We start from the raw sequence: 57,358 nt of genomic DNA, 5'->3' as shown, positions 1-57,358 counted from the left end.
ACTCATCAAATTCATTAGTGGTTAACGGAATACTTTCATCCAACATCGTTGTCACCACATCAACAAAAGGCACATGGGCGACTAATCCAAGGTATTTTTGTGGTGCCATATTCGCAACAGCCCCCATCAGTAGGCCTCCAGCACTGCCCCCCATCCCAATCACTTTATCGCTGGCAGCATATTTTTCTGATACTAAATAATCAGTAACTGCAATATAGTCTGTAAAGGTATTCATTTTATTTAATAACTTACCCTGCTCATACCATTCTCTGCCCATTTCTTGGCCGCCACGAATATGGGCAATGGCGTACACAAAGCCACGATCGACCAACGACAACACGCTAGAGCGAAACGAAGGATCCATCGATGCGCCGTAAGAACCATAAGCATATTGATACAAAGGGGCACTGCCATCGCGTTTAAACCCTTTGCGATATAATAGTGACACTGGAATTTTTACGCCGTCTGCAGCAGGCGCCCACACTCGTTCGGTCACATAATTCGCTTTATCAAAACCACCCAACACCTCTTGCTGTTTTAGCAAAGTTTTTTCACCTGTTTGCATATTTAATTCAAATACACTGGCAGGCGTTGTCAATGAGGTATAGGTGTAACGCAATAACGCCGTATTTTGCTCAGCGTTTACCTCGAACCCTGTGACATAGGCAGCTTCTTCAGAATCGATATAAAAGGCTTTGCTGGGATCTTGCCATGGCATAACGCGGATCCGTTGTAAACCATCGCTGCGTTCACTGATGGCCAAGTACTCATTAAATAAGGCGAATTCTTGAATAAAAATGCCTGCATCATGCGCTAACAGTGGCTGCCATTTAGTCCTATCGCCAAGCTGTGCATGCGGTACGGTCATGATTCGATAATTAGGGGCTTGCCAATCGGTACGTATTACCCAACGACCATTGATATGCTCTGCGTCATATTTAAAATCACGTTGCCGTGGCGCAAATACGTTAAAGGTCTCCATCGGTTTTGCCGCATCTAATACCCTTAACTCATCCGATACCGTACTACTTAAGTTAATTAAGACAAAGCGGCCATCTTGACTATTGCTAACCCACATATAAAAACTGTTATCGTTTTCTTTATAGACGGGTTGAGCCTGAGCTGCCGGCGCCCCTAAGGTATGCCGTAACACCGTGTTACTTAACAAGGTAGTAGGATCATTCTGTACTAAAAACACTTGTTTGCTGTCTGCCGACCACGCAATCGCGGCGGATAAACCTGTTAACTGATCGGGCAATTCTTTGCCGGTGGTGAGATCACGAATTTTTAACGTGTATTGGCGTCGACCATTGGTATCTTCCATGTAAGCCAATAACTGTTGATTGGGGCTCACTTGTAAATTCGCCACTTGGAAAAAATCTTTACCTGCTGCCAATGTATTAACGTCTAATAACACTTGCTCGGCACCGCCTGCTAGAGGCTGCCGTAAATAAATGGGGTATTCTTTACCTGTCTCATAGCGACTGAAATAACGGTAATCGCCTTTTACATAAGGTACTGAACTATCATCTTGTTTAATTCGGCCAACGATCTCGCTGGTTAATTGCTGTGTCAGTTCACTGTAGCGGCTACTGTATTGTTGATAGTAGGCATTTTCTGCCTGTAAATGGCTCAGTACCTTAGGATCTTGTCGCGTGTCGTCTCGCAACCAATAATAAGGATCCACTCGCTCGCCATGCGGTGAGCTAACCTTAAATTCAATTTTTTCTGCACGGGGGGCAGCTTGTAACGACGTTGCCGCATGAACGGCACACACTGGGGTGATTAACGCCGTTGCTAGCATAACGGCCCGGGTGTTATTAAGCATCTAACTCTCCTTGATTTGCAGATGTCGTCTGATTTAAACATACGGCATAAATAGCGCACATAAGATTATGCGTTAAAAAACAAAAACAATAGCATATCCGTCTATCAGAAAGCAGATAATCCCCCTTAGCCCACCGCAAATCTCCCCTGCTTTCGGCGCTTTTTTATTATGCCTGCTGCTTTAATATTGCCAGTTTCACCATAATGACTATATTGTTAAGGTTAATGATTAATAACGCGAGATAAAGAGGGTAATATGGCATTGATGACCGTAGCAGAAGTCGCACAAGAATTGGGGATCCCAGAGACACGGGTAGAGCGTTTAGCCAGAGAGAATTTATTAATGGCCAGTGCCAAAGATAAAGATGGCAAACCTGAATTTGACGCTGAAGATGTCAAACGTTACAAAGTATTGGCAGAACGCTTAGGTGGGCTCTAATCTAACAGCGCATTAAGCGTGGCACACCACTGCGCAGCCGCCGCTTGTGATTCAGCTTGCGCTTGATACCAAAGCCAACAAAACCCGCTATACAAGATTTTGGCCAAGGCGAGGCGTTGGCACAAACTCTGCTGATAACGCTGGGCGCTTTGGTTATCGATAAATCGTCGCTGCTGATAATACCGTGCTAAAAACGCCATTTCTTGCTCTTTACTTAACGCAAAATGCAACGACAATGCCGCTATATCAAAACTGCTGTCGGCGAGCTGAGCGTATTCAAAATCAAGTAACCAAATGCGATCGCCTGCCCACAATAAATTCCCTTGATGTAAATCCATATGACACAACACGATGTCAGGTGTTAGCTGTTCAAATTCAGTAGCAATGTGTTGCAAGGCACTAAATAACGCCACTGCTGGCGTTATGGTATCCCATTGCACATTATGCATTAGCTTACGCAAATACTGATTAACCGCTAATAATGGCGTTTGTACTTTTAATGAATGTAACCGGGCTACGTTACTCGCAAGCATGAGTAAGCGTGTCGGCGTTAACTGTAACGTTTCGCCCCCGCTTACATATTCGCTAATCAATAATTGTTGGTGATTATTTAAGCACAGTGGTGCCGGCGCTAAGCCAGCAGCCGCCGCCGCATGCTGACAGCGTAATTCTTGCTGACGGCACACCCCCAATGTCTCGGTAGGATAACGGCGAAGCACATATTCACCACGCAAGGTTCGTACATAATAATTCAAATTGTTTTCACCCGACACTAAAGGGCTAACCTCTAAAGGCGGGTGACTGGCAAAGAATTCTAGATGCTGGCAAAAACGCGTGATCACCTTGCCGGCATCGGGCTGTGTTGCAGTTGATAATGGCTGCGCCATGCAAAGTATCCCACTAAAGCAATAATGGTATACAGCATAAACAAGGCGGTCAAAAAATACAGGTGTTTTTGTGCATAAACAAAAATACACACCGCATCAATCACCACCCAATATAACCAATTAGACACCAGTTTTTTAGCCACTAACCACGTTGCCACAATGCTAAAGGCGGTAGTTTGCGCATCCAGCCACGCAAAATCAGCATGAGTGTAGTTTGCCATCAGGTAACCTAACAATACCCCAGCCACCGCCGTACAGGCTATTAACCGTAGATGGCGCTGCCATGACCATTCAAATACGGCTTGGCTACCTGCTGCGTCTTGCGTTATTTGCCGCCAACGCCACCAACCATAAATGGCCATTCCCGCATAATAAAGATGCAATAAGGCGTCAGATAATAACGCGGAGTCCCACATAACATGGGTAAATAACAAGGTACTGAGTAAGGCGGCAGGCCAGCACCAAATGCTTTGTTTTAATGCCAACACCACGTAAGCCAGTGCCAACAAGGTTGCCACCAGCTCAACGCTATGCATAAGCTGCCAATCATTAATAAGCTTACTCAGTAACTCATTCATGGCCGCAAATCACCCGGGATAAACTTACAGACAAAAATCAGTTTGCCATAGGTTTGCATTGACCAACGCATACACTGTTGTAATGCGTGCATTACCACATCATATTCCCCAAAAATCTGCGTGCTCATCGTATTGGTTATTATGTGTAAACCAGGTTGTTGGCCCAATTGATCGATAAAAGCTTCAATAGGACCTTTATAATCATTCGCCAGCGGATACTTACTAATTTCAACCGATAATTGCATGGTAACGCTCCTTAAAAGTTGTAACTGGCAGTAATACCGATACGGCGGGGTTCGCCAAATTGTTCATAAACGTGCGGCGCATATTCATCGCGAGGATCATTACCAAAGTAAAAACCACGCACACCCACATCCTGATCTAACGCATTACGCACCCACAGCGCCAATTCCCACTGCGGCAATTGATAACTTACGCGCAGATTAACTAACTCACTGCCGCTTGACTCGGCATTATGACCATCAGAGTAGTAAAAACGGCTTTTCCCTTGTACACCCGCTTGCAATGATAATTGCTCGGTTAGCAGCCAATCTGCCCCCACGCTATAGTTCACACGTGGCGCATGAGCTTGATCACGCCCGGTTAAATCAATACCACTGTCAGTAACATACTGGCCCAAACGTGACTGTAAATACCCTGCGTTAACATACACGTTAAGCTGTTCATTTACTTGCAAACGGGTTTCCATTTCTACGCCGTAATTGCGGCCGCTCGCCGCATTATCAATAAAACCGGCAAATTCAGGGCCCAAATCGGGATTAATCCAACCCTTAACTTGCATATCTTGGCGCCACATATAAAAAGCAGCCACCCGCGTGGTAAGACGACCATCTGCCGTACTACCCTTTACGCCAAATTCAGCATTAATCACGCTTTCAGGCGCAAAACGTGCTTTGGTGGTTAGAATGGCAAATTCCTCTTCTGCGGCTTTCGATAACGCTTCACCATTAATACCGCCCACTTTATAGCCGCGCGAGACTAAACCATACAACAAGGCCTGGGGATTAAGCTGATAATTAAGGCTGACTTTAGCCCCCCATAAGGTTTTATCGGAATCAAGCATGATACCGGCCACATCTGCGTAATCATCCTGATACTGTTCAACGCGCCCCCCGACTACAAGACGTAATTGTTCAGTAAGCGCTGTTTGGGTTTCCCCATAGACTGATAAATTACGACGCGCCAATTCACTTGCAAACATACGTTGCTCGTCTTCGGCACGGCGCAACCGCTGCAAACCTAAATCACGCTGACTGGCATACATGCCTAACACCCAATCAGTATGGCCAAACAATTGGCCAGCAGGTTTTGATACAAAGCGATAATCTAGGGTCCATTGCTCACGCTGGCGCAGGTAACGATCTTGATAAGAATACTCCCATCCTGGCGCGATCCCGCGAAAACTCCAATCCTCATCAAAACCATAATCAGAATCAGCATTAAGATAGCTTAGCTGCGCGGTGATATCGGCAATGCTTAACCCTTGATAAGCAAGATTAAGCGCTAAGGCATCGCTGCGCAAAATATCTTTACCAGGTTCATCCGACAAGGTAATACGATTACGATCTAACGAAAAAGCATCGTAACCATTTTGCTGATCAATCACATGTGCTGTTAGACCCAGTTGGAGTTGTTCTGTCGCCAGATACTGCAACTTAAAACGTCCAGTAAATTCGTCTATATTGTTGGTGTCATCGCGATTTAAATGTGCGTTATCGATAAACCCATCTGATTTTTGCTTATCCAATGTCAGGCTATACGCAACATTGTCAGCCACAGGCGCACTATGATAGCCAGACAATTGCCAACTGTCGTAATTCGCTACACTTGCACTTAGCTTTCCTTCGGGGGTAAACGTGGGATTTTTACTGGTCAAATTTACCATGCCAGCGAGTGCGTTTGTGCCAAAACGGGTCGCTTCAGGACCACGAAAAATTTCTAATTGCTCAGGGTGAGCAATGCTACTGATGCCCAGCCCCGCATAATCGATGCCATCAATTAAAATACCCACCGAAGGATTGATGACATCAATAAATTCGCTGCGCTCGCCAATACCGCGAATTTGAATAAAGCGCCCGCGCGATGCGCCAGCAGCAAAATTTACGTTGGCAAACTGTTGTAGCGCATCATCTAAATGTTGAGCGGATTGTCGCTGCATATCTTGCTCAGTAAGCACAGCAACGCTGCCCGCCACTTGCTGCAAATTATGTTGCCGAAAATCGCCCTTTACTGAAATATGCTCAATATCTTGCTCAGAAGCATGCAAGGAGAATGCAGATATAACCGCGAGAAACACTGTAGAGTAACGTAAAGACATAGGTGATCGGCTCCAAAATAGACTTTGAGGATCACACTGTTCAAAAGCAACTTTATTGTTTTAGCCGTCAGTTATGCTACTGCGGTAAAATAAACATAATGTTGTTCTGATGGGGAGTTAGCACCATCCCTCCGCCGGTATGATCCGGATCAGGTTCTAAGGGTTTGCTCATTAGCATCTCAGCAGCTTATCGTATGGCGTGTTACAGGCAAACGATAAAGTGCACCCCTTGGTTGCCGCAGCAGTTTAGGTGTTTTCGAGCTAAAACACAAGCTACTCACTAACGCCATTGACCGTTTTCGTCTATGTGCTTGAGCAGGTGTTTATTGAGTTCAGCAGCTGGAACGGGTTTAGAAAATAAATAGCCTTGCCCAATATCACACTGATGTTGTATTAAAGTTTTGCATTGCGCTTGTGTTTCTACCCCCTCAGCGACTACCTCTAATCCAAGCTTACGCACCATCGCAATCGTTGAGGTAATGATGTCAAAATCCGCTTGATTATCTAACATGCCAAACACAAAGCTTTTATCAATTTTAATGGTATCAACCGGCATTTGTCGCAAATAACTTAGCGAGGAATAACCGGTACCAAAATCATCAATGGCTAAGCGGAAGCCTCGCTGTTTTAATCGCTGCATACTAACAATGGTTTCTTCAATATTATTAGCCAACATGCTTTCAGTAAGCTCTAACTCAAACACCTCAGCAGGCAGCTCATAGTGCGTTAACATCTTTTCTAAATGGGCCAGTAATTTCACATCGTTGAGCTGTGCCGCAGATAAATTGATAGCAATAGTAAGATCACGCCATCCCGCAGAACGTAACGCCGCCATAACCTCAAAACTTTGCTCAATCACCCAATATCCCACTGGGATCATCAAATGCGCATATTCTAAAACCGCGATGAACTCATCTGGAGGAACCATGCCTCGTGCCGGGCTATGCCAGCGCAATAACACTTCTAAGCCTTGTAAACGGCGATCAGTTAAGCGAATTTTAGGCTGTAAATGTATAGCAAATTGATTGTGTAACAGCGCTTGTTTTAAATCGCTTTCCAGCGCTAAACGATCTTGGAAAGCTTCAAACATCTGTTGGCTATAAAAATGTAAACTATTGCCACCTTTACCTTTTGCTTGATACATGGCTAAGTCAGCTTGCCGTACAAGATCATCTGGCTTTAAATCTGCGTTGCGGGTACTGCTTATACCAACGCTAATATTCAGCTGATATTCTTCCTGCTCAATTAGCATTGGTTGGTGGAAGGCATCAATTAACGTTTGCGCCAATAAGGCTAGCTGCTCAGGAGTTGATACCTCCGTCACAACAATAAATTCGTCGCCACCAAAACGACAGATTAAATCGGTCTTTGTTAATACCGAACGTAATCGTTGTGCCGCTTTGATAAGCAGTTTATCGCCTTCTTCATGGCCACGGATATCATTTACGCGTTTGAATTGGTCTACATCTAAAAAGAGTAATCCCAAGTAATTACCCTCAGCGTGCAATGCGGCGATTCGTTTTTTTAATTGAAACTGCAACATATTGCGATTCGCTAGGCCGGTCAGTAAATCAAACATCGCCATATTTTCTAACTCGCGCGTTTGTGCGCTCATATCATCTTGCAGTTTTTCCAACTTACGGCTTAAGGTCTGGCTAGCATCATGTAAACGATCGACTTCGTCACTTAATAAAGTAGAAGCCTTTGGCAACGCTTGGCGAAACGCGCGGAATTGACTCTCTGCCAATAAAGGCAACGCACGGGAAATTTGCAATAAACGCCCCGTTAATCGCCGTGTTAACCAATAAGTCAGCCAAAAAAACAGTAAAAAACATAGCAGTGCGAAGCCAACAAGTTGCCATTGAAACGTGCGATTTGCCAATTGATAAGCCTGGATGTCTTCTAACAACAATAACGAAAACTGCTGCTCTGCTTGCTGAACGAGCGGTAACTGATGCACAAAATAGGGCGTGCCTTGTAAAATCACGCCTGATGAAGCAATCGCGTTTACATTAGCGACATTTTGTTGCTCTAACATCGCGGTTAAATTTGCTGCCGAGGTGGTTTCCGATGTTGTCACGGACAAGACTGATAATTGTTGCTCTGCCATCCTAACAATAGCCACTTCACTTTGCATGGCTTTGCCAAGCGCAATCACCACATCGGCAAGGGTTTGGCTAGACACCAGTACCGCAATATTACCCTCTTGATCCGATAATGGCAGGCTGACCACGCTACTGCAATGCGCCTGACAATACACGCGATAATGAGGCCGCTGCGCTGTGCGTGTTTTTTCTATCATTTCCATGAGCTCAGCAGGAAAGGCCTCAGATTCAAACGTAAATTGTGATTGTGCGCTGTCAAAAAACCACAAGGCTTCAATGTTGAGGTATAGCGTTAAGGCGTCATAACGCTGTTGTAACGCAGCCGATAAGGCACTAAATCCCGTTTGCTGTGGTAAAGCGGTTAGCTCGGCAAAACTCTCAAACCACGCTTGTTGTTGGCTTTGTAGCATTAATTGGTATTGCGTAAAATGCTGCTCTACCTGTCGTTGCTTTAATTCTTGTTGCTCAGCAAAGCTCTCGTTTAATCGTTGCAACGACATGCTGGTGACTAACACAATAAGCACCAGCATCAGCGCTAAGGTAAGCGCGAGAATTTTTGTTGGGAAGCTAAAAAAACGCATTAAAACCAATACGTCAGTTGCAGCGCCCACAGTTGCCAATAGCGCTGTTTATTAATATTAAGATCAGGCACTAAACTTGGCGAAAGCCTGCCAGTACCATCTACCCAGTGGTGTTCAGCCTGTAACTGCCAATTATCTGCTATGGTATAGGTAGTCCCTACCATCGCACTTTGTTGATAACCAAAAAAAGCCGGAATGCCCGTAGCCGGAAGTTGCGAACCGCGCTTGTCGTCTTTGTTTTGCGTTAAATAATCCAATGCGACAACAGCGCTTAATTTGCTATCAAACCGATAACGACCGAGTAAATATCCCCCCATTCCCCTTTGCGCACGCAAGAATTCAGGTTGAAAAAAGCCTGCAATTGTCATGCGTTCTTGCATGATCTCTGCCGCTAATTCCCATTTTTCTGCTTGATAGCGCCAGTTCAACATCATCCGCTGTACCGTCACATCACCGTTACTAAAGAAATCGATCGCACCCGGTTTATAGCTAAAATCGGAGTCCAGCAACGACATACCATAGGTCGCGCGGCTGCTAGAGGGTTGCCAAAACAAACTGGCCTGATGCACAAACTTTTGTTTAGCGCTTCCTTGGATCGCTGAACTAAGTAATGTTTTACTTTGTTCATCAGTAATATTGGTAGAACCGATACTCCAGTTATATTCTATATCGCCAAGTTCATGTTGTAAGTACCCTTTGATAGCAACGCCATCACTGGCAACAGCAATATCACGAAAGGCATCGTAGTAAATAGATTGCGGTAAAATAATGCTGGGCCGCGTAAAGGGCACATCCCGCGTACTGGAATATAACCAATGTTGATTCTTGTAACGCCCTAGATAGGCATTTAATTGATGATCAAACTCATCTGTTAAACTGATATCAACAAACAAATAATCTAAACGGGCGCCGTTGGCATAACGGTTTCCCCCATTTAAATAAACCACTTGCCCTGCTAACTTAATTTTAGGATAAAGCGTCCATTTCGCATTTACCCCAACCTCAGTCAATTCCGTAGACACGTCACCATCATTATTAACAGCGTTACTGTTTTTTGCTTGTGTTAAACCTTGCGCAATAAAACCATGCACACTTAGCGGATCGGCTTGTACCATGGGCAAACAAAACAACAATGGCGTTACCAGTAATGAGAACGTTAGATTATTTTTCATTGATGGCCACCACGTTTAAATCAGAAGACATAAGATCTGTTGTCAGGTAACCAATGGCTCCTGGCGTTTGTTGTAGCCGTTGCTGCATTTCGAGCAGCGAGGTCACCTGAATGGGAAAACTGCCTATACCGGAGTATCGCTGCCGCGCCCATATTGCATCTAATTGATAGGGAAACATTTTAAGATAGTTTCGGCTGAATAAAAGATGCTGCTCATGCTCAGAATGTAATACAAACACCTGAATAAGCTGACCATCCGCCCAGCGAGTTTGCCGCATGGTAAAAATAGCCCTTAATTGGCTAGTGCTGAGTCGCTGCTCGCTGACAGAAGCATGTGCAACAACCTCTACAGCATGTAAAGGCCAAGCAAGTAGCCATAAGCAGCAAATTGCACAAAGAAATTTCATCTGATATTTGTAAACCCACTTCCGGCAAACCGTTGCTCAAAATATGCTCAACGGCTTAAAGTCTAGCGAAACTATGCTTAAGATATTGAATACACTCTTTTTAAGCAATAGTACATTTGGGTTGTTACCTGACTAAAAATTATAATCCCAGATACCATCTCGCAATAGAAAAGTACAACAGTACACCAGCCACATCGGCAATGGAGGTAATTAATGGACCACTTGCCGTCGCAGGATCAAGATTAAACCGGCTCAGTAGAAAAGGCAGCGATAAACCAATCAAGCTGCCAACCAATACTACCAGCATCATCGTCGCAGCAACCACCACGGCAATATCGGGTCCACCACGCCATAAACCTAACCCTATCACAGCTGCTGACATGGTTAAGCCCAGCAAACCTGCCACGATACATTCCTTACCCAGTAAGGAGCCCCAATCCCGTAATTTAATATCACCAGTGGCTAACGCACGTACCATCAAGGTACCCGACTGCGCCCCTGCGTTGCCGCTACTGGCGATAAGTAAAGGCAAGAAGAACAACAAGGCCAAGTAGCTGGCAATCGTCTCTTCAAAATACGCAATGCCCGCCCCTGAAAAAATATTGCCAAACACTAATACCACTAACCAAAATACGCGCTTACGATACAGTAACCCAATACCGGCATGCTTAACGCTGCTCTCTAGCTTGCCAATCGTCGCTGTTTTATGAAAATCTTCTGTTGCCTCTTCAGCCGCCACATCCATTGCATCGTCGTATGTCACAATACCCACCATTTGCTGCTGGGCATTTACAATGGGAAGGGCCAACAAATCGTATTTTGCGATCAAGGTTGCAATCGCCTCTTGTGGCATATCAACAGTGGCATAAATGGGATCATGATTCATTAAATCATCAACACGCATACTAACCGGTGCCAAAATTAAATCCCGTAAACTCACCACACCAATGAGTTTGCGCGATTGATCGACAACATAAGAAGAATAAATGGTTTCTTTATCGGGTGCTTCTAAACGCAGCACTTCTATGGCTTCACGTACCGTTAAATTAGGCGGTAACAGTGCATAATCCGACGTCATAATGGCGCCGGCAGTACCTTCTTCATGCGCCGATAAACGCAGTAAATCTTCGCGCTCAGCTTGCGCTAATGCGGGTAATAGCGTATCGCGCTGTTCAGCAGATAAACGATTAAATAAATCAGCCCGCTCATCTGACGACATTTGCCGAATGATTGGCGCCAACTTGCGACGACTGATCCGAATAGCTAATTTTACTTGCTCAGAAGTGGGCAAATAGCCAAACACTTCCGCTTGCTCAGCACGTGGCAATGCGGTTAATAAATCCCACAATTCTGTTGGCGTAAACTCGGTTAATGCTGCGGCATAGTCAGCGGGATGCACATCTTCTAACTGGTCACGTAATAAATGGGTCGTGTTATGGGTAAGCGCAGCCCGAAGCGTAGCAATAAGAACCGGAAGTTCCATATAAACCTCTTATTAGCAATACGCCTAATAAGAGGCTGACATACAGCTCAGCTTATTAAGCAGGAATTAATTGAACTTTAGAAAGGGTAGACTTGGCCTACTACTCGGTATGTCCATAAAGGTGACATGCTCCTCATCAGGAATTAACACATTGCCTTAACAGCAAATTTAGTCGTATTTTATAAGCTATGTCGGCTGAACTCAACCTGAGCAGCCAAAGTATTGCCGATTAATTCTGTCTTTCTGTTAGCATAGCCAGATGCAATGATGGAGGTAAATATGACAGAACATGCCGCACTGGCACCGTGGTGGCACCCACAATCGTTGGCATTAGATGAATGTTGGCACTATACCATTGGGCCTATCGCCTTATATTTTAAACGTGGTCAGCAAGAATGGCAGTTCAGTGTTGCCCCCAGTGAATCCGCAGTGCTTGCCACACCGCAGGCTAACCAATCCGTTGTGGCTGCGCTTGAAACACAACGTGTATTAACAACAAGCCACGTCGTGAGTAAACCTATTGCGTGCCTACCGGAGCTGCTGACTTCGCAGCGTTATGTATTTCGGCACAGCCCCACAGCATTTCGTTTAACCCCAAAACTTCTTGAGCGACCCGTCGTGGTAAAAACACGTCAACCCGTTAGCATCCCCGCTGGCGAACAGTGTGTGTTTTATATCAGTTCGCCGGTGTGTATTCAGGTCAGCTTAGAGCAGCCCGTGACGCCGTTATTTGAGATGCCAATACAACGCCTCTCCGATACCTGGTTTGGCAGCTCTACCCAGCATGGTCAGCTGTGTTATGCGGATAAAACGCAGGCCAGACAAAGTTTAACAGACATTCCCGCTCGCCCTCATCGCGCGGTAACCGCGGTGACCATTGAAAACCGCTCCGATAAGATGCTCACTATTGATAAAATTAGTATCCCACTGCCATTTTTAGCCCTGTACGGACGCGATGACGGCACCTTATGGACTGATCCGATAACGTTATTGCACGAAGCACATGGCAGCCTAACACGCTTTAAAATTGATAAAACCTTGCCGCCAGGGGTCAGCACTGTTGATATGTTAACGCCACCACGCGAGATGCCCGACAAACACAGTCTAGTGCGGGCATTTACCGGTATTTTTAGTCAGTAAGGATCGCGCTATGTTTGATACGCTAATCACCTTTGTCAAATCCGATACAGTAGTAAACAGTTTACAAGCGCTATTATTGATTAGCGTAGGGTTTATATTGGCGAGATTTGCCGCCAAAGCCGCCGAAAAAATCATTAGCAACAACTTTTCCAGGCATCATGCTTCGCTGTTTCGCCGGGTGATTTACTGGATCATTTTGGCATTATTCGCTGCCTCAGCCTTACACCAATTAGGGTTTTCATTAGGCGTATTGTTGGGGGCTGCAGGTGTCATGTCTGTTGCGATTGGCTTTGCCTCTCAAACCTCGGCCTCAAATTTAATTAGCGGCTTATTTTTAATTGGCGAACAACCCTTTCAAATTGGCGACACCATCCGGGTGGGTACCACTGTGGGCGAAGTCCTTTCTATTGATTTACTGTCAGTAAAGTTACGCACCTTCGATAATTTGTTTGTCCGGATACCCAATGAAAGCCTGATCAAATCCGAAGTGACCAACCTAACTCGCTTCCCCATTCGTCGCTTTGATTTACAGTTAGGGGTCGCCTACAAAGAAAATATCGCGCATGTACGCCAAGTACTTTTTGACGTTGCCGAAAAAAATCCATTAAGCCTAGAAGAGCCCGCCCCCACCTTTTTATTCACAGGCTTTGGCGACTCCGCCCTGACGATTCAATTCTCGGTGTGGAGCAGTACCACAAACTTTCTTAAGCTGCGTAACAGCTTACAAGAAGAGATTAAATTGGCATTTGATGCAGCGGGTATCGAAATCCCCTTTCCACATCGCACCCTGTATGCCGGTAGCGAAACCCCACCGTTTCCGGTACGTATTGTTACCGACAGTGCGCCGCAAAACGCGCCGACAACATCGCAAGATAGCCAAACACGCTAAGGGACTTACCAATGTTGCTTGGAATTTTAAAGAAAATCGGCCATAGTAAACTGACTCAGGTGAAAAAGCCGGGTCACAAGGAGTAAATAAATGTGGCGTAGTGTCAGCCTGTTGTCATTATGTTTTACCAGTTGCACGCTATACGCCACCTGTAATAGCGCCTTTGACAGTGCGTTGCTCACTCAACAATCACCAACGATTACTGCCATCACTTTTGAACGTAATAATGTGTTCGACTTGACTGAAAAAGGGGTTTTCTGGTTACACCGCTTTGCCAATAACACCCACATGATCAGCAAAGAAGCGACCATTCGCGACGATCTGCTTTTTACCGAAAATACCCCCCTTAACCTTGCCGAGCTGGCTGAAACAGAACGGCTATTACGCAGCCGGCGCTATCTGCGTGATGCTAAAATTGAGGTAATACACTATTGTGCCGACACCAATAGTGTGGTGGTTCAAGTAAGTACCTGGGACAACTGGTCATTGCTGCCGAAAATTGATTGGTCTAGCGAAGGCGGAAAAAGTGAATACTCGCTAGGCATTGCCGAGGACAATTTGCTCGGTTCTGGCAATCAAATTCAACTAGACTATGCCAAGGACAGCGAGCGTACAGGTTATTTACTGAGTTTTGGCAGCCCAAACATTTTTGGTAGCTATTGGAATACCTCACTAAGTTATGCGAATAACTCAGATGGTGAAAACTATCATATCGGTTTGCAACGCCCGTTCTATCGCTTAGATTCGTCTTGGGCACTGAATGTTGATCTTGCTAAAAATAAAGAACAAGTTACCGAGTATTTGTTAGCTGAAAGCATTAACGAATACGATAGAACTCGCAATGAATTTGAAAGTTCTGTGGGGTTGAAATTACCCGATCTTGGTCAAAGCATCCAACGCCTCATAGTCGGCTTAACGCTGGAAGACGTAGCCTTTGATGAACAACTTGGCACACGCCTGCAACTTCCCGACGATCGCAACCTGTCTTCGTTATGGCTTGAATATCAATTGTTACAAGATGATTTTAAAAAGCTCTACAATATTAATCAGTTTAATCGTGTAGAAGACATCAACGCAGGTTGGCAACTGCAGCTGCGACTGGGATTATTGCAATCTTGGCTGGGTGCAGATGATACGGGCCTACAATTGCACTTTGGTGCCGCTAAAGCCTTGCAATTGCAAACAGATACCTGGTTATTTAGCGAACTTAGCTACCATCAGTTAGACTGGCGCAATACCCAACAAACACTATTGCACTTATCGCTACAACTTAATCATGCATTAAACGCCCGGAACAGCATTGTCGCCAGTATCTCGGCCGAGCGTGGTCGCAATTTATTTGCCGATGAAAGCCTCTACTTAGGGGGGGACAGCGGGCTACGCGCCTTTCCTTTATATTATCAACGCGGCGATAATCGGATGATTGCTACCGCAGAATATCGCCATTATACCGATTGGAATCTGTGGCAAATTTTTGATGTCGGTTTTGCTGCATTTACCGACGTAGGCCGCAGTTGGGGGGCATCAGCGGAGAAACAAGCTCTACCTCTACAACCCCAAACCACGCTTGATGATAAGATTCTGCTGGGGGTAGGTATTGGGATCCGATTATTGTCTAGCCATTCTAGTCGCGGCACCATGATCCATATCGATCTTACCCGTCCAGTCACCGATAATCCCGATATTAGCAGTTGGCAATGGCGTGCAACTGCCAAACGGCGTTTTTAACCTGGCCGCCAGTTAGCATTGGCAATGACGACAAAACACCGTACTGCGTTGTCCTAAGCGGATCTCTTGCAATGGTTGTGCACAACTGACGCACGGTAAACCACCGCGGCCATAAACTAATAACTCTTGTTTAAAATACCCCGGCTTACCATCAACCTGACTAAAATCTCTAAGGGTGGTTCCGCCTTGCACAATAGCGGCAGCCAAGGTTTCTTTTACCACGGTAGTGAGCAATGACAACTGCGCAAAACTGACTTGATTTGCCGGTTTCTGTGGGGCGATACCGGCTTTAAACAGTGCCTCATTGGCATAAATATTCCCCACACCAACCACCACTTTATTGTCCATTAACACCAGTTTCATTGCGGCACTGCGTTTCGCGCAAGCTTGCACTAACGTATCAACGGTAAATGCCTCAGTAAGTGGTTCAGGGCCTAACAACGCCAATAATGGATGTTCTTGCTCATTTGCTTGCCATAACACCGCTCCAAAACGCCGTGTATCATTTAACCGTAAGCTCATCCCATTACTCAGTACAATATCAATATGATCATGCTTCTCGGCCGGCAACGTAGTAGGCACCACTTTTAAATGCCCTGACATGCCAAGATGAATAATAATGCTGCCCGTGGGTAACGTAAGCAGTAAATATTTGGCACGGCGGCTTATGGCTAAAATTGGCTGCTGGGTCAGGGTAATCACCTCATCAGGGATCCACCAACGCAATTGCCGCTGCCGAGCGATAACCTTTACCACGGTTTGGTGCTGCAAATGCGGGCTAATACCTAATCGCGATACCTCAACTTCAGGTAATTCGGGCATGCGTTACTCCAGTAAAAATAATAACCGCGCTTGCGCGGCAGAGAGCTGATAAAGCTGTGGTTGACCCACCTGTTGCAATAAGAAACCTGGCTGTGACGACGCTACCGCAGAAACATAATTCGGTTCAGGATAAAGCAGCCAAATCTGTGGGGTAAATTCCCCAACAAGCTGCACGCTGGCTTGCGCAACCGGCACCCAATTTTTACCGGCTATCTCCGCCACAGGCTGCAAAATAGTATATTGCCAACTATTGGCCAATTGCTGTGGTTCCACCCCGGCCCGACTCACCGGCTGAATACGCCATTGCCCAGCAATTTGCACTAATCTTAAGTTATCAATAGAAACACTCAATAGTTGCGCGTCTTCAGGCACCAATTGCATGCGTGACTGCGTGCCAGATGTGGTGGTGCCAGACCAATCGTATAGGCTATACATCAACACCAATACCAAAAAAATCAGAATATTATTCCAATTACGACGTGAGAGTTTCAACATAACAGGCAAACAAACAGAAGGATTTGAAACATAGTAACGCAGGCAGGGTTTAAAAAGCAAAAACCCGGCGTTGGCCGGGTTTCTGTAGATCGATTACTTGATTTTCGCTTCTTTGAAAATCACGTGCTTACGCACTTTAGGATCGAACTTTTTGATTTCCATCTTTTCTGGCATAGTACGCTTGTTCTTCGTTGTAGTGTAGAAGAAGCCTGTGCCAGCAGAAGAAACTAAACGGATTTTATCGCGCATTTGTTAATTCCTTATACCTTGTGACCGTTGGCACGAACGTCTACTAAAACGGCGTCGATACCTTTCTTGTCAATAATACGCATACCACGTGGGGTAGTACGTAAAGTAACAAAACGGTTTTCACTTTCAACCCAGAAACGGTGAGTTTGCAGGTTAGGCAGGAAACGGCGCTTTGTCGCGTTGTTGGCGTGCGAACGACGGTTACCTACCATCGGACCTTTGCCAGTTACTTGGCATACTCTAGACATGTCAATATTTCTCCAAAATTACGTCAGCTCGAGCTATCTTTCACCCTTCTGGCCTTGAAGGTTGCCCCGAAAATGGATGAGGGCGCACTTTATACACGAAAGCGCGGTTAAACTCAAGACAAATTATACCCAGCACCCTTATACACAGCGCTCGGAAAGGCCAGCATTTCATTACAGCCAGCCACGTTCAGCAAACGATACCACTTCGGCATCACCCACCACAAAATGATCTAATATCCGGATGTCTACCAAAGCCATAGCTTGGGTTAAACGCTCGGTAATCGCTCTGTCAGCACGGCTTGGCTCGGCCACCCCAGAAGGATGATTATGAGCCAGAATAACAGCGGCTGCATTATGCTTTAAAGCGCGTTGAACTACAATACGTGGGTATACGGGCGAGGCATCAATAGTGCCCTGAAAAAGCGGCTCAGCACAGATCATACGATGTTGATTATCAAGGTAAAGCACCATAAACACCTCGCGTTGTTCATGCGAGAGTAAATGACTTAAATATTTTCGTACCAATTCAGGCTCAGAAAACACCGTATCGCGCTTTAATTGTTGCTGCAAAAAACGCCGACTTAACTCCAGCACGGCTTGTAATTGTACATATTTTGCCTCACCTAATCCCCGCGCCTGACAGAACTCAGCTTGGCTGGCAGCTAACAACGGTTTTAAGCCACCAAAATGTTGTAATAACTGACGGGCTAACGTCACCGCATCCATCCCTGCTATACCCACTCGCAAAAAAATAGCCAGTAGTTCCGCATCAGACAACGCCTCCGGCCCTTGAACCAAAAGCTTTTCGCGTGGTCTCTCTGCCAGCGGCCAATCAGTAATAGCCATGCTTATCTCCTTTTTCCTAGCGCTGAACGGATGCTGAATTTGTGTTTCCATGCTATCTTATGCCCATCTTAACTTGGCTGAGATAGCGATAATATGCAGCAAACCCTTGCTTCTAAACGTATTTTGCTTGGCATCAGTGGCGGTATTGCTGCGTATAAAAGTGCTGATCTAGTACGTCGACTAAAAGAACGTGGTGCCGATGTAAGGGTTATTCTTACCGACGCTGCGCAGCAATTTATCACGCCACTAACCCTGCAAGCGGTGTCGGGTAATCCGGTTAGTCACAGTTTGCTTGACCCTGCCGCCGAAGCGGCGATGGGCCATATTGAACTGGCCAAATGGGCCGATTTCATTTTAATTGCCCCCGCCAGTGCCGATGTAATCGCTCGGTTAGCCCATGGCTTAGCCAATGATCTCTTAACCACCTGCGTGCTTGCCAGTGCTGCGCCGATGGCTGTAGCCCCTGCAATGAATCAGCAGATGTATAAAAATATAGCTACCCAGAAAAATATCGCAACATTAAAAGAACATAATTTTCACATTTTCGGCCCAGGTTCTGGCGCACAAGCCTGTGGTGATGTGGGCGCGGGTCGCATGTTAGAACCCTTAGAGCTCACTGCGCTTACTGAGCAGTTATTTGCGCCTGTCAAAAAACTGCAAGGTTTACGCTTTACTATCACTGCTGGCCCCACCCGTGAGGCTATCGATCCGGTGCGTTACATCAGTAATCACAGCTCTGGTAAGATGGGCTTCGCGCTAGCCGAAGCGGCGGTGAAAGCCGGTGCTCAAGTAACCCTTATTAGCGGCCCGGTACAACTTGCCACACCTGCTGGGGTAGCGCGTATTGAGGTATTAAGTGCAGAACAAATGTTAGAGGCTGCGCTTGCCGCCGCGGTGAATTCAGATGTGTTTATCGGATGCGCCGCTGTAGCAGATTATCGGGTAGCAGAGATCGCCACCGACAAGCTGAAAAAAGGGAATGACAACGAACTGCAGCTTAAACTGATAAAAAACCCAGACATCATTGCCAGCGTAGCCGCCTTAACGCAGCAGCGTCCTTTTACCGTGGGTTTTGCCGCTGAAACGCGTAATGTGCTGGACTATGCTCGGCAAAAACTCCTTAACAAACGCTTAGATATGATTTGCGCCAACGATGTCTCTGGCAGTCAGATTGGCTTTAATAGCGAGCAAAACGCAGTTAGCGTGATTTGGCGTGGTGGCGAGCTAGATTTACCGGTACAACCTAAACAGCAGCTGGCAGAGCAACTTATTGCACTGATCAGCCAGCACTATAAAACCTAAAATAAACGTATAAAGAAGTTGTTATGAAAAAAGCCATTGAATTAAAAATTCTAGATCCACGCATCGGTAGTACTTTTCCTCTACCCACCTATGCTACACCCGGTTCGGCTGGTTTAGACTTACGGGCGTGCTTAGAGAACACCCTTAGTTTAGCGCCTGGCCAAACCGTGCTGATCCCCACTGGCATCGCCATTTACATCGGCGACGCCAATCTCTGCGCCACCATTTTGCCTCGTTCAGGCTTAGGCCATAAACACGGTATTGTACTGGGTAACTTAGTTGGCTTAATTGATTCCGACTACCAAGGCCCATTAATGGTGTCGATGTGGAATCGTGGCTCAGACGCTTTTACCATTGAGCCCGGTGATCGTATTGCACAATTAGTGTTTATGCCGGTAGTCCAAGCCGACTTTACCGTAGTAAATAGCTTTGACAGCACAGAACGTGGTGAAGGCGGCTTCGGCCATTCTGGTAAGCAGTAAGGAACCCTCTGCGCGCATGACTACAGCTAAAAAACCCAATCGTAAAGAAGATATTTTGCAAGCGTTAGCTGCCATGCTACAAAGCAACAGTAATGGCCAACGTATTACCACCGCCGCGCTCGCTGAAAAAGTGGGCGTGTCGGAAGCCGCGCTTTATCGGCATTTTCCTAGTAAAGCCAGAATGTACGAAGGCCTTATCGAGTTTATCGAAGATACGCTGTTGTCGCGGGTAAATGCCATTACCGAAGAGCATAAAGACACACACACTCGCATTAGTTTAATGTTGCAGTTGGTATTGGTCTTTGCTGAACGCAACCCCGGGTTTTGCCGCATTTTAACCGGCGATGCACTACAAGGTGAACAAGAGCGATTATTAGAACGTGTCGCGGCCTTATTCGAAAAGCTAGAAACACAAATCAAACAATGCTTGCGTGAGCGTAAATTACGCGAAGGAAAAGGCTTTAGCGTCGACGAGACCGAGTTGGCTAATTTATTATTAGCCACCGTGGAAGGAAAAATAAATCAATTTGTGCGCTCAGGTTTTAAACGCCTGCCTACACAGTATTGGGCAAACCAATGGGCGCTTCTGGAGCAAAGTATTTTTGCCTAAGCACTTAGCCTAAGCACTTAGCCTAAGCACTTAGCTTAAACGCTTAGCTTAAGCGCTCCCATAAGGCGGCGCCCCACACCAGCGCTACAATCACTAACGACACAAACACCGCTGCTGATCCCATATCCTTCGCCCGGCCAGAGAGTTCATGCCGCTCTAACCCAACCCGATCCGTTAGCGATTCAATAGCTGAGTTCAAGAGCTCCACTACCAACACTAGGCACCACACTGCCATTAACAGTGCAAACTGACTCGCTGAGCTGGCTAACCAAATAGCGAAAGGCAAAGCGAGCAAGGTCAACGTTGCCTCTTGCCGAAAAGCCGATTCAAATTTCCAACTGGCAGCAAAGCCTTGCATGGAGCAGCGCGCCGCTTTAATAATTCTACCCAGGCCAGTGCCATTCGGTTTTTGCATACGGCATCCTTTCATTTTGTAGCTCAGCAAAAGACGATCTGACAAAACGCCACCTAATTGCCTTTTGCACAAAGAAAACGGCATTGTTACTCACAACAATACCGTTTACGTACTCGCTATATCGTCGCCTTACTCAACGCAGCGCAAAGCAACGTAAAATAAAGTATAACAACGGATTATTGCACTGATATGTTACGCCACGCCATATTGCGCGCGATAGGCTTTTACCGCATCTAAGTGCTCAGCAAGTTCCGGCTTATCCGCCAAATAGTTAATTAAATCCGGCAGGCTGATAATCGAAATCACCTCGGTATTAAAATCCCGTTCGACTTCTTGAATCGCCGATAACTCGCCCTGACCGCGCTCTTGCCGATCCAGCGCAATCAATACGCCGGTGAGCTCAGCGCCCTGAGCCTGAATTAATTGCATCGATTCGCGAATAGCCGTACCAGCAGTGATGACATCATCCACCAGCATGATGCGGCCTTTTAGTGGTGCGCCCACTAAATTACCGCCTTCGCCATGGGTTTTGGCTTCTTTACGGTTAAAGCAGTAAGGCACATCCCGATTGTGATGATCCGCCAGCGCCACAGCGGTCGTGGTGGCGATTGGAATACCTTTATAAGCAGGGCCAAATAGTACATCAAATTCCAAGCCACTATCCTGCAGCGCAGCGGCATAAAAGCGGCCTAACTTGGCTAAATCGCTACCAGTGTTAAACAGGCCAGCATTAAAAAAATACGGGCTAGTACGGCCCGACTTTAAGGTAAAGCTGCCAAACTTTAAGACCTGGCGTGACAGCGCAAACTCAATAAATTCACGTTGAAAGGCTTTCATAGTTACTCCTGACCTAACGCCTGCTTCTGGGCTTTTACAATATCACTGATGGCAGCACTGCCCAGCGCCAGCATTTGCTGCATTTCATCAAAGCTAAAGGGCGCTTCTTCAGCCGTACCCTGAATTTCAATAATTTTGCCGGTTTCGGTCATCACCACGTTCATATCGGTTTCCGCAGCAGAGTCTTCGGCGTAATCTAAATCGGCTACCGCATTGCCTTGGTACATGCCCACCGACACCGCCGCCACCATAAATTTTAATGGATTGGTTTTTAACAAGCCTTTGGCTTGCATATAACTAAAGGCGTCAACCAAGGCCACACAAGCACCGGTAATCGAGGCCGTACGGGTGCCGCCATCGGCTTGAATCACATCACAGTCTAAGGTAATGGTATTTTCGCCCAGTAAGCTTAAATCTACCGCCGTGCGCAGCGCGCGGCCAATTAAGCGTTGAATTTCCATAGTGCGGCCACCTTGCTTGCCACGGGCCGCTTCGCGATCGTTACGGCTATGCGTCGCGCGCGGCAACATGCCATATTCCGCCGTGATCCAGCCCTGGCCTTTGCCTTTTAAAAAACGCGGAACGCCTTCTACTACACTGGCTGTACAAATCACTTTGGTGTTGCCAAACTCAACCAATACCGAGCCTTCGGCATGGGCAGTAAACTGGCGGGTAAAAGAAAGCGGGCGAATTTGACTGGCGGTACGGCCACTTGGACGCATAAGGCTACTCCTGAAGATAAAGTTAGCGGCTATTATAGAAGCTAACCGCGCTAAGGGCTATCCATTCGCCAAAATCAGCCAAATTGCCAAAAAGTCAGGTATACTCCAAAAAACCGTATTTTTAGTTTGCCGTTTGGAAGCCCAGTATGATTCATAGCATGACCGCCTTTGCCCGCCACGAAACCAAAGCCAACTGGGGTACCGCCCAGTGGGAAATCCGCTCGGTTAACCAGCGTTATTTAGAATCTTATTTTCGTTTGCCAGAGCAATTTCGTGGTTTAGAAAGCCTGCTGCGCGACAAACTGCGCAACAGCCTGCAACGCGGTAAAATTGAAATCAATTTACGTTACCAAGCCAATCAAGCTGCTGGTGAACTGCAGTTAAATGATGTATTTGCTGAGCAATTGCTACATAAAGCCCAACAACTACTGCAAAAAGCGCCACAAGCGACCCTAAATATTGCCGATATTCTGCGCTGGCCTGGCGTAATGGAAACTCCAACTGAAGATTTAGACGCCTTACAAGGCGAGTTACTAGCGGGTTTTGATGCTGCCCTGCAAGACTTTCTGGCAGGCCGCGGTCGTGAAGGCGATGCCATTGAAGAGATGATCCAACAGCGTTTAAGCGCCATTGGCGAACGCGTGGCCTTTGTCCGAGAACACTTACCGCAAGCCATGCAATGGCAACGTGACCGCATCACCAACCGTTTAAATGAAATTAAAGCCGATTTAGACCAAAACCGCCTCGAGCAAGAAATGGCGTTTTTAGCGTCTAAATCTGACGTCGCCGAAGAGCTAGACCGCCTCGACGCCCATATTAAAGAAACCCGCCACACCCTGAAAAAAGGCGGCGCCTGCGGCAGACGCTTAGACTTTATGATGCAAGAATTTAACCGCGAAGCGAATACGCTATCTTCCAAAGCCATTAGCACAGAGATTACCAATGCGGCGGTGGAGCTTAAGGTGTTGATAGAACAGATGCGGGAGCAGATCCAGAATATTGAATAAAATCATAGGTGATATGACACACCTTCCCGATCGTTGAAACTCAAGAACTGATCCATTTTGTCAACCCAATCATGCAAGAAGACTTGTTTACGGCGCAGTGCTTGGTCTTCTGCATAATCTCGCCACATAGACGAGGTATTATTGCAACATTCGTGTTGCCCACTGGCGGAACTGAGTACCACGTGTTTATCGAACGCGTTACTCTACAGCAAGCATAACAGGGAGACTTTAATGGCGAACACTACGCTTTACGTATCTGCCGCCTTCCAGTTGAACTTGCAAGTAATCCTTACAAGTTCAACTTTTCTCAAGCTCCTCTCCAGAACAGATAGCTTTCACATGTCGGGTAATCGCTTGTGAACTCACCTGATACAGCCCTGCCATCGCAGCCTGAGAAAGCCACAACGTATCGGACTCAAAACGACACTGAACACGCGCTTGACCGTCTGTGCAGGTATCAACCACGACCACACCTAACATTGCAGTAACACACTGGTTGGCCATGGTTCTGCTTATCGTTTTCCGCTCATAAGAATCAACTTTTAGATAGCTCAACCTATTGAAAGCGAATCCAATAGTTCATTTGCAATTCAAGCATATTAAAATTAATTACCATTTAAAATTCCACTTGCCTCGATTTCCCGGGCTAAAGCCGCACAGCCTTCGTTTATGAAGTCATCCGTAGGAAGGCTAAATATCAACCTATCTAACTCAGAAACTAATTCACGATAGAATTCTTCATATCCCGTCAAACGATGCCAGAACTCTTGACCAACAACTACAGGGTAATGTTCATTAATTGTAATGTAATGCTGACTTAATTCTGACCGGGTGCCATAAAGTACACCCAAGATTAAATCACTATTATTAAGTCGCATCGAGTTTGTTCTGGCAAGATTGGTAACGGTCGTAAACTTCTTAAGAAGAGGCCTCACATCCTCTGAGTTAATAGTATTTGGTCCAGCCTTTAACTGGCACCACTTGCTCCGGCCGTCAATCTTATCTTCGAATTCTATATCCATGCCTTTTATTAGCGAGCCTCTGGCCAACCCCAACTCAACAAACATCTTTTGGATACGATCGCCAAACGATGTATTGATCGAAGTACCTAAAACTCTTGGGTAATACAGCGCCTTTGCAACACCCATGGGAGTAAAACCATCAGCGAGAATTTTTGACAAATAACGAACAACAATTGGATTAATATTGTATGACTTAAGTTGAGCATTTTGCTTTAATGATATTTTTTTATGATTCAAAAATATTTTTTGTTCAAAATACGCCGTAATCTGATTTAACAAAACTTCTTTACTCAAAGCATTAGACTCCATTCGAAATAATTTAAATAAAATTAACTTTTCGAGATCAATACACCATTATCTTCAGAAAGTTTAGGTGATTTTCATGCATTGATACCATAAAGCATGCCATCATATAAAAGGTTTTTTAACAGAAGTCGAACATAAGAGCTGTATCTGACAACAATCCGTATGTACAAATGGGTAGTTTGAGTGTTTTTTTAGGCACAAATTTACCCTAAGAATTTAACTCACTTCCACTTACTAATAATCTATCAACTTTCACTATCTTAAATCAGACTAAAAGGTCATTACACTTATACACTCAAACCTGAAACAGGCAATAATACGCCGGAGGACAGTTAAACTATATTGCACGTTAAAAACCCTAGCTATATCAGAAGGATTCAAAATTTCAGAATCTATTACTTGAAAAAGCTGGACCGCACTGCAAAAATACTGTATATTGGATCAGTAATTAAACCTCATCATTGAGGAGAACGTAAATGTTTCAAACCCAGAATAGCATCCATTGCAAACACTATAGCATTGAAATTCTTGCAGATATTCTATCTTTGCCGAAAAGAGCAATAGAGGCTAGACTTTCAAAAGGCGAACTTAAAGCGGATCCATATACTGGATTGATTTCAAGTGAGCAAGTTGAACACCTTCCTGAATTGCAATCTTTTAAAAACTCAATTTGGGAACAAGAACAGAGTATAAAACCAGTTCGTAAATATAATCTTGTAGAGTTGTTCGCTGGGGGAGGAGGTTTAGCTCTCGGTATGGAGCAAGCAGGTCTAGAGAGCGTGTTTCTAAATGAATTGGATAAATATGCTTGTCAAACACTAAGACACAATAGACCTCACTGGAATGTAGTCGAAGGCGATATTTCAAATATTGATTTTAAGATTATTAAAGAAAATGTAGACATTTTAACAGGTGGCTTTCCATGTCAGGCATTTTCATATGCAGGTAAAAGTTTAGGATTTGAAGACACACGTGGCACTTTGTTTTTTGAGATGGCAAGAGCAATTAATGAGCTCCAGCCAAAAGTCTTTATGGCTGAAAATGTTAGGGCACTGCTAACACATGAAAATGGTAAGACTTTAGAAACAATTAAGAATGTAATAGATGAGCTCGGATATGAGCTTGTAGATCCTAAAGTATTAAAAGCAATTTTCTATAAAGTGCCGCAAAAAAGGGAGCGTTTAATACTTGTAGGCATACGAAAAGATTTTGCAAAAAAAGTACAGTTTATTTGGCCTTCACCATACCAGCGGATTATGACATTAGCAGATGCTTTTTATAAGGGCGAATTATATAACTCTGATGTTCCAGTATCGGAAGGCCAATTATACCCCAAAAGAAAACAAGATATATTAAAGTACGTCCCACAAGGCGGTTATTGGCGGGATTTACCAGATACTTTACAACGAGAGTATATGCAAGGGAGCTATTTTCTTAGTGGCGGTAAAACTGGAATGGCAAGACGACTATCCCTAGGTGAGCCGAGCTTAACATTGACTACCTCACCTGCTCAAAAACAAACTGAACGATGTCATCCAATCGAAACACGACCTTTGCAAGTGCGAGAATATGCGCGTATTCAAACATTTCCAGATAGTTGGGAATTTAAAGGGTCAATGAATGCAGCGTATAAACAAATTGGTAATGCAGTGCCAGTAAATATGGCAGCGGCTCTCGGTCGGGCTTTAGTTCGTTTACTAAATGACATCGAAAAAATCTAGCATGCTATGTGAGAGAAACCTCCTCTGCTTCTCTCATTTGGTTGATTTGATTATTGCGCCGCATACGCTGGCATGTGCGCTCAGCACTGGTGCCTTATGCCGAAATCGCTGGCCGGATCATCCCGAAATACGCAATATGCAATATGCAATATGCAATATGCAATATGCAATATGCAATATGCAATATGCAATATGCAATATGCAAAGATTATCGGCAGCTTGTTATTTCTAGCGCTTAGAAGTAATATTTTTTTAGAATGTTCTAGTTTAATTAACATGGCATATCTTTGTATTTTTACAGATACCAAGAATTTAGATCAAGAAAACCGATTAAATGCTGGCTCTTCAAAGTAAGCATAATCGCCCAACTGCAACGCTTGCTGGCGGCGCGCTTGGGCTGAGGGCTTGCGTTCGGCAATGCTGATCCCAAATACCTCTATGTGTGCCTTTTCCATTAATTGCTGCACTTGTTGGCGGCTGCATAGCTGTAATAGCTCACCGGCATGAATAAAGCCCTGTGCGCGCAAGCGTTGTTCGTGGTTATCTTTACCCGCTTTGCTGGCTTGAAATAGATCGCGAAATTGCGCTTCTAAGGTTATTAAGAATAGGTCTTGCTGTAGCACACTCATTTAAGCCTCCTTTGGTAATTGGCATCCTTGCCTGTTTGTCCCTGCGCATCCAAGCGAATAGCATCCTTGCTACTTGCTTCCTTACAAGAAGCATCCTTGCCAGTAGCGTCCTGCTAGTTTGTCCATACCCTGTCATGGTTAATGACATATCATCCGTGAGTCATCATCTTAGGCTGTTTCTTTTTTCACGCCATACTGTGCAGGTACTCAGTGTATGTTTTTCAGGCAGATGTTTTTAAGCGTTTGCGCCAAGCCCTTTAAGACATTCGCACACTGGCTTAGAGTTGGCGTATACCCAAACATCAAGCGAGCTAACCATGAACAACCAACCTATTCGCGCTGAAGATTTACCCCGGCTAATACGTTTACAAGAGCTATGTAAAACTATGAATGCTATTGAGCACTTAGCAACAGCAAGACAGGATAAAGTGGTGTATGCTGGGCGTATTTGGCGTTATGCCGATTTAGTTTATTTAGGTTATGAGTATTATGTGCTGGCCATTCCTTATAGCTTAAAGGTGGATAACTTTTGCAAGTGGTTAGCGGCGGAGCAAGCTATTCTTCAGCAGTTTAATTTAGCTTGGCCAATTGCCACCTTAACTGCAGCAACGGTTGAAGCCTAGAAATTAGTTAACGCATGTGTGTATGCTAATCAGACATATCTTACAGGAGTTTATATGCAAAACCATCAACCACAGCCCGCACTTTCAACAGATAGCCGTAGTAGCCTAGACGCCAGTGGCTGGCCGCTGCGCTGGGAGCTGTTAATGCGTTACCGGCTGATTGAAATTGTCGCGCTATGGGAAGGCCGGTTAACCACCAAGCATTTATGCAATAGCTTTGGTATTGCGCGCCAGCAGGCTTCCAAAGATTTAAATGCTTATATGCGCGATATTGCGCCCGATAATCTGGTGTACGACCGCAAGCTAAAAGGTTATAAACCGGCTGCCAATTTTACCCCCAAAGTCACCAGCGGCCTGGCGGATGAATACCTGCATGCGCTGGCCAGCACCAAAGATTTTGCCCACACCTTTAGCCAGCTCGATTTAGGCTTTGCCCATACCGAAATGCTCACGCCCCCACTGCGTCAGGTAAACCCGGATATTCTGCGGGCACTGGTGCAGGCCGCGCGCGACGGTAAAAAGATTGATATGGGTTATGTGTCGCTTACCAGCCCAGATGAAGAAAGCCGTATTATTGCCCCGCATACGCTGGTTTGCACGCCACTTCGCTGGCATGTGCGCGCTTACTGTGAGAAGAACCGCGATTTTCGCGATTTTGTATTAAGCCGCTTTCGCGGCATCAATGGCATTGAAGGTGATGCCGAGATGACAAAAGAACACGATGATCGCTGGAATAGCACTATTGATATCGTGCTGGTACCCGATTCCCGCTTAACCGACTATCAAAAAGCCATTATCGCCGAAGATTACAATATGCAACACGGCAAACGGGTGTTCTCCGTGCGCTCTGCATTGGTGCCTTATGCCGTGCAGGCGCTAAACCTAGATTTAGCCAAAATAGAAGCGCGCCCAGAGGCGCAGCAGATTATGGTAGCGAATTTGGATGAGGTTAAGCGGCATGCGTTTTGAAACTAAGGCGACAATGTCAATTCCTGAATGCAAACGGCCACTATTCTACACTTTTATGCGCGTAAAAATGTAAAATTCCGCATTTTTATGCGCGTAAAAGTGTAATTTGAGTTATAGTATAGGCCGTAAGCAATCTTAATTGGCGGGAAATGACAATGCAGCGCAACTTACTTAACGCCCTAATAGCATGGAAAAATCAACCTGTGCGCAAGCCATTATTGATTGACGGCGCAAGGCAAACAGGTAAAACCTATCTGCTGCAAGAGTTGTTTGGTAACACCTTTGCCAACATCCTGCGTATCGACTTTCTTGAAAATCCCGCTTACAAAGAAGCGTTCGCTGGCTCACTGTCACCCGACGAGCTATTAATGAACATTGAGTTGTTAACCAACCAAGCGTTCAACCCAGCAACCGACCTGCTGATATTAGATGAAATTGGCGAGTGTGAACGTGCCGTAACTTCGCTTAAATATTTTGCCGAAAAAGCGCCGTCCTATTTTGTCGCAGCCAGCGGTTCGAACATTGGTTTGCTTAACACCTTCCCTGTGGGCAAGGTAGAACAATACAATTTACGACCACTGACCTTCCAAGAATTTATTTATGCATCCAACGAGCAAGCACTGATCAAAGCATTTGATAGTCAAGCCAGCACACCGGCAGTGCACACTAAATTGATGGATAAACTAACAGACTACTTTTTTACCGGTGGTATGCCGGAAGCCGTTTCTGCTTGGTATCAGTTTAAGGATTCAAGCATTTTAGAGCGGGTTGAAAAAGTCACAAAAATTCATGCCGATTTAGTTGCAGGTTATCGCCGCGATTTTGGTAAGTACGCGGGCAAGGTCGATGCCACACTGATTGAATCGGTGTTTAATAGCATTCCAGCCCAGCTATCACTTGTCAGCGATGAGTCGGTTAAACGCTTTAAATTTAAGCATGTGCATGAGCGTAAATCTCGTTATAGCGATTTTGAAACCGCGATCCATTGGCTTAACTGCTGCCGCTTAGCTTTGCCAAACTACCCTATTGAAGGATTACCGAAATCTCCGTTGGCGGCCTATAAAAAAGACAATATGGTTAAACTGTTTCTGTTTGATGTGGGCCTGCTCAATCATATGCTAGGCAGCAGTTATAAAGAGATTAAGCAGCAAAACTATGAATACAAAGGTTACGTGGCTGAAAACTTTGCACAACAAGAGCTCACTGCTATTGGTGTTGACCCAAGCTATTCATGGCATGACGCCCGCGCTGAAATCGAATTTATTTTGGCAACAAATGAAGGCGATATAGTCCCTGTCGAAGTCAAAAGTGGTAAACGCACAAAAGCAAAATCCTTGGCATCCTACGTCGAAAAGTGTGCACCCAGTAAAACCTTTAAGTTAACGGGCACACAAGGCTCATCAGCGATAGAACAAACCAATATCGTGATGCCTTTGTACTTCACACAATATTTACCACAGAGATGGTAAATGTCACGGTTTTATTATCAAAGCCAGTGCGCTCACACAGCAGCTTTTTTTTGTAAAACCACGTCGTTTCATAGCCAACAACAAGTCCTTACCAAAATGTGTCAGGATTTTGCGTTGCTTTGGAAACAGTACACGACTCTAACGGATGGATGGTAATAAACCAGTATTGTGCAATGCCTCTGCCTTTCCGTACCTGTCGGTTTTTATTCTAGCGCAGTGGTATGCTGCGTAAGTGTGTATCTATCACCTCAATCATCGACTTGGTAAGCGCTAAATGCGTTTTTTCTTTTGCCCATACCTCGTGGAAGCCTGCTACGGTTTGCTTAGCCGTATCCAACACTAATTTCTCTGGCAGCATAGCTTTAGCCGCTAGGTGTGATAATTCATCCAGCGTGAAATCACTGAATTTTTTGCTTCGGCTAACCTTCAGCGACGCACTATCATCGGGGATATAAGGAATGGTTGAGACAAAGTCGTAAGCAGGTGCAATCGATGCTGTGCGCTTGTCTTTGTAGATCACAGACCAATTTTTCAAATGCATATCGGCATTGCCAATTAACGTATTAAATACCAATCTGCGGGTAAATTCGGCAATGTCCTTGTCTTGACCTTCGATGCCGATAACCTGAGCAATATTGCGCATACTGGCTTTTTTGTATTTATCTTGCGGATAAACGCCAAACACTTGCGCAAAATCTTCAATGTGTACGGCTTGCTCACCTGCACGATCAAAGCGCTTGATCACAAACGCCTGAGCATTTTTAAAAGAGTCACCATATTTGCCAATGCCATCTGGGATATTAGCAATCTGGTTAATGGGGAGTAGCTGTGTTTCTGGCACATCCATTCCCAACATTCGAGCCAGCTCCATCATCGAATATTCATTTTCTGGCACAGCGTCAAAGCGAGACGACGGCAATTTCACAATCCAAGAACCACCCTGACCGGTTGCTGGAATAGTCAAACCACCGCTTGCCTGTTGTACGGCTGAAAACTTCAACTGTACACCCGCTAATGAAAAACGCATTGGCGCTTCAGTTTTCATTTTACCTTCAGCGCCTTGCTGCACATTAGGCGGCAGCGCTTCGCCATCGGCGGGTTCAACCGTGATCGCGCCAGCTAAATCCTGCCCTAATACCCACAACAAAAAAAACTCACGTGCGGGGTTCACACCGGCACGCTCGGCTAGGTAATGACGCATGGTTTCTTCTGGCAAAAGGTTGGAGAAAAACGGTGTTAACTTAGTTTGCGTCGGTTTGAAGTTAGTCAGCAAGCCACCCAGCGAATCTTTAAAACCCAGCCCTAACACAGGCCGCGCTTCGTCATCAATGTACGAATCCGTAAAGGCAAAAAGCGTTCTGTCATTGCCCACGTTGGTAATCGTTGCAATGGGTTCACCGTAGAGCAACACGTTGAGCGTAGAGACATTGTTAGTCATCATCGTCTTCCTCTAACTGATATGCAGGCGGTATTGGCTCAGCTTCATTGTTGATGCCGTTAATACCTTGGCCACTTCGAATGATTGACTTAATGGCAAGCACGGACTTTTTAGGTGCAACAAATAACTCTAGATCGAGTACGCGGGCAAGCGCTATCAAACTGGATATTCTTAAATCAACACCACCAGACTCGATCTTCGAAATATGGCTTTGCGGTACACCCGACCGTGCGCTTAGCTCTCTTTGGCTAAACCCCTTACGTACCCGAGCTTCTCGAAGGCTTTGTAGTATCTGCTCTGTTACATAGCTCATTTCGATATACCTTAATGCTTCATATAATGAAAAATATACACAAAAACATATCAGTCATACCACAAAAATACAAGAACGATTAGTTATTACATATCAAAAATCGGTTGCGATATGTAAATCACGCTTAGCCATTTCAGCAACCAAATAACATACCGAGTACTTCTTGCCCAACAGTGGTGGGCAGTTTGGCGGGTAGACAGAATAAAAATCTAGGAAAAAGAGTACACTTGTTCACTGAAAGTGCCAGCACAGCTCAAAAGTTTGGAATATTTAAATATTTTAAATTCAACAAGATAAGAAAATTTCATTTATTTTAAAAACAAACGAACTGGCCAAACCAGATATTTTAGTGTACAACTGTACGCTGAAATTAACTGATTGTGTGAAGCTGTAGTGAAGTCATTTTTTACCCGCCTTTGGCGTAGTTTTTGTTTAATGCTGGCTAACCAGCCCTCGTTAACGCTGTATTTTCTGCCATTATTGCAACGTTTCTGGCCAGGTTTTCTGCCAGGCCAGTACCGTGCGCAGTTAGTCACTAAGCAATGGCAAACGGCCGATATGCTGCAGTTAAGCCTTAAGGTCTCAACGCGCTGGCCGGGTTTTGTACCAGGCCAGCATGTGCTGCTAACCCTTCAGCATAATGGGCGCTATATCAGCCGGCCGTTCAGTATTTGCTCGCCACTGAGCCTGTGGCAAAGTCGGCAGCTTATTCAATTGTGCTGCAAAATTAACCGCACCGGCGAATTTACCCCCTTGTTACACCTTTTAGACGAAGGCGCAGTGGTTACTATCAGCCAGGCACAGGGTAATTTTCACTGGCAACAACCGGCAATACCTGCGGTATTTGTTGCCGCCGGCTCTGGCATTACGCCCATTGCCGCTATGCTGTTAAGCCAGCGCCACTGGTTAGCGCCGGTAACCCTGTATTACCGCATGCGCGGCATAGAAAATGCGGCCTTACTTAAAGATCTGCAGCAACTGGCCACTCGGCAACCACTGTTTACCCTGCAGTTGTCGGATAGCCTTACTGCGCCTGCAGAGACACTGCAACAGCAACTTGGTGCCGATCTCAGCAATCAGCAGTTTTACCTGTGTGGCCCGCAGAGATTTATGCAGCAGCTACACAATACGCTAAGCCAGCATGGCGTAACGGCAGAGCGTATTAAGCAAGAGCAATTTGGTTTAGCCCTGCCCTCGGCCTCCGGTAGCACAACAGATACTCTGCTAAGCGCTCATTTTATCCGTGCTGGTTTCAGCACCACCGTAACGCTGAACAGCCAACACAGCCTGCTACAAAGTGCTGAACAACATAATCTGGCACCGCGCTTTGGCTGTCGTATGGGCGTGTGTTTTCAATGTGTATGCGACAAAGTGTCCGGCCAGGTGCGTGATATGCGTAACGGTGCATTAAGCGGCCACGGCGCCGAACAAATTCAGCTGTGTGTCAGCCAACCGGTAACCGAATTAGTGATTAAGCTGTAACAGGACTATTGATGAAACTTTCAACAGAACAATTTAACGCGCTTGAGCACGAGCTAGACAGCGTAAAACAGCAGGTGCAACAACAACTGGGCGACGCCGATGCGCGTTATATCCGCCGTGTATTGCTGGTGCAGCGCTTAAGCGCCCTTAGCGGCCGCGTATTAATGGTACTGGGTTTTATTACACCCTGGCTTTGGCTGGTTGGCGTATTACTACTGGCACTGGCAAAAATTCTCGACAATATGGAAATCGGCCACAATGTGCTGCACGGCCAGTACGACTGGATGAATGACCCGGTGCTGCACTCCAAACGCTACGAATGGGATATCGCTTGCGATGCCGGCTCCTGGCAGCGCACCCATAACTTTGAGCACCACACTTACACCAATATTATTGGCAAAGACCGCGATTTTGGTTATGGCCTGCTGCGTTTAAGTAACGACTTCCGTTGGCGATTACGTAATTTATGGCAAGGCGGCACTTACCTGCTGCTAAGTATGTTATTTCAGTGGGGCGTGTCGTATCACGAACTGGCCGCACAGCGGGTATTTTTTGGCAAAAAGAAGGCCGATCGCCACACCCAGGTGAGCGACAGCGAACTGAAAAAAGCTTTTTTTGGTAAAGGTGCCCGCCAGTTAATTAAAGACTATGTGTTTTTTCCGCTGATTGCTGGGCCGATGTGGTTATGGGTACTGTGCGGTAACTTGCTGGCGAATTTGCTGCGTAATTTATGGACCTCAACCGTGATATTTTGTGGCCACTTCACCAAAGAAGTGCATGTGTTTACCGCCGCCGAGTGCGAGGGCGAAAGCCGTGGTCAGTGGTATTACCGCCAAATGCTGGGCTCGTCTAATTTTACCGGCCCAACCTGGCTGCATATTTTAACTGGCCATTTAAGTTGCCAGATAGAGCACCACCTGTTTCCGGATATCCCGGCACGGCACTACCCTGCTATGGCCAAACAAGTGCAAGCCATCGCGGCCAAATACGGCATACCTTACAATACCGGCAGTTTTGTGCGCCAATACAGCACGGTATTCGGCCGCATTATGCGTTATTCACTGCCGGGCGGCGCCAAGGCCGTAAAAGGATTATAAAGTAGCGCGTTTTTCTGTACGATGTAAAAAATTGCTCTGTCTTTTGTGCTAACGCCACATAGCGCGTGGTAAATAACATTCATCCAAAAAACGCTGAATATTGTCTTTAGGGGTACACGTTTTATGGTTTCGATGAGTTTTCCACATGTAAGGCGCAAATAACTCCATCCACGCTTCATCAATAGTAGAAATAATTCCAGACCGGTTGCTATGCTCATACCCATGTAAAATTTCAGATACTATGTAAGAGGTTTCTTTTTTGAGCACCTTCAGGTTAAGATCAAAATCAGCTACCCCCTGAGCATAATGCGCATTTAAAAACTGCAGTTTTAGAACATTTTTTCCGGACTTAAGTGGCTTAACATCGGTAACGAAAATTGGCGAAAAATAGGGGCTATAATCAGCAACATAACCCGGCAACATTTGCCATCCATACCAGTAACCTTTTTCCAGTGTCAGATAATTTGCATTCTTTATCATTATCAATAAAACCTATACTGCCGTCAGTGCCTTATTTATCTGATTTACCAGCATTTTGACTCTATTATTACTGCGACCATAACTGACGATCTGCACCTCAAGGCCTGCGAGTTTATAAAAAGACAGTGCGTTTTCTAGGGCTTTCACTATCCATTCAATACTGTTTCCAAAAGCCCCTCCGCCCAACAATGTTAAGTAAACCTTTTTGTTGCCGGTTTTAGTGGTATTAATGACGGCAGCGGCCAGCGTAGCGTCGTAAGCCGCCTGCAAAATTAAACTGGCTAGGGGCTGCCAAAGTGCGGCCTGATGTTCAGTGTAGGCAACTGGCATAGCTGAGCAGTATGCCTGAGTAACAGCGTGACCAATGTTGTTGAGTGTGACTTCAGTATCGTATTGCACACCAATTTTTACTACGTTAATCAGCTCGGTGATTTCAGTTTCATTTAATTGCGCCAGCGTTTGATTTATAGCGTTTAGCTGTTTGCTACTGGGTAGCGCGTAGCCGTTTTTCATTTGCCATAAGCTGTCAAACTGCTCTGTTACGTGCTGGTTTACCTGCGTTAATAGCTGCTGCTCAAATTGATCCAACATATTTAGTTGCCGCTCGGCAGTTTGCCCTAGCTCGCCATCAACGGGCACAAAGTAATTTCGGTAGATAAGCCCAGCACCACATGCCATGGCGCAGGCAGGGCCTTGGGTACGGTCGAACTGATAACCGGTAATGCCCGAGTCAGGCGTGACCGTAGGGCTAACCATTTCTAATAAATTAAACTGCGAAGCTACCTGAAAGAACGCGCCAGCGTTTTGTGGCGCCATATGCAAGCTTTGCACATCGGCAATCACTTCTTGCACACTAATTGGCTTAGCAATGAACGTTGCGCTTTGCATAATAGCCGCTGCTTCTGCTTTCAAAACCGCTAAAGTGGGCGAGACTAAATGCCCTATCTGAAATGCTTTACCATTGGCACGGCTGGTCAACACGCCATTTTCAAGCGTCAACATTTGCCTTACTTGTGCTGCGCCCTGCTCGGTAAACCCCGTGAGTTGCTCAAACCACATACACTCTCCCTAACAGGCATCCTACCTTGTTATTCATTATCACCCTTAAGCGCTTGTCTTTATTTTAGAACCAGATTAAAACGTAATGCTATACGTTATTGTCGAATCGCTTTGCCAAATACGCCAAGCGTGCCTGTTCAGTATCAAACGCTAGCACCTTGATAAGTTCCACGTCATCCAGATCTTCTGGTGAAAGCAAATCGGCAATACTACTCTCATCAATCACCACGTTGTATTTACCCTTATGGTCTTGAGTGTAAACCGCTCCGCCTTCAAAGCGCTTAAACAATGTTAAATCGGGCAATTCAGTCATTGAGCGATAAGCATTTTGAGCTGACATTACTATTCCTTAGCCGCGCAAACGGTTCATTAAAAAACTTATTAGGCTATTTGGCATCCTTGCCGATTGATTGTTGTCCTTATCCATCCTAGAAAATAGCATCCTGCTACTTTGTCCATACCCTGTCATGGTTAATGACATGTCATCCGTGTGTCACTATCTTAGGCTGTTTCATATTTCACGCCATACTGTGCAAGTACTCAGTGTATGTTTTTCAGGCAGATGTTTTTAAGCCTTTGCGCCAAGCCCTTTTAGACGTTCGCGCACTGGCTTAGCGTTGACGGAACACCTAACATAATGCGAGCTAATCATGCACAACCAACCTATTCGCGCTGAAGATTTACCCCGGCTAACCCGCTTACAAGCGCTCTGTAAAACCATGACTGCTATTGAGCACTTAGCCAACGCTAAGCAAGATAAAGTGGTATATGCTGGGCGTATTTGGCGCGATGCCGATTATTACCGAAGATGACAATATGCAACACGGCAAGCGGGTGTTCGCCGTGCGCTCGTCGCTGCTGCCTTATGCCGTGCAGGCACTAAACTTGGACCTAGCCAAAATTGAAGCGCGCCCAGAGGCGCAGCAAATTATGCTGGCGAATTTAGAGGAAGTGAAACGGCATGCATTTTAACAAGATAAACGCTAGATAACGCATCACCTTAATGGCCGGCGTTTTATAAAAATACAGGCACACGCATTAGCTACGTCCCTAAATATTTACCGAAGTAGAGTGTTAACACGGGAGCAATTTGCAGCAATACCTTTAAGTGCGAAATGCCTATCGTAGCCAAAACTAAAATCGCTGCGCCGGATGCTCTGATTACTCAAATTGCACAGTATTACTCTGCCACGTAAGCCAACCCTGTTTAATTAATTGAGCTAAGCTGGTGATCTCCGGCTGCTGTACAGTAGGGTAATCGGCGGTGGGGTACAACAACAAATACCCATTGCGGCCTTGCTGTTTTACTTGGTAAAGCGCTAAATCGGCCAACTGTAAACAGGTCTCCCAGTTCAGTTGGGCTGGCTGATGTATCGCCCCCACCGAGCAGGTTAGTGGATGCGCCAAACCGAGCTGCTGCCAATTTTGTGTTGCGAACGCTTGTTGTAAACGTTCCAAATACAGTTGGGTATTCACGCTTTCTTCAAGCACTAACAAAAACTCTTCGCCGCCCCAACGCAGTATATGATCAGAACTGCGGCTATTTTCGGTTAATATGAGCGCAACCTGTTTTAGGGCCGCGTCTCCCACCTGATGACCATAGACATCATTGATCTGTTTAAAATGATCAATATCAATTAATACCCATACCAATGGCTGTTGCTTGCGCTTGCTGCGTGCCAGCATAGGCTCGATATGTTGGCTTAAATAATGACGGTTATACAAACCGGTTAGCGCATCTTCCATGCTCATTTGTTGTAAGCGTTGATTCGCCTGATGCAAAGCGGCTGTGCGCTCATCAACCAATTGCTGCAAACGGCGCTGCGATTTATCTAACGCCGAAACCCGTAACTGATAAATGGCCCACAACAACAACAACACGGCATTAAATACAAAAAAGATAAACCATTTGGTTTCATACCAGCGAGCGGGTAAATCAATACTAATGAACGTAGAATCGCTCCAGCGATAATCTGCCGCAGCTTTTACCTGCACAGAAAACTGGTAGTGCCCAGGTGCTAAATTGGTATAAAACGCGTCACGACGATTTCCTGCATAAATCCATGCATCATCATAACCACGTAATTGATAGCGAAATTGCAACGACGGCGCCTGAACAAAATAAGGCGCACTAAAACTCAATTGCCAATCGCGCTGCTCGGTAGCTAACGTCAGCTTTTCGCCATAATAAAGGGTATTATTAATCGTTAGTCCCGTAATAACGGGTTGCGGTAACGCCGCGGTTTCTCGCACCTTTTGTAAATTTACACCAACTATGCCATTTAACGTAGGAAACCATAAGCGACCAGCCAATAAAGCCCCTTTGCTGTCTCCGGCCCCATTACAACACCGATGGGAATCTGAAGCGCCATCGGGACGTCTATCATCTATTAGTAAATACAGCTCACTAATTTGCCCAGTGCGTAATGCGGTATAATTTAATCGGTAAACGCCCTCAAAATTACTAATTAACAATAAATCTTCATACAACTCTGCATGAATAACGCCATTACCTGGCAAGCCCGATTGTTGATTAAAATGCTGCCAATTACCTTGCTGGCCAATACTAAAGCCTTGATCAAAAGTCCCAATAAACAACTGATTATCGGGCAAAGCAAATACCTTGGTAATAAAACTTTTGCTAAGAATAGCGTCTTTAACCGCTTGCAGTTGCTGCTGCTGATCAAGGACAAATAGCCCTACTTCAGTACCAATCCAAAGCTGTCCCTCTTTATCGGGATAGATAGAACGCACTCTAACATCCGACGGCAGTGCAGGATGCTCATACACTTTTACATCAACCGATTTACTCAGTTGCGCAGGCTCACCGTCAGGTATTTGATCGATATAATAAAGTCCACCATTGGTACCCAGCCATAAGCGGTCATCTTGTTCAGCAAAACTGGTTACCAACAAATGCGCTAATTCAGGGACTTGAAATAAAGGCGATAAGGACGCTTCGTCAAATACTGACACACCACTGCGCGTACCCACCCACAGTCGCTTGGCGTTGTCAGCAAAAAAACTGTAAACAAAAGGGTTAGCTAATTGCTCGCCAGTAATTTTTAATTGATAGCGTTGCGTGCTCGGATCAAACAGCTCCACTCCCTGCCGCGATCCTACCAATAAGTTGTCTTGCCAAGGGTGCACGCCCCAGGTGTATAAATCAGTAATGCCTGCTTCTCTGCCATAGCGTTCAGTGACAGCTGTACGTAAACGTTTAACACCATGCGAGCGGCTCCCCAACCATAAATTGCCGTGGGCATCTTGCATCATACTTTCAACCCAACTGAAATCTTGCTGCTCTGGCAGGTCAATTTGCTCAACCAGTTGTCCATTGTGCCAACGAAACAGTTTATTCAGCGTGCTGATCCACAGCCCATCTTGCTGATCAGTAAAAATAAGCTCAATACGAAGTGAAGCAACATCGGGTAGATGTACGGGTAACCAGCTAGCATCTGGCGTTAGTTGAAACAAGCCCAACTGACTACCCAGCCACAAGGTGTCATTATAAAAACCAAGTTCATGGAATTGTATCGCGGTGGCGGTCTCAGCAGCAGAAAACCATTGATATTGGCTAGCAGAGGTAAATAATCCTACCCCATTATTTCCCCCTACCCACAGGCCTTTTGGCGATTGTAATAAACTAAATACCTCGCCTTGATGCTCTGATATAGGAAGTAATTCATTATTAACGACTTGATAGAGTTGATCAGCCCCCACCCATACTTGCCCCTCTACCGTTTCCAGTAGGGTATTTACATTACCAATACGCCCGCCGCTTACCGTTTCAAACTGTTGCGCAACGCGTTTAACCAAGCCATTCGCCGTGCCTACCCACAGCTGTTGCTTGGCATCAATTAATAATGACGTAATTAGGTTAGAAGGTAAATTCGGTGAGTTAGCGGTGTTAAACACATCAAATTGCACACCATCAAAACGCGCTAAACCATTTTGCGTGCCCAACCAAATAAAGCCATCGGCATCTTGCACCATGGTTTGCACAGAAATTTGTGGTAAGCCAGCCTCTACCGACCAAATTCGGTATAAATAATCGGCATAGGGGGTAAAACGGGTGTCTGCTAACGTACTCAGGCTAAGTAACAGCAACACCCATACCAGCTGACGCATAAAACTCCTTATTCTGCTCGGCTTAAATTATATACTATAAAACCAGAAAATAAGTAGGGTTAATAAATACTGCGAAAAAGCAAAGGCGCAATAAATCTAGTTTTCAGCATCGTAAATGGTTAATTCATGCAAACAGTCGAGATAAACCGCCAAAATCGACAAGAAACAGAATCAATACGGCATCAGTACAGAGTAATTTGCTTTTGGTCTGACCAGTGATAAGCTAACACCAACATAACTCTTTTAGGATATGACATGGCAACTTCACTGTGTAAAGCAAACTGGTTTTTAAAGCTGTTTGCCTGGCGTTACATTCCCCTCATTGGTTTCTGTTCACCCAAAATAATTCAAATGAACGAGAAAACCGTTGAAATTACCATGCCACATACGTGGCGAACTAAAAACCATTTGGGCAGTATTTATTTTGGAGCACTGGCCATAGGCGCTGATTTAGCTGGCGCTTTTTCAGTATTTAGCAAAGCCAAAGATCGTGGCGTTAACGCCAATTTTGCCTTTAAAGACGTTAACGGCCAATTTCTAAAACGCCCTGAAGGTACAGTGCATTTTACCAGTCATGATGGCGATATCATTGATCAGATGATTGACGAATCTCTGGCAACCGGCGAGCGTATCAATAAACCGGTATCCGTAGTCGTTACCTGCCCCAGTAAACATGGCGATGAACCGATGGCGACCTTCACCTTAACCTTATCCATAAAGGCTAAAGCAAAAGGCAAAAAAACTGCGCCTTAATTTGCACCTCAGCAGATCTGGCAGTAAACTTGCTGCCAGTCTCTTCTCCTTGTTACAAGGTAAACGTTGTGAACCAACATGCTATGCAGCCGCTTAGCGGTAATTTATTTATCATCTCTGCACCCAGCGGTGCTGGTAAATCTACGTTAATTCAAGCCTTGCTAAAAAAGCATGCCGATATGCAATTAAGCGTGTCACATACCACGCGCGCGCCACGAGCGGGTGAACAAAATGGCGTGCATTACCACTTTACTACTGTAGAAGATTTTAAAGCACGCATCGCCAATAATGAGTTTTTAGAATGGGCAGAAGTGTTTGGTAACTATTATGGCACCTCTCGTAATGCTATTTATCAACAGCTTAGCCAAGGTATCGATGTATTTTTAGATATTGATTGGCAAGGTGCGCGTCAAATTCGCGCCCAAGAACCCGCTACCATTGGGATTTTTATTTTACCGCCCAGCCTGCCTGAACTTGAACAGCGTTTAAACCAGCGCGGCACCGACAGCGCCGAGGTTATCGCAGGACGCATGGCAAAAGCACAAGACGAAATGTCGCATGCTGACGAATACGATTATCTTATTATCAATGACGAACTGTCTGAAGCCTTACAACAAATGGAGCAAATCGTGCTAAGCCAACGTCACTCGCTGGCAAGCCAACAACATCGGCACAGCGCATTGCTCGATCAGCTGTTGGCGAAAGACACAAAATAGCGTAAACTAGTTGACCTTAAGTTTAACACTGACTATTTCCGGAGTGCTGAATGGCTCGCGTAACCGTTGAAGATGCTGTAGATAAAATTGGTAACCGTTTTGATTTAATACTGGTTGCAGCACGCCGTGCGCGCCAGCTGTCTGTTGAAGGCAAAGAGCCTATGGTTGATCGTGAAAACGATAAGTCTACTGTTGTGGCACTGCGCGAAATTGAGAAAGGCTTTATTACTAGCAGCATCCTAGATGCACAAGAGCGTCGCGATCAATTGCAACAAGAAGCCTCTGAAATGGCAGCCGTTGCGGCCATTATTGGTAACGATCAGTAAAAAATCCTGTCTAAACGATGCCAACTGCGGTTTAGCCGTTGGCATTCGCCTAATTTAAACGTATATTCTATTCATAGCAGTAGCACGGCAAACCGCGCGGTAACGTATCACCAAACACAGTTTAACTGTGTCGATACACCCAAGGGTTAACGTGGTGTATACCGCCCTGCCCAGTGACTACCAATAACGCATTTCTCGTTTTCTGCACATGTTTGGAGTGGTTGTGTATCTATTTGAAGGTCTAAAAAATCAGATTAGTGCGTATCTGCCGCCAGAGCAGGTAAATCTGGTGCAGCAGGCCTATGTGGTAGCCAGAGACGCGCACGCCCCACAGTTTCGCTCAAGTGGCGAGCCTTACATCACGCATCCGGTCGCGGTAACCAGTATTTTGGCCGACATGAAACTCGATCATGAAACGCTCATGGCGGCGTTATTACATGATGTGATCGAAGACACCCCCGTAAGCAAAGAAGACTTAACGCGGTTATTTGGTGCTACGGTAGCCGAATTAGTGCAAGGCGTTAGCAAACTCGATAAGGTAAAATTTAAAGATATCAAAGAGTTTGAAACCACCAATTTGCAGAAAATGTTTATGGCCATGACCCAAGATATTCGGGTGATCTTAATTAAACTGGCCGATCGCACACACAATATGCGCACCTTAGGTGCCTTACGCCCCGAAAAACGCCGTCGCATTGCCAAAGAAACGCTAGAGCTTTATGCCCCGATTGCCAATCGCTTGGGCATTCATAATATTAAAAATGAATTAGAAGATTGGGGCTTTCAGGCGCTTTACCCCATGCGTTATCGCGCACTGAGTTCGGCGGTAAAACAAGCCCGCGGCAATCGTCGTGAACTGCTTGAAAAAGTGCAACAAGATATCCGTAGCCGCATTAGTCAAAATGGCATAAATGCCGACGTCAGTGGCCGCGAAAAGCATCTATATAGCATTTACCGGAAAATGAAAAACAAAGAGCTGATGTTCAATGATGTGATGGACATTTACGCTTTTCGTGTTGTGGTAGATAGCGTTGATCATTGTTATCGAACGTTAGGCGTTATGCACAATCTGTTTAAACCGATTGAAAGCCGTTTTAAAGACTATATTGCGATCCCTAAGCAAAACGGCTATCAATCGTTGCATACCTCGCTCATTGGCCCGCACGGTATTCCGGTTGAAATTCAAATGCGTACCCGCGAAATGGATGAAATGGCCGATAAAGGTATTGCCGCGCATTGGATGTATAAAGCCAATGGTGAAGTACGCGAATCAACGGCACAAATTCGCGCCCAGCGCTGGATGCAAAGCCTGCTTGAGCTGCAACAAAGCGTGGGCACCAGCTCTGAGTTCGTCGAAAACGTAAAATCTGAACTCTATCCAGATGAACTCTATGTCTTTACCCCAAAAGGCCGTATTGTCGAATTGCCGATTGGCGCCACCGCCGTTGATTTTGCTTATGCGGTTCACACCGACATTGGTAATCGTTGCGTTGGCACCAAAGTGGATCGCAAACCTTATTCACTGAGTAAACCGCTTGAAACGGGCCAAACCGTTGAAATTATTACTAGCCCAGGCGGCAAACCCAATGCCAATTGGCTGAATTATGTGGTCACTAGCCGTGCCATTTTAGGGATCCGTAATTACCTGAAAAAACAGCAGCAAAACGAAGCTATTTCCCTAGGACGTCGTTTGCTCACCTCTGCACTAGGCCACGTTAATATTGAAGATATCGCCCCAGAGCGTATCGAACAAGTGCTAGCCAATGTGCACCAGCAATCGTTAGATGCCCTGTACACTGAAATTGGCTTAGGCAATCAGTTACCTATTGCCATTGCGCGTCGCTTATTGGGCGAGTTTGAAAGCAGCGAACCCCAAAGCAAAGCCCTGCCCCTGCCTAAAGGCAATGCCTTTATTGTGGGATCGGAAGGGATGCTAGTGACCTTTGCAAAATGTTGTCGGCCGATCCCAGGCGATCCGATTGTCGCTAACGCCTCTCCGGGTAAAGGCTTAAATGTGCATCGTAACGACTGCCGCAATATCAAAGGCTGGGAGCGCGAACCGGCAAAATTCTTCCCGGTACGTTGGGATAACACCACCGAAAAACAGTTCTTGTGTGATATCCGCGTCTTTATCATCAACCGTCCAGGGGTATTGGCCAAATTAACCTCGGTTATTGCCTCGCAAGATTCAAATATCCAAGATTTATCTACCGATGATCGCGAAACAGGCGAATACGTGATAAAAATCACGCTATCGGTTCTTGGCAGGGTACATCTGGCGAATGTTATGCGGAAAATTCGCGTACTCCCTGATGTGCAAAAAGTATACAGAAGGAAATAATGTTCTATGTCTAAAGTTATTATTCGCACCAACGATGCGCCCGCTGCCATTGGCACTTACAGCCAAGCGGTAAAAATTGGCACTACGGTATATTTATCGGGTCAAATTCCGTTAGTGCCCGCTACTATGCAAATGGTGTCTGAAGACTTTGCCGAACAAACCCATCAGGTATTTAAAAACCTAAGTGCCGTATGTGAAGCCGCAGGGGGCAGCCTAAACAATATGGTAAAGGTGAACATCTTTCTTACCGACTTAAGCCAGTTTGCCACGGTTAACCAAATCATGAGCCAATACTATGCTGAGCCCTACCCTGCACGCGCTGCCGTGCAAGTCAGCGCGTTACCGCGCGGCGCGCAAATTGAAATTGATGGCGTAATGGAAGTGCCCTCAACGCACTAGGGCATAGCATGCGGCTATTTTTTTCAGCGTCTTTGGTGGCATCAGTACAGATGAGTACGGCACAGTGAGCCAAACCCGTCTTGACAATATTGCTATCTCGGCCATCAAAGGTGTCGGTAGCAAAGCCGCTGAACGGCTAGCAAAACTGGCTATTTTCAGTATTCAGGATATTCTGTTTCATCTCCCCCTGCGCTATGAAGATCGCACTCGGCTGTATCCCATTGCCGATTTAATGCCCTTGGTGCATGCGACAGTGCAAGGCGAAGTGCAAAGCAGCGAAGTACAATTTGGTAAAAGACGCAGCTGGTTAGTGACGTTGCGCGATCACAGCGGCAGTATCACATTGCGTTTTTTCCACTTTTCAGCGGCGCAAAAGAATGCCGTTGAAAAAGGCTGCCAACTACGTTGCTTTGGTGAAGTGAAACGCGGGCCACGTGGCCTTGAAATGCTGCATCCTGAATACAAAGTGCTGCACGACGAAGTGTTAGATACGGCCGTTGCCGAAACCCTTACCCCAATTTACCCCACAACCGAAGGGCTAAAACAAGCTACTTGGCGTAATTTAACCGATGCCGCGCTAAGCTATTTAGATCGCTACGCCCCCGACGAGCTGTTACCAAGCGCATTATTGCGCCAACCTTGGTCATTAGCCGATGCCTTGCGCTACATCCATCGTCCACCGCCAGATGCCGCCTTAACCCTATTAGAGCAAGGTAAACATCCGGCGCAGCAACGGCTAATTTTAGAAGAGCTGATTGCTCAGCAATTAAGTATGTTTAAATTGCGTAGCCAAGGCCAACAGCAACAGGCTGTGGCTATGTCATCACCCGATGCCTTGTTACAGCAGTTTTTAGCCCAGCTACCTTTTTCGCCGACAGGGGCACAACACCGTGTAGTGCAGCAAATTCAAGCCGATTTAGCTAAACCACTGCCTATGCTACGTTTGGTGCAAGGTGATGTGGGTTCAGGTAAAACCTTAGTGGCCGCGTTAGCCGCCTTAACCGCAATTGGCAATGGCTATCAAGTGGCGCTGATGGCGCCCACCGAATTATTGGCCGAACAACATGCGCTAAATTTTCAGCGTTGGTTTGAGCCCTTAGGTATTCAATTAGCATGGCTAGGGGGGAAAACCAAAGGTAAAGCCCGACAAAGCACCTTAGACGCCCTGCAAAGCGGCACCGCGCAAATGATTATCGGCACCCATGCGCTATTTCAACAAGGGGTGGTATTTAGTAAATTAGCCTTAGTGATCATCGACGAGCAGCACCGCTTTGGCGTTGATCAGCGTTTAGCGTTGCGTGAAAAAGGGGGCATTCCGGCACATTATCCGCATCAATTAGTTATGACCGCCACCCCGATACCGCGTACCTTAGCCATGACAGCCTATGCCGATCTGGATACCTCTATTATTGATGAATTACCACCGGGGCGCACGCCGGTGACCACCGTTGCTATTCCTGACACACGCCGCGATGAGGTGATTAGCCGGGTGAAGCAAGTGGTTACCGAGCAACAGCGACAGGCTTATTGGGTATGCACATTAATTGAAGAATCTGAGGCATTACAGTGCCAAGCAGCGGAAGATAGCGCGTTACACTTGCAACAAGCGCTGCCAGAATTAAAAATTGGCTTAGTACATGGGCGCCTAAAAAGTACTGAAAAACAACAGATTATGCAAGAATTTAGCCGCGGCGCACTCGACTTACTGGTGGCCACCACCGTCATTGAAGTCGGCGTAGACGTGCCCAATGCCAGCTTAATGATTATTGAAAACCCCGAGCGTCTAGGTTTAGCGCAATTGCATCAACTACGTGGGCGAGTTGGCCGTGGCAGCGCCGTATCACACTGCGTATTGCTGTATCATGCACCGTTGTCGCGCACCGCCCAATCGCGCTTATCCGTATTACGCGAAAGTAACGATGGCTTTGTGATCGCCCAGCGCGATTTAGAGATCCGTGGCCCCGGCGAAGTGCTCGGCACCCGACAAACGGGTATGATGCAATTTAAAATTGCCGACTTAAGCCGCGATAGCGAGTTACTGCCGCAAGCACGCCAACTTGCCGCCACGCTATGGCAAACCGATCGACCAACCAGCGTCAATCTGATTAAACGATGGTTAGCCAACAAAGACATTTACGGCCACGCCTAACAGGCATGCTTGGCATGCTTCGGGGTCAGATACCAAAGGGTTCCAAACAAAAGAATAAGGTGCTAAGTATGCAGCAGTTAACGCCCTACCACATTCGGCAGCAGTGTCGCAGCGGGCAATTTAGTCAAAATACCTCTGGGCTGGCACCGGGCTTTGTGCAGGCCAACATGGCCATTATTCCCGCGCAATACGCCGCTGATTTTTTGCAGTTTTGCCATTTTAATCCCAAACCTTGTCCTTTACTGGGCATGGCAGCGCGACCTGGTGCACGAGATATGCCGGCGTTGGCGGCCGACCTGGATATTTGTACCGACTTGCCCCGTTATCGGGTATTTCGACACGGCGCGCTGGTCGACGAAGTCACTGATATCAGCCCGATGTGGCGCGATGATTTAGTCACGTTTTTAATTGGTTGCTCTTTTTCGTTTGAAGAGGCGTTACTCGCCGATGGGCTAGAAATTCGTAACCTTACCGAACAGGTCAATGTTCCCATGTACCGTACTAATCTTGCCTGCCAACCGGCAGGGGTGTTTAGTAGCAATATGGTGGTGAGTATGCGCCCAATGACCCCAGCCAATGCCATCCGCGCTATACAAATTTGTTCGCGCTTTCCGCAAGTGCATGGGGCGCCAGTGCACTTTGGCGATCCTGCAGCAATCGGCATACACGATATATATACACCTGATTATGGCGATGCCGTGAGTATCAAACCGGGTGAAGTGCCAGTATTTTGGGCCTGTGGCGTAACACCCCAATTGGCGATAGCGAACGCAAAACTCGATTTATGTATCAGCCATGCACCAGGCCATATGTTGGTTACCGATCTCAGTAACAGCAAGCTGGCCATGCTGTAATGGCAATAGCCAGTTTGCGCGTTAAGTAAGCTCACCGCACTGAGCAACGGCGAAATAACCATGCTATTACGGCGTAATCACCGGATGAATAAGCCGCAAGCCATGATAACACTCGGTTAATTCAAGGTTGCATCCGTTTCAGGCCGATACACTCTAACCATAATTTGCCCTCGCCCGGCGTTTTTGGCTTTATACAGGGCTTTATCGGCCAGCAAAATGACATCATCAAAGGCGCCTACCTTACTTACGGCAATGCCCACGCTAATCGTATGGAATTGTCCATGCGCAGTTAAACGATACTGTTGCTGGATCCGCTCAGCGATATGCAGTGCTTCCAGTCGTTTACAGCCCGGCAGCACCAACAGAAACTCATCCCCCCCTAAGCGCGCCGCAAAATCGTAATCGCGAATATGTTGCTGCAAAATTTGTCCAAGCGATCTTAAGGCATCATCACCCGCTTGATGTCCAAAATTATCATTTAATTGCTTAAAGTTATCAAAGTCTAAGGCTACCACCGCAATTTCGCCTTCCTTCGCATCTTGCTCAGTACAGCTTTGCCATAAATCAGCAAAGCCCCGCCGATTTAATAAGCCTGTTAATGGGTCTTGTCCGGCCAATTGCTTTAACGATTCACGATCTTGTTTAACCCGCTGCAAGCGCATTCGGGTTAATTCCAGCCGTTGTTGCAATTTAAGCAAGCGTTGCCACTGTGCAATTAACCATGACACCGCGCTGGCAATAAGCTGTAATTGTGTAAACTGCGCCTCAGTCATGGCTTTATGATCTTTACTGGCACCACATAAACTGCCAATGGTGTTGTTTTTATAGTGCACCGGCAAAGCAAAAAACGTGGCCATGCCCAATTCAGCGCCTGCGCTTTGCGGATATGATTGCGATATATTGTTGTTTATCCAGGTATCGTCGTTAAATAACTTTCGACACATCGAATCTTGCCACTTAACTTCGCTACCAGCAGTAATATTTATCACGCCATCGCCATAGGTTACGGCAACAACTTGCTTAGATTGCACCGGATCAATATAGGTTACAAACGCGGTTTCGAGCGTGGTGATAGTGCACACTAACTTCATCAATGGCGATAGCGCCGCCTCTAATTCATGAAATCGATGTTTTAGCTGTACATTATCCATATGGACCCTTTTACAATACGACTTGTATTCAGTTAAGCATACCTATCTGCAAAAAGCCGAGTTTATTTTTAACACAACGTAGCGCACTTTTATCTAAAGTAACCTTTTTTGCCTTGGCGAAAATTTACGCGAAAGCACCTTTACGCTATGCTCAAAAACATAAGCTTTTGTTTGTACGAATAAACCTTCGCAGTTAGTTCAATGTTTTAGGGCTTACTCGTGTGTTTTGTCACATTAGTTGCCACACAATTTGCCCTCTTTTGTTACCCACCTTACGTAGTGTGTATGCTGGTCAACAGATGGAATACTTTATTCACCAGAATCAGTTTTTTAGAATTTTTTATGCTAGGTCGTTGCCTCCCTCGCTGGACAATCGCCACGAACTCACGCACACTAATCCTATCGTTAATCTTTGTACGACGCGCAATAACGTAGCGAGATCGGTATGTCTATATCAGCAAACACCTCTAACGCTGAACCCTCAGCAATGGCTTCAAGCACAAAAATCGTCTCATCGTCGCGACCAACACTGCGGCTGAATTGCGATTTAGGCGAAAGCTTTGGTAGCTGGCAAATGGGCTTAGACGAACAGGCTATGCCGTTTATTGATCAAGCCAATATTGCTTGCGGGTTTCATGCCGGCGATGCCAATGTGATGCAGCGTACCTTGGCATTGGCAAAGCAGCATAAAGTAGAAATAGGCGCCCATCCGGCGTATCCCGATTTACAAGGCTTTGGCCGCCGTAGCCTGCAATGCAGCGCCCCAGAAATCATTAACCTTATACACTATCAAGTGGCTGCCTTAGAGGGTATGGCTCGCTGTCAGGGGCTTAGCCTCAGTTATATCAAACCGCATGGCGCACTGTACAACGATATGATGAGTAATCCCGCCGTCTGGCAAGCCGTATTACAGGCCGTTGCCCGTTATCATCAGCCTTTAAAACTGATGATTCTCGCCACAGCCGATGCCGCGAGATATCAAGCCGACGCCGCTGCGGTAGGCGTAAGCTTATTGTTTGAAGCCTTTGCCGATCGTCGCTACACCGACGAAGGTAAACTGACACCGCGCAGCCAAGCGGGTGCGGTATTGCATGGCGACGCTGTGATCCAACAAGTGCAGCAATTACTCCAGCAGGGCAGCGTTACCACACAAAGTGGTACTATACTGCCTTTGCAAGCCGATACGCTGTGTGTGCATGGCGATAACGTTGCAGCCATTCAGCAATTACACCATATTCGCGCGTGTATCACCGCATGTCAGCCTTAACCAGTGCCTGCGGTTTAGCCGCCACCGATTACACGCTAACGATTGCGGGCGAAAACGCCTTTATCCTTTATTTAGCGACGCAGCAGATCAGCCCTGCCGCCGCGCAACAGATTGCCTTAGCAACCACCCAGTTATCGCCAATGGTAGGCCAACAATTAATAGAATTACTGCCCTCATATGCTTCGTTATTAATTGTCTTTGACCCGTTACAGCATAGCCATTTAAGCATTAAACCACTGTTAGTGCAGGCCTTAGCCAAACCGGTCAATCTATTAAGTCAAAGCCCGGCCAAACGGGTTGAGTTACCCGTATGGTACAGCGAACAGAGTGGCCCCGACTTACTGGCGGTCGCCACAGCAAAAGGGCTGACACCCGCTGAAGTGATCAACCTACACAGCAGTACGAGCTATCAGGTGTATGCCATTGGCTTTGCCCCGGGGTTTGCGTATTTAGGGGAATTACCAGAGGCATTGGCTATGCCGCGCTTAAGTAGCCCCCGCGCTAGCGTGCCAGCAGGCTCAGTGGCCATCGCCGATCGGCAAACGGCGGTTTACCCCGCCGCATCACCAGGCGGCTGGCACTTATTGGGCCGCTGTCCTATTGCCATGTTTACTCCTTGGCAAAGCCCCGCCATGCCCGTGGCGGTGGGCGATCAAGTACAATTTATCCCTATTAGTGAACGTGAGTTTACCTTACTGGGCGGTACGTTATGAGCAGCCTACGTATCATTAGCCCTGGCGTACTGAGTTTATTACAAGATGCGGGGCGCTTTGGCCAGGGGCAATTGGGCTTAACCCAAGGCGGGCCGCTAGACCAACACAGTTTCCGCTGGGCGAATACTTTAGTGGGCAATCCTATCAATACCACACTCATTGAGCACAGCGTGGGCGGCTTAATCGTGCAAGCACAAGGCGCTTGCACGGTTGCGGTAACCGGCGCCACACTTCCCCTAAGCCATAACGGCCACGCCGTGCCTTGCTGGCAAGCACTACACTTAGCGCCTGGCGACGAACTGGCGCTGGGGAATGTTAGCCAAGGGTTACGTGTTTACCTCGCCGTACAAGGTGGCATTCAGGTAGCGCCGCAATTTGGGAGTACTGCCACGGTTATGCGCGAAGGCATCGGTGGCTTGCGCCATCCTGCTGCCGATGATCCGCAACATAGGCTGGGCGGCCACAAGCTGCACGCCAATGACTGTTTGCCTTTAACAAGCACGAATGTCACTCGCGTAAGCTTAGCTGGCGCAGCACAAAACTCTATGCCACAAAATACTATGCCACAAAACACTGTGCCACAGATCACGCCAGTAGCGCCGTTACCGCCGGCCGTGACCCAACAAACCTTACCGGGCTCGTCCATACTGCGCCTGCGCATTATCGAAGGCTATCAAGCCGCGTTGTTTAGCGCCATCGAACGTGCGCGCTTTTACCTTAATCCCTATCGCGTTAGCCCCAAATGCGATCGTATGGGCTATAAACTCACTGGCAGCGCCATTCGCTGTAGTACCCAGCAGTTATTATCCGAAGGCATAAGCGCAGGCGCAGTGCAAATTCCACCTGATGGCCAGCCCATCGTATTATTAAATGATCGGCAAACCTTAGGGGGTTACCCCAAAATGGGCAATGTACTATCACTGGATTGCTGGGCGTTAGCGCAAGCCACGCCGGGCACCGAAGTTCAGTTTATGCCTATTAGCGTGGAAGACGCGCATAATGCGTTACAACTTGATGCCGCGCGTTTTACCCGCGAAGCGCAGCGCCTAGGGCTTACTTCAGCGTTAACTCAACTGCAGGGGCGCCATCATGACTAACACACATACACAGGCTATTTGTGCCGCACCGCTGCCGCTAAAAGCCTTAAGCCAACAAATAGAACACTGGTTAGTCGAGCGCAATTTACGCGGTATGCAGCAGGTGCAACCGCACTTACGCCCGGGATATGTGCTCCGTGCGGCACGCTTATTTAACTTGCCCACAGGCAGCACGGTACTGATTGGAACAGGTTTTCCGGTACTTAATACGTTTGAAACCGATGGCCCCGTTGGCGCGATTGCGCTGTATCGTTGCGCGCAACACCTTGGGCTTAATCCGGTGATCTTGTGTGGTGATCCGCTCTTTAGCGTGTTACAACCGCATTATAACTGCTACGCCCTTAACGTTAATCAGTACCAACATTTAGCGCAGGTTGCCGAACAGGCATTGGCCACCTTACAACCGGCTTTGGTATTAGCCATTGAACGGCCGGGTTTTAGTGCTAATGGCCGATACATGAATATGCGGGGCGAAGATATTTCAGCACGCTGTGCCAGCTTTGATTTCTTTTTAGAGCAAGCCCGCTGCCCTACTTTGGCTATTGGTGATGGCGGTAACGAAATCGGCATGGGCAATGTGGTTGCTGCTCTGGATCAGCTTAATATTATTCCTAGCATTACCGAGTGCGATGAACTGGTGATAGCCGATGTGTCTAATTGGGCCGCGTGGGGCATTATTGCCATGCTGTCATTATTACGGGGCGAGAACCTGCTCGCCCAAGCGGATCTTTACACCATATTGCAGTTTTTGGTGGCGAATGGCTGCATCGATGGCGTAACCCGCCAAGCCACGCTAACCGAAGATGGCCTACCTTATGAGGCAGGCGAAGCGCTGATCCAGCGTTTACATACCTTGGTAGCGCAAACCCTCTCCCCCACGAATTAACGAGACCCCAGCGATGAGTACAGTGTATTTAAACGGCCAGTTTATACTCGCCAGCGACGCGAAAATTTCCCCGATGGATCGCGGGTTTTTATTCGGCGATGGTATTTACGAAGTTATTCCGTCTTATCAAGGCCGTTTTGTCGGTTTTGAGCCACATATTACGCGCTTACACAGTGGCTTAAGCCAATTAAGCATTCACCATGGCAAAACCCTCGCCGACTGGACCGAGATTTGCCAAAGTCTGCTGAACCATAATCGCGCGCAATTAGGCAATAACCTCGCCGTGTATATTCAAGTAAGCCGTGGCACCGACACTAAGCGTAATCATGCCTTCCCCCTAAATATTAGCCCCACCATTTTTGCCTATGCCTTTGCCATTGCCGCCGAGCCCGTGCCAGACAAAGCCAAAGCTCATACCTATAACGTGATTACCGGTAATGACTTACGCTGGCAACGCTGCCATATAAAATCAACTTCGTTGCTGGGCAATGTGCTGCATTATCAACAAGGCGTTGAGCAAGGCGCACACGAGATTCTGCTGTTTGATCGCGATGGCAACCTCACCGAAGGCGCTGCCGTTAATGTGTTTGTGATCAAAAACGGCGAAATTGCCACGCCGCCCCTGAGCAATAAATTATTACCCGGAATCACGCGCTTGCTGTTATTGCAGATCCTGCGACAGCATTCCACGTTAAACGTCGTCGAGCGCGACATCAGCTTTGAAGAGGTGATGGCCGCTGATGAAATTTGGCTGACCAGCTCCAGCAAAGAAATTGCGCCGGTGCTTAAGGTAAACGACACCCCCGTAGGCAACGGTGAAGTGGGCGATATCTGGCTAGCTGCGCAACGGTTATTTAGTGCACATAAATACGATTAAAAACGCTTTACGCATAAAGACGCGCACATTTAATTATTATTACCAAAACGCCTAATACCCCAGCCATCCCACAAGGATGGCTACAATTCAAGGTGCCAGTGTTGGCGAGCGCAAACAACCGCGTAAAGTAGTACTTTTGCACTACTTAAATCTGTTACCAATTTAACAACACCGCGGCTTAAAAACCTTTTTTAACCAATAATTTAGCAAATTTTGTATTAGCAATGAAAATTTCACTTGCGAAAAGCCAAAAAGTATCCAAAATGATACTTAGCCTCAGTGGCTACTTAAACTCAGGAGTTCAAATTTATGATTAATGTTCAACGTGCCAAACAACAAGGTTTTACCTTAATTGAATTAATGATCGTTGTTGCGATTATTGGTATTTTAGCGGCAGTGGCTTTGCCAGCATATCAAAACTATACCATTAGGTCTGCAAACAACGCATGTTTAGCTGAAGCTACTGCAAATATCCGTGCTGCTGTTGTAGAAACTTCGGAAGGTAATGCTTGGACAGCCTCAGCTGCCCGTGCTTGTCAGTCACTTCCAGATATTACTGTAGGACAATCAGGAACTGTACAGTCATTAGCCTCTACACCTGGTAACGCAACTGTTACTTGTACTATCGCAACAGCATCTTGTGAAATATAATTCTTTTTAAATCAAAGCCACCTCTAATAAGGTGGCTTTATATAATTAGTTGAAATAAATTGACGAATAATCCTGAATTCAATACCAATAAAATCTTCGTATATCTCCTAGCTCTAGTTTTTTGTATATTACCTTTCATACCTTTTCAAACTATTGACGGCATGGATGGACTTTCACTTCCATCGAACATTTTAGTCTTAATTCCCATAATTTTATTTTCAACAACACTTTTTTTCTATCAACACTCGCACCTAAAGATAAGTGAATTCACGTCAAAGTTGATAATAGCCTGTACCATGATGTTAGCCTTTATCTTGCTGAAACAAGGTTTTACACTGAACAGCTCTATTACACGAATCTCATATATCTTAGTACTCGCTATATTCATTCAGCTGCTTTACTGGATTAAACCTGACAAAAAGACCATTACAAACATCATATTTATTTCACTTTTGATTCAATGCTTATATGGATTAGCCCAGATCTCAAATCTAGAGTTCCTTAATTCGTTTCAATTTCATCATCTAAGACCTGTTGGCTCATTCGCGCAAGTCAATATCATGGCAACCTGTACAGCTGTAGGTTTAATATTTGCACTTTATCAACACCTAAACCCTAATCACTCTATAAAGACAAAAATACTCATTTCTGCATATATAATTATCTCACCTTTAATAATAACCTTATGTTCATCAAGAACGGCATACATTTCACTTGCTTTGGGTTTAACAATATTTTTTGCTTGTAATGCAAAAGAAGTATTTAAGAATCAGCTATCGTCATTTTTTAAGCTGAGTGCTGGAATTTTTTTAGCCGCATTGTACTTCTTGTTAGTTGATACAGGGCATAAAGACTTAGAATCACTGAAAACTCCCGGTATTAGACTAGACATGTATTTGAATAGTTTACTAATGTTTATTGAGAAACCTTTTTTGGGTTGGGGCTTTGGCGAGTATATTCATGCGTTTTATTACTCAATCTATGATAACTCAAATATTTATGATTTTATTAATCCTATAGACAGCCTCTCAACACATCCTCACAATGAACTAGCGCTTTGGGGTTTAGAAGGTGGAATTATAGGTCTAATTTTCATATGCACTATCTTATACATATTTCTCAAAGCGTTATTAAAATCAAAGAGATCTTCAGATATTATGCGTGGTAGTGGTTTTGTCATTTTATTGCCTCTTTTCTTCCATGTTATGCTTGAGCATCCACTGTATACAAGTTCTCTATATGGGCTTTATTTTTGCTTAATTTTTTATATTTACACATCTCCTGAATACACAGAGCAAAACACTTTTTACACAAAGTCTATTAGTGTGATTTTCGCTATTCAATCTACAGTATTGGTTCCTGCACTTATTATCGTACTACAGTCTTCTATACTTTCATCGGCTTACTTGAAAACAGGCAGCAGTGCTATTCGCGAAATGATAATTAGTGATTTCCCATCAAAATTATATTTAGTACAGATGGATTTGCTGCTTGAAACGCACAACGCAAGAGTTAATGATGATTATAGTAGTTTAGAAGCGCTAAATAATCAGATATTCGAAACGATAAAAACGATACCTGCAAAATCACTTGCTACTGATTATTTAACTAACTGTAAAATAATAACCAACTGCAAAAAAGACAAGATTGAATTTATCAACAGATATTTTAACACTTTTTAACCAAAACCTTGGGTCAAATGGGTACAAACCTTCGGGGTGAGATACCGAATCAACAAGCCCGCCTCGTGCGGGTTTGTTTTTTTCAGCCGTCGAAATCAAACTTTCTTGCTTATGTTGGCAAACGCACAGAGTAAGAGTTTGTAAAAACGCATTATTAATGCTGGTAGCATTTACGCCGCCTACAGGAGCAAGTAATGCAAACAACAACGCTAACATTATTCAGTATTGGCCTAGTGCTAACAGGCTGCTTGGCACTCAATGGTTGTAAACCTGGGCCAAATACGCAACCTGGTCCATTGGCATTAACCGTAACGACTGAAGACGGCACGGGCGATGATGCAAACATTACTACTGCCGTTCACACGACACTGCTAGCAGACACAAAGTTAAAACACCTTGTAATTGATGTTGCAACCTTCGGGGTCAGATACCGAACAAACCTTTGAAACCTTTGGGGGAACCTTCGGGGTCAGATACCGAACAACCTTCGGGGTCAGATAACGAACCAAGAACCTTCGGGGTCATAAACCTTCGGCAGCAACCTTTCGGGGTCAGATACCGAACCAAGATACCGCATAACCTTCGGGGTCAGATACCGAACAATACCGACAACCTTAGCAAACCTTCGGGGGCAGATACCGAACCAACCTTCGGGGTCAGATACCGAATCAACAAGCCCGCCTCGTGCGGGTTTGTTTTTTTCGGCCGTCGAAATCAAACTTTCCTGCTTATGTTAAACCTTCGGGGTCAGATACCGAATCAAGAACCTTCGGGGTCTAACCTTCGGGGTCAGATACCGGGAAAACCTTCGGGGTCAGATACCGAATCAACAAGCCCGCCTCGTGCGGGTTTGTTTTTTTCAGCCGTCGAAATCAACCTTCAGAACCTTCGGGGTCAGATACCGAATAAACCTTCGGGGTCAGATACCGAACCAACAAGCCCGCCTCACGCGGGTTTGTTTTTTCAACCGTCGAAATAAAACTTTCCTGCTTATGTTGGCAAACGCACAGAGTAAGTGTTTTTAAAAACGCATTATTAATGCCGGTAACATTTACGCCGCCTACAGGAGCAAGTAATGCAAACTGGCTAATAACATCATTCCGATCGCTCAATAACATCATGCCGATCAGGTTTTTTCTTCCCGCGTTT

The 57,358-nt window shown here is 45.9% G+C and carries 57 protein-coding genes, 2 pseudogenes, 1 CRISPR repeat array and 1 riboswitch (1 of these 61 cut by a window edge); of the genes and pseudogenes, 30 read left to right on the top strand and 29 right to left on the bottom strand.

Going from position 1 to position 57,358, the window contains the following annotated elements; all coding sequences use genetic code 11:
• Positions 1 to 1,828, bottom strand: partial view of a S9 family peptidase gene (locus IE070_RS13955; protein WP_189483810.1) — the 5' portion only. The gene continues 302 nt to the left of window position 1, outside the view; only the first 1,828 of its 2,130 coding nucleotides appear in the window; it begins with the start codon at positions 1,826 to 1,828; the stop codon falls past the left edge of the window.
• A 255-nt stretch (positions 1,829 to 2,083) separates the two neighbouring features.
• On the opposite strand from IE070_RS13955, the gene IE070_RS13950 reads away from it, so the two are divergent.
• Positions 2,084 to 2,266, top strand: coding sequence for a helix-turn-helix domain-containing protein (locus IE070_RS13950; protein ID WP_189483809.1), 183 nt, complete (start codon positions 2,084 to 2,086; stop codon positions 2,264 to 2,266).
• Here the strand turns inward: IE070_RS13950 and IE070_RS13945 are convergent.
• The 8 genes from IE070_RS13945 to mgtE all read right to left on the bottom strand — a co-directional run bounded on the left by IE070_RS13945 (position 2,263) and on the right by mgtE (position 11,816).
• A complete protein-coding gene (locus IE070_RS13945; RefSeq protein ID WP_189483808.1) occupies positions 2,263 to 3,153 on the bottom strand; it encodes a phosphotransferase in 891 nt (296 codons plus the stop codon). The genes IE070_RS13950 and IE070_RS13945 overlap by 4 nt on opposite strands.
• On the bottom strand, positions 3,105 to 3,731 hold the full coding sequence (gene pnuC, locus IE070_RS13940; RefSeq protein WP_189483807.1) for a nicotinamide riboside transporter PnuC: 627 nt from the start codon (positions 3,729 to 3,731) through the stop codon (positions 3,105 to 3,107). The genes IE070_RS13945 and pnuC overlap by 49 nt, the downstream gene beginning before the upstream one ends.
• Positions 3,728 to 3,976 carry a hypothetical protein gene (locus IE070_RS13935; protein WP_189483806.1) on the bottom strand — a complete coding sequence of 83 codons (249 nt, stop codon included), beginning with the start codon at positions 3,974 to 3,976 and terminating at the stop codon, positions 3,728 to 3,730. The genes pnuC and IE070_RS13935 overlap by 4 nt, the downstream gene beginning before the upstream one ends.
• A gap of 11 nt (positions 3,977 to 3,987) precedes the next feature.
• Positions 3,988 to 6,069 carry a TonB-dependent receptor gene (locus tag IE070_RS13930; RefSeq protein WP_189483805.1) on the bottom strand — a complete coding sequence of 694 codons (2,082 nt, stop codon included), beginning with the start codon at positions 6,067 to 6,069 and terminating at the stop codon, positions 3,988 to 3,990.
• 109 nt (positions 6,070 to 6,178) lie between these two features.
• Positions 6,179 to 6,309, bottom strand: a riboswitch (TPP riboswitch).
• A gap of 40 nt (positions 6,310 to 6,349) precedes the next feature.
• Positions 6,350 to 8,755 (bottom strand): putative bifunctional diguanylate cyclase/phosphodiesterase, encoded by a 2,406-nt coding sequence (locus tag IE070_RS13925; protein ID WP_189483804.1) that lies wholly within the window; start codon positions 8,753 to 8,755, stop codon positions 6,350 to 6,352.
• Entirely contained in the window at positions 8,755 to 9,927 is a 1,173-nt protein-coding gene (locus tag IE070_RS13920) for a hypothetical protein (protein WP_189483803.1), read from the bottom strand. The genes IE070_RS13925 and IE070_RS13920 overlap by 1 nt, the downstream gene beginning before the upstream one ends.
• Positions 9,917 to 10,333 (bottom strand): hypothetical protein, encoded by a 417-nt coding sequence (locus tag IE070_RS13915; RefSeq protein WP_189483802.1) that lies wholly within the window; start codon positions 10,331 to 10,333, stop codon positions 9,917 to 9,919. The genes IE070_RS13920 and IE070_RS13915 overlap by 11 nt, the downstream gene beginning before the upstream one ends.
• 139 nt (positions 10,334 to 10,472) lie before the next feature.
• Entirely contained in the window at positions 10,473 to 11,816 is a 1,344-nt protein-coding gene (mgtE, locus tag IE070_RS13910; RefSeq protein ID WP_189483801.1) for a magnesium transporter, read from the bottom strand.
• 279 nt (positions 11,817 to 12,095) lie between these two features.
• Between mgtE and IE070_RS13905 the strand changes: the two genes are divergently transcribed.
• The 3 genes from IE070_RS13905 (at position 12,096) to IE070_RS13895 (ending at position 15,573) form a co-directional block, all read left to right on the top strand.
• Positions 12,096 to 12,956, top strand: coding sequence for a DUF432 domain-containing protein (locus IE070_RS13905; protein ID WP_189483800.1), 861 nt, complete (start codon positions 12,096 to 12,098; stop codon positions 12,954 to 12,956).
• 10 nt (positions 12,957 to 12,966) lie between these two features.
• A complete protein-coding gene (locus IE070_RS13900; protein ID WP_189483799.1) occupies positions 12,967 to 13,845 on the top strand; it encodes a mechanosensitive ion channel family protein in 879 nt (292 codons plus the stop codon).
• A 90-nt stretch (positions 13,846 to 13,935) separates the two neighbouring features.
• Entirely contained in the window at positions 13,936 to 15,573 is a 1,638-nt protein-coding gene (locus tag IE070_RS13895; protein ID WP_189483798.1) for a BamA/TamA family outer membrane protein, read from the top strand.
• A 12-nt stretch (positions 15,574 to 15,585) separates the two neighbouring features.
• On the opposite strand, the gene mutM is transcribed toward IE070_RS13895, so the two are convergent.
• The 5 genes from mutM to radC form a co-directional block, all read right to left on the bottom strand.
• Positions 15,586 to 16,395, bottom strand: coding sequence for a bifunctional DNA-formamidopyrimidine glycosylase/DNA-(apurinic or apyrimidinic site) lyase (mutM, locus tag IE070_RS13890; RefSeq protein ID WP_189483797.1), 810 nt, complete (start codon positions 16,393 to 16,395; stop codon positions 15,586 to 15,588).
• A gap of 3 nt (positions 16,396 to 16,398) precedes the next feature.
• Positions 16,399 to 16,890 (bottom strand): hypothetical protein, encoded by a 492-nt coding sequence (locus IE070_RS13885; protein ID WP_189483796.1) that lies wholly within the window; start codon positions 16,888 to 16,890, stop codon positions 16,399 to 16,401.
• Positions 16,891 to 16,983: 93 nt separating this feature from the next.
• Positions 16,984 to 17,139: a 50S ribosomal protein L33 gene (gene rpmG, locus IE070_RS13880; RefSeq protein ID WP_008219722.1), complete on the bottom strand. Its 156-nt coding sequence runs from the start codon at positions 17,137 to 17,139 to the stop codon at positions 16,984 to 16,986.
• 11 nt (positions 17,140 to 17,150) lie between these two features.
• Positions 17,151 to 17,387 (bottom strand): 50S ribosomal protein L28, encoded by a 237-nt coding sequence (rpmB, locus tag IE070_RS13875; protein WP_189434051.1) that lies wholly within the window; start codon positions 17,385 to 17,387, stop codon positions 17,151 to 17,153.
• Positions 17,388 to 17,558: 171 nt separating this feature from the next.
• Complete coding sequence (gene radC / locus IE070_RS13870) at positions 17,559 to 18,233, bottom strand: RadC family protein (RefSeq protein ID WP_189483795.1); 675 nt, start codon at positions 18,231 to 18,233, stop codon at positions 17,559 to 17,561.
• Positions 18,234 to 18,326: 93 nt separating this feature from the next.
• Between radC and coaBC the strand changes: the two genes are divergently transcribed.
• The 3 genes from coaBC to slmA are packed head-to-tail and all read left to right on the top strand — an operon-like array spanning position 18,327 to position 20,627.
• Positions 18,327 to 19,535, top strand: a complete 1,209-nt coding sequence (gene coaBC, locus IE070_RS13865; protein WP_189483794.1) for a bifunctional phosphopantothenoylcysteine decarboxylase/phosphopantothenate--cysteine ligase CoaBC — start codon at positions 18,327 to 18,329, stop codon at positions 19,533 to 19,535.
• Between the two features lie 23 nt (positions 19,536 to 19,558).
• Positions 19,559 to 20,017, top strand: a complete 459-nt coding sequence (gene dut / locus IE070_RS13860) for a dUTP diphosphatase (RefSeq protein ID WP_189483793.1) — start codon at positions 19,559 to 19,561, stop codon at positions 20,015 to 20,017.
• Between the two features lie 16 nt (positions 20,018 to 20,033).
• A complete protein-coding gene (slmA, locus tag IE070_RS13855) occupies positions 20,034 to 20,627 on the top strand; it encodes a nucleoid occlusion factor SlmA (RefSeq protein WP_189483792.1) in 594 nt (197 codons plus the stop codon).
• A gap of 43 nt (positions 20,628 to 20,670) precedes the next feature.
• On the opposite strand, the gene IE070_RS13850 is transcribed toward slmA, so the two are convergent.
• From IE070_RS13850 to rph, 3 genes are all read right to left on the bottom strand, one after another.
• The gene (locus IE070_RS13850; protein ID WP_189483791.1) at positions 20,671 to 21,042 is read right to left on the bottom strand and encodes a diacylglycerol kinase; all 372 of its coding nucleotides are present in this window, start codon (positions 21,040 to 21,042) and stop codon (positions 20,671 to 20,673) included.
• A 192-nt stretch (positions 21,043 to 21,234) separates the two neighbouring features.
• Positions 21,235 to 21,879 (bottom strand): orotate phosphoribosyltransferase, encoded by a 645-nt coding sequence (gene pyrE, locus IE070_RS13845; protein WP_189483790.1) that lies wholly within the window; start codon positions 21,877 to 21,879, stop codon positions 21,235 to 21,237.
• Positions 21,880 to 21,881: 2 nt separating this feature from the next.
• Entirely contained in the window at positions 21,882 to 22,601 is a 720-nt protein-coding gene (rph, locus tag IE070_RS13840; protein WP_189483789.1) for a ribonuclease PH, read from the bottom strand.
• A 146-nt stretch (positions 22,602 to 22,747) separates the two neighbouring features.
• Between rph and IE070_RS13835 the strand changes: the two genes are divergently transcribed.
• On the top strand, positions 22,748 to 23,608 hold the full coding sequence (locus IE070_RS13835) for a YicC/YloC family endoribonuclease (RefSeq protein ID WP_189483788.1): 861 nt from the start codon (positions 22,748 to 22,750) through the stop codon (positions 23,606 to 23,608).
• A gap of 201 nt (positions 23,609 to 23,809) precedes the next feature.
• Here the strand turns inward: IE070_RS13835 and IE070_RS16790 are convergent.
• Positions 23,810 to 24,112 (bottom strand): annotated as a pseudogene (locus IE070_RS16790) (virulence RhuM family protein); the annotation flags it as partial.
• A 101-nt stretch (positions 24,113 to 24,213) separates the two neighbouring features.
• Positions 24,214 to 24,924: a PmeII family type II restriction endonuclease gene (locus tag IE070_RS13825; RefSeq protein WP_189483787.1), complete on the bottom strand. Its 711-nt coding sequence runs from the start codon at positions 24,922 to 24,924 to the stop codon at positions 24,214 to 24,216.
• 488 nt (positions 24,925 to 25,412) lie between these two features.
• Here IE070_RS13825 and IE070_RS13820 point away from each other — a divergent pair, with 488 nt between their 5' ends.
• Positions 25,413 to 26,657 carry a DNA cytosine methyltransferase gene (locus IE070_RS13820; RefSeq protein WP_189483786.1) on the top strand — a complete coding sequence of 415 codons (1,245 nt, stop codon included), beginning with the start codon at positions 25,413 to 25,415 and terminating at the stop codon, positions 26,655 to 26,657.
• 317 nt (positions 26,658 to 26,974) lie between these two features.
• Here IE070_RS13820 and IE070_RS13815 read toward each other — a convergent pair whose 3' ends face one another.
• A complete protein-coding gene (locus tag IE070_RS13815) occupies positions 26,975 to 27,286 on the bottom strand; it encodes a hypothetical protein (RefSeq protein WP_189483785.1) in 312 nt (103 codons plus the stop codon).
• 317 nt (positions 27,287 to 27,603) lie between these two features.
• Between IE070_RS13815 and IE070_RS13810 the strand changes: the two genes are divergently transcribed.
• The 3 genes from IE070_RS13810 to IE070_RS13800 all read left to right on the top strand — a co-directional run bounded on the left by IE070_RS13810 (position 27,604) and on the right by IE070_RS13800 (position 30,347).
• The gene (locus tag IE070_RS13810; RefSeq protein ID WP_189483784.1) at positions 27,604 to 27,909 is read left to right on the top strand and encodes a hypothetical protein; all 306 of its coding nucleotides are present in this window, start codon (positions 27,604 to 27,606) and stop codon (positions 27,907 to 27,909) included.
• Positions 27,910 to 27,963: 54 nt separating this feature from the next.
• Positions 27,964 to 28,878: a BrxR family helix-turn-helix transcriptional regulator gene (locus IE070_RS13805; protein WP_189483783.1), complete on the top strand. Its 915-nt coding sequence runs from the start codon at positions 27,964 to 27,966 to the stop codon at positions 28,876 to 28,878.
• Between the two features lie 155 nt (positions 28,879 to 29,033).
• Positions 29,034 to 30,347, top strand: coding sequence for an ATP-binding protein (locus IE070_RS13800; protein WP_189483782.1), 1,314 nt, complete (start codon positions 29,034 to 29,036; stop codon positions 30,345 to 30,347).
• 4 nt (positions 30,348 to 30,351) lie between these two features.
• Here the strand turns inward: IE070_RS13800 and IE070_RS13795 are convergent.
• The 3 genes and pseudogenes from IE070_RS13795 to IE070_RS13785 form a co-directional block, all read right to left on the bottom strand.
• Positions 30,352 to 30,476: pseudogene (locus tag IE070_RS13795) on the bottom strand (transcriptional regulator); the annotation flags it as partial.
• A 79-nt stretch (positions 30,477 to 30,555) separates the two neighbouring features.
• Positions 30,556 to 31,788, bottom strand: a complete 1,233-nt coding sequence (locus IE070_RS13790; RefSeq protein WP_444541864.1) for a type II toxin-antitoxin system HipA family toxin — start codon at positions 31,786 to 31,788, stop codon at positions 30,556 to 30,558.
• The gene (locus tag IE070_RS13785) at positions 31,778 to 32,098 is read right to left on the bottom strand and encodes a helix-turn-helix domain-containing protein (RefSeq protein WP_189483781.1); all 321 of its coding nucleotides are present in this window, start codon (positions 32,096 to 32,098) and stop codon (positions 31,778 to 31,780) included. Before IE070_RS13785 ends, IE070_RS13790 begins: the two co-directional genes overlap by 11 nt.
• A gap of 393 nt (positions 32,099 to 32,491) precedes the next feature.
• Here IE070_RS13785 and IE070_RS13780 point away from each other — a divergent pair, with 393 nt between their 5' ends.
• Positions 32,492 to 33,580, top strand: a complete 1,089-nt coding sequence (locus tag IE070_RS13780) for a flavin reductase family protein (protein ID WP_189483780.1) — start codon at positions 32,492 to 32,494, stop codon at positions 33,578 to 33,580.
• Between the two features lie 11 nt (positions 33,581 to 33,591).
• On the top strand, positions 33,592 to 34,677 hold the full coding sequence (locus tag IE070_RS13775) for a fatty acid desaturase family protein (RefSeq protein WP_189483779.1): 1,086 nt from the start codon (positions 33,592 to 33,594) through the stop codon (positions 34,675 to 34,677).
• A gap of 48 nt (positions 34,678 to 34,725) precedes the next feature.
• Here the strand turns inward: IE070_RS13775 and IE070_RS13770 are convergent, their stop codons facing one another.
• From IE070_RS13770 to IE070_RS13760, 3 genes are all read right to left on the bottom strand, one after another.
• On the bottom strand, positions 34,726 to 35,157 hold the full coding sequence (locus IE070_RS13770; protein ID WP_189483778.1) for a hypothetical protein: 432 nt from the start codon (positions 35,155 to 35,157) through the stop codon (positions 34,726 to 34,728).
• Positions 35,158 to 35,169: 12 nt separating this feature from the next.
• Entirely contained in the window at positions 35,170 to 36,216 is a 1,047-nt protein-coding gene (locus tag IE070_RS13765; protein ID WP_189483777.1) for a hypothetical protein, read from the bottom strand.
• Positions 36,217 to 36,304: 88 nt separating this feature from the next.
• Positions 36,305 to 36,556 (bottom strand): hypothetical protein, encoded by a 252-nt coding sequence (locus IE070_RS13760; RefSeq protein ID WP_189483776.1) that lies wholly within the window; start codon positions 36,554 to 36,556, stop codon positions 36,305 to 36,307.
• A gap of 310 nt (positions 36,557 to 36,866) precedes the next feature.
• Between IE070_RS13760 and IE070_RS13755 the strand changes: the two genes are divergently transcribed.
• Entirely contained in the window at positions 36,867 to 37,028 is a 162-nt protein-coding gene (locus IE070_RS13755) for a hypothetical protein (RefSeq protein ID WP_189483899.1), read from the top strand.
• A complete protein-coding gene (locus IE070_RS13750) occupies positions 37,006 to 37,188 on the top strand; it encodes a BrxR family transcriptional regulator (RefSeq protein ID WP_229797072.1) in 183 nt (60 codons plus the stop codon). The genes IE070_RS13755 and IE070_RS13750 overlap by 23 nt, the downstream gene beginning before the upstream one ends.
• A gap of 189 nt (positions 37,189 to 37,377) precedes the next feature.
• Here IE070_RS13750 and IE070_RS13745 read toward each other — a convergent pair whose 3' ends face one another.
• Complete coding sequence (locus IE070_RS13745) at positions 37,378 to 40,347, bottom strand: ligand-binding sensor domain-containing diguanylate cyclase (protein WP_189483775.1); 2,970 nt, start codon at positions 40,345 to 40,347, stop codon at positions 37,378 to 37,380.
• Positions 40,348 to 40,602: 255 nt separating this feature from the next.
• Here IE070_RS13745 and IE070_RS13740 point away from each other — a divergent pair, with 255 nt between their 5' ends.
• From IE070_RS13740 to IE070_RS13710, 7 genes are all read left to right on the top strand, one after another.
• Positions 40,603 to 41,100, top strand: a complete 498-nt coding sequence (locus IE070_RS13740; RefSeq protein WP_189483774.1) for a PaaI family thioesterase — start codon at positions 40,603 to 40,605, stop codon at positions 41,098 to 41,100.
• Positions 41,101 to 41,183: 83 nt separating this feature from the next.
• Positions 41,184 to 41,816, top strand: coding sequence for a guanylate kinase (gmk, locus tag IE070_RS13735; RefSeq protein ID WP_189483891.1), 633 nt, complete (start codon positions 41,184 to 41,186; stop codon positions 41,814 to 41,816).
• 50 nt (positions 41,817 to 41,866) lie between these two features.
• Complete coding sequence (gene rpoZ, locus IE070_RS13730) at positions 41,867 to 42,142, top strand: DNA-directed RNA polymerase subunit omega (protein ID WP_189483773.1); 276 nt, start codon at positions 41,867 to 41,869, stop codon at positions 42,140 to 42,142.
• A 223-nt stretch (positions 42,143 to 42,365) separates the two neighbouring features.
• A complete protein-coding gene (gene spoT, locus IE070_RS13725; RefSeq protein ID WP_189483772.1) occupies positions 42,366 to 44,483 on the top strand; it encodes a bifunctional GTP diphosphokinase/guanosine-3',5'-bis pyrophosphate 3'-pyrophosphohydrolase in 2,118 nt (705 codons plus the stop codon).
• A 6-nt stretch (positions 44,484 to 44,489) separates the two neighbouring features.
• Positions 44,490 to 44,882, top strand: coding sequence for a deaminase RidA (gene ridA / locus IE070_RS13720; RefSeq protein WP_189483771.1), 393 nt, complete (start codon positions 44,490 to 44,492; stop codon positions 44,880 to 44,882).
• 64 nt (positions 44,883 to 44,946) lie between these two features.
• On the top strand, positions 44,947 to 47,031 hold the full coding sequence (gene recG, locus IE070_RS13715) for an ATP-dependent DNA helicase RecG (RefSeq protein ID WP_189483770.1): 2,085 nt from the start codon (positions 44,947 to 44,949) through the stop codon (positions 47,029 to 47,031).
• 68 nt (positions 47,032 to 47,099) lie between these two features.
• A complete protein-coding gene (locus IE070_RS13710) occupies positions 47,100 to 47,885 on the top strand; it encodes a putative hydro-lyase (RefSeq protein ID WP_189483769.1) in 786 nt (261 codons plus the stop codon).
• A gap of 116 nt (positions 47,886 to 48,001) precedes the next feature.
• Here the strand turns inward: IE070_RS13710 and IE070_RS13705 are convergent, their stop codons facing one another.
• Entirely contained in the window at positions 48,002 to 49,036 is a 1,035-nt protein-coding gene (locus IE070_RS13705; protein WP_189483768.1) for a GGDEF domain-containing protein, read from the bottom strand.
• 529 nt (positions 49,037 to 49,565) lie between these two features.
• On the opposite strand from IE070_RS13705, the gene IE070_RS13700 reads away from it, so the two are divergent.
• From IE070_RS13700 to IE070_RS13670, 7 genes are all read left to right on the top strand, one after another.
• Positions 49,566 to 50,303 (top strand): 5-oxoprolinase subunit PxpA, encoded by a 738-nt coding sequence (locus tag IE070_RS13700; protein ID WP_189483890.1) that lies wholly within the window; start codon positions 49,566 to 49,568, stop codon positions 50,301 to 50,303.
• Positions 50,291 to 51,016, top strand: a complete 726-nt coding sequence (pxpB, locus tag IE070_RS13695) for a 5-oxoprolinase subunit PxpB (protein ID WP_189483767.1) — start codon at positions 50,291 to 50,293, stop codon at positions 51,014 to 51,016. Before IE070_RS13700 ends, pxpB begins: the two co-directional genes overlap by 13 nt.
• Positions 51,013 to 52,113 (top strand): 5-oxoprolinase subunit C family protein, encoded by a 1,101-nt coding sequence (locus IE070_RS13690; RefSeq protein ID WP_189483766.1) that lies wholly within the window; start codon positions 51,013 to 51,015, stop codon positions 52,111 to 52,113. Before pxpB ends, IE070_RS13690 begins: the two co-directional genes overlap by 4 nt.
• A complete protein-coding gene (locus IE070_RS13685) occupies positions 52,106 to 52,999 on the top strand; it encodes a glutamate cyclase domain-containing protein (protein ID WP_189483765.1) in 894 nt (297 codons plus the stop codon). Before IE070_RS13690 ends, IE070_RS13685 begins: the two co-directional genes overlap by 8 nt.
• A gap of 13 nt (positions 53,000 to 53,012) precedes the next feature.
• On the top strand, positions 53,013 to 53,876 hold the full coding sequence (locus tag IE070_RS13680) for an aminotransferase class IV (RefSeq protein WP_189483764.1): 864 nt from the start codon (positions 53,013 to 53,015) through the stop codon (positions 53,874 to 53,876).
• Positions 53,877 to 54,185: 309 nt separating this feature from the next.
• A complete protein-coding gene (locus IE070_RS16735; RefSeq protein ID WP_189483763.1) occupies positions 54,186 to 54,527 on the top strand; it encodes a pilin in 342 nt (113 codons plus the stop codon).
• A gap of 560 nt (positions 54,528 to 55,087) precedes the next feature.
• On the top strand, positions 55,088 to 56,209 hold the full coding sequence (locus IE070_RS13670; protein WP_189483762.1) for an O-antigen ligase family protein: 1,122 nt from the start codon (positions 55,088 to 55,090) through the stop codon (positions 56,207 to 56,209).
• A gap of 412 nt (positions 56,210 to 56,621) precedes the next feature.
• Positions 56,622 to 56,877: a CRISPR direct-repeat array (repeat unit 23 nt; unit sequence AACCTTCGGGGTCAGATACCGAA).
• A gap of 204 nt (positions 56,878 to 57,081) precedes the next feature.
• Here the strand turns inward: IE070_RS13670 and IE070_RS13660 are convergent.
• Positions 57,082 to 57,358: hypothetical protein (locus IE070_RS13660; RefSeq protein ID WP_189483760.1), on the bottom strand; the 277-nt coding region annotated here is incomplete at its 5' end.

The organism is Alishewanella tabrizica (genome assembly GCF_014652375.1).
GTDB classification, from domain to species: domain Bacteria; phylum Pseudomonadota; class Gammaproteobacteria; order Enterobacterales; family Alteromonadaceae; genus Alishewanella; species Alishewanella tabrizica.
The sequence above is the reverse complement of the archived record's forward strand: the minus strand, read 5'-3'. Positions and strand labels throughout refer to the sequence as shown.

What these genes read in the sequence shown, in the direction of transcription:
- radC (WP_189483795.1), bottom strand. Translation starts at nt 18,233, where the DNA reads ATGGCTATTACTGATTGGCCGCTGGCAGAGAGACCACGCGAAAAGCTT.
- IE070_RS13950 (WP_189483809.1), top strand. Translation starts at nt 2,084, where the DNA reads ATGGCATTGATGACCGTAGCAGAAGTCGCACAAGAATTGGGGATCCCA.
- IE070_RS16735 (WP_189483763.1), top strand. Translation starts at nt 54,186, where the DNA reads ATGATTAATGTTCAACGTGCCAAACAACAAGGTTTTACCTTAATTGAA.
- rpmG (WP_008219722.1), bottom strand. Translation starts at nt 17,139, where the DNA reads ATGCGCGATAAAATCCGTTTAGTTTCTTCTGCTGGCACAGGCTTCTTC.
- IE070_RS13810 (WP_189483784.1), top strand. Translation starts at nt 27,604, where the DNA reads ATGAACAACCAACCTATTCGCGCTGAAGATTTACCCCGGCTAATACGT.
- IE070_RS13670 (WP_189483762.1), top strand. Translation starts at nt 55,088, where the DNA reads ATGGCAACCTGTACAGCTGTAGGTTTAATATTTGCACTTTATCAACAC.
- IE070_RS13740 (WP_189483774.1), top strand. Translation starts at nt 40,603, where the DNA reads ATGGCAACTTCACTGTGTAAAGCAAACTGGTTTTTAAAGCTGTTTGCC.
- IE070_RS13765 (WP_189483777.1), bottom strand. Translation starts at nt 36,216, where the DNA reads ATGTGGTTTGAGCAACTCACGGGGTTTACCGAGCAGGGCGCAGCACAA.
- IE070_RS13745 (WP_189483775.1), bottom strand. Translation starts at nt 40,347, where the DNA reads ATGCGTCAGCTGGTATGGGTGTTGCTGTTACTTAGCCTGAGTACGTTA.
- pyrE (WP_189483790.1), bottom strand. Translation starts at nt 21,879, where the DNA reads ATGAAAGCCTTTCAACGTGAATTTATTGAGTTTGCGCTGTCACGCCAG.
- IE070_RS13760 (WP_189483776.1), bottom strand. Translation starts at nt 36,556, where the DNA reads ATGTCAGCTCAAAATGCTTATCGCTCAATGACTGAATTGCCCGATTTA.
- IE070_RS13685 (WP_189483765.1), top strand. Translation starts at nt 52,106, where the DNA reads ATGACTAACACACATACACAGGCTATTTGTGCCGCACCGCTGCCGCTA.
- IE070_RS13790 (WP_444541864.1), bottom strand. Translation starts at nt 31,788, where the DNA reads ATGATGACTAACAATGTCTCTACGCTCAACGTGTTGCTCTACGGTGAA.
- IE070_RS13925 (WP_189483804.1), bottom strand. Translation starts at nt 8,755, where the DNA reads ATGCGTTTTTTTAGCTTCCCAACAAAAATTCTCGCGCTTACCTTAGCG.
- rpmB (WP_189434051.1), bottom strand. Translation starts at nt 17,387, where the DNA reads ATGTCTAGAGTATGCCAAGTAACTGGCAAAGGTCCGATGGTAGGTAAC.
- IE070_RS13915 (WP_189483802.1), bottom strand. Translation starts at nt 10,333, where the DNA reads ATGAAATTTCTTTGTGCAATTTGCTGCTTATGGCTACTTGCTTGGCCT.
- IE070_RS13710 (WP_189483769.1), top strand. Translation starts at nt 47,100, where the DNA reads ATGCAGCAGTTAACGCCCTACCACATTCGGCAGCAGTGTCGCAGCGGG.
- rpoZ (WP_189483773.1), top strand. Translation starts at nt 41,867, where the DNA reads ATGGCTCGCGTAACCGTTGAAGATGCTGTAGATAAAATTGGTAACCGT.
- IE070_RS13785 (WP_189483781.1), bottom strand. Translation starts at nt 32,098, where the DNA reads ATGAGCTATGTAACAGAGCAGATACTACAAAGCCTTCGAGAAGCTCGG.
- coaBC (WP_189483794.1), top strand. Translation starts at nt 18,327, where the DNA reads ATGCAGCAAACCCTTGCTTCTAAACGTATTTTGCTTGGCATCAGTGGC.
- dut (WP_189483793.1), top strand. Translation starts at nt 19,559, where the DNA reads ATGAAAAAAGCCATTGAATTAAAAATTCTAGATCCACGCATCGGTAGT.
- IE070_RS13690 (WP_189483766.1), top strand. Translation starts at nt 51,013, where the DNA reads ATGAGCAGCCTACGTATCATTAGCCCTGGCGTACTGAGTTTATTACAA.
- mutM (WP_189483797.1), bottom strand. Translation starts at nt 16,395, where the DNA reads ATGCCCGAATTACCTGAAGTTGAGGTATCGCGATTAGGTATTAGCCCG.
- IE070_RS13905 (WP_189483800.1), top strand. Translation starts at nt 12,096, where the DNA reads ATGACAGAACATGCCGCACTGGCACCGTGGTGGCACCCACAATCGTTG.
- IE070_RS13775 (WP_189483779.1), top strand. Translation starts at nt 33,592, where the DNA reads ATGAAACTTTCAACAGAACAATTTAACGCGCTTGAGCACGAGCTAGAC.
- IE070_RS13820 (WP_189483786.1), top strand. Translation starts at nt 25,413, where the DNA reads ATGTTTCAAACCCAGAATAGCATCCATTGCAAACACTATAGCATTGAA.
- IE070_RS13800 (WP_189483782.1), top strand. Translation starts at nt 29,034, where the DNA reads ATGCAGCGCAACTTACTTAACGCCCTAATAGCATGGAAAAATCAACCT.
- IE070_RS13835 (WP_189483788.1), top strand. Translation starts at nt 22,748, where the DNA reads ATGATTCATAGCATGACCGCCTTTGCCCGCCACGAAACCAAAGCCAAC.
- IE070_RS13935 (WP_189483806.1), bottom strand. Translation starts at nt 3,976, where the DNA reads ATGCAATTATCGGTTGAAATTAGTAAGTATCCGCTGGCGAATGATTAT.
- IE070_RS13895 (WP_189483798.1), top strand. Translation starts at nt 13,936, where the DNA reads ATGTGGCGTAGTGTCAGCCTGTTGTCATTATGTTTTACCAGTTGCACG.
- pxpB (WP_189483767.1), top strand. Translation starts at nt 50,291, where the DNA reads ATGTCAGCCTTAACCAGTGCCTGCGGTTTAGCCGCCACCGATTACACG.
- IE070_RS13750 (WP_229797072.1), top strand. Translation starts at nt 37,006, where the DNA reads ATGCCGATTATTACCGAAGATGACAATATGCAACACGGCAAGCGGGTG.
- IE070_RS13680 (WP_189483764.1), top strand. Translation starts at nt 53,013, where the DNA reads ATGAGTACAGTGTATTTAAACGGCCAGTTTATACTCGCCAGCGACGCG.
- IE070_RS13850 (WP_189483791.1), bottom strand. Translation starts at nt 21,042, where the DNA reads ATGCAAAAACCGAATGGCACTGGCCTGGGTAGAATTATTAAAGCGGCG.
- IE070_RS13770 (WP_189483778.1), bottom strand. Translation starts at nt 35,157, where the DNA reads ATGATAAAGAATGCAAATTATCTGACACTGGAAAAAGGTTACTGGTAT.
- IE070_RS13885 (WP_189483796.1), bottom strand. Translation starts at nt 16,890, where the DNA reads ATGTTGAAACTCTCACGTCGTAATTGGAATAATATTCTGATTTTTTTG.
- IE070_RS13900 (WP_189483799.1), top strand. Translation starts at nt 12,967, where the DNA reads ATGTTTGATACGCTAATCACCTTTGTCAAATCCGATACAGTAGTAAAC.
- IE070_RS13805 (WP_189483783.1), top strand. Translation starts at nt 27,964, where the DNA reads ATGCAAAACCATCAACCACAGCCCGCACTTTCAACAGATAGCCGTAGT.
- slmA (WP_189483792.1), top strand. Translation starts at nt 20,034, where the DNA reads ATGACTACAGCTAAAAAACCCAATCGTAAAGAAGATATTTTGCAAGCG.
- pnuC (WP_189483807.1), bottom strand. Translation starts at nt 3,731, where the DNA reads ATGAATGAGTTACTGAGTAAGCTTATTAATGATTGGCAGCTTATGCAT.
- IE070_RS13920 (WP_189483803.1), bottom strand. Translation starts at nt 9,927, where the DNA reads ATGAAAAATAATCTAACGTTCTCATTACTGGTAACGCCATTGTTGTTT.
- IE070_RS13705 (WP_189483768.1), bottom strand. Translation starts at nt 49,036, where the DNA reads ATGGATAATGTACAGCTAAAACATCGATTTCATGAATTAGAGGCGGCG.
- IE070_RS13755 (WP_189483899.1), top strand. Translation starts at nt 36,867, where the DNA reads ATGCACAACCAACCTATTCGCGCTGAAGATTTACCCCGGCTAACCCGC.
- rph (WP_189483789.1), bottom strand. Translation starts at nt 22,601, where the DNA reads ATGCGTCCAAGTGGCCGTACCGCCAGTCAAATTCGCCCGCTTTCTTTT.
- gmk (WP_189483891.1), top strand. Translation starts at nt 41,184, where the DNA reads ATGCAGCCGCTTAGCGGTAATTTATTTATCATCTCTGCACCCAGCGGT.
- mgtE (WP_189483801.1), bottom strand. Translation starts at nt 11,816, where the DNA reads ATGGAACTTCCGGTTCTTATTGCTACGCTTCGGGCTGCGCTTACCCAT.
- IE070_RS13815 (WP_189483785.1), bottom strand. Translation starts at nt 27,286, where the DNA reads ATGAGTGTGCTACAGCAAGACCTATTCTTAATAACCTTAGAAGCGCAA.
- ridA (WP_189483771.1), top strand. Translation starts at nt 44,490, where the DNA reads ATGTCTAAAGTTATTATTCGCACCAACGATGCGCCCGCTGCCATTGGC.
- IE070_RS13945 (WP_189483808.1), bottom strand. Translation starts at nt 3,153, where the DNA reads ATGGCGCAGCCATTATCAACTGCAACACAGCCCGATGCCGGCAAGGTG.
- IE070_RS13930 (WP_189483805.1), bottom strand. Translation starts at nt 6,069, where the DNA reads ATGTCTTTACGTTACTCTACAGTGTTTCTCGCGGTTATATCTGCATTC.